Here is a 40967-nt window from a genome sequence, read left to right as displayed (position 1 = left end):
GGCCGCTGGCCGGCAACCGCCGCCCCGAATCCATGAGGTTGCCGGCCAGCGGCCGGCACTACCCGGTCGCGTCGCCAATGGATTCCAATGAAACCAAATTTCCCTTGCGCCACAAGGCCGCAAGGCTGGTGCACTGCGGCATACTAGGGGTCTTGCCCCACAGGTGTGACATGACGCGCGCGTTCAACTTCAGTGCCGGCCCTGCGACCTTGCCGGAATCGGTCCTGCGCCAGGCGCAGGCGGAAATGCTGGACTGGCACGGGTCCGGCGCTTCGATCGTGGAAATGAGCCATCGCGGCGCGGAATTCATGTCCGTGGCTGCCGAAGCCGAGGCCGACCTGCGTCGCCTGCTCGACATCCCCGACGACTATGCGGTGCTGTTCCTGTCCGGTGGCGCCACCACCCAGCAGGCACTGATCCCGCTCAACTTCGCCGCCCCGGGCCAGCGTGCCGATTACGTGGTTAGTGGCCACTGGGGCAAGACGGCGGTCAAGCAGGCCGGGGTCTACGTCGACGTCAACATTGCCGCCAGCAGCGAGGCCAACGGCTACCGCGAGCTGCCGGCGCGTGCCGACTGGCAGCTGTCGCGCGATGCCGCCTACGTGCACATCACCGCCAACGAGACCATCCACGGCGTCGAATTCCGTGATGTGCCCGACACCGGCAACGTCCCGCTGATCGCCGACTTCAGCTCGTCCATCGCCAGCGAACCGCTGGATGTGCGCCGCTATGGCGTGATCTACGCCGGCGCGCAGAAGAACCTGGGCCCGGTCGGCGTCGCGGTGATGATCATCCGCCGCGACCTGCTCGAGCGCAGTGGCCAGCCGCGCGCGGACATCTTCGATTACCGCTCGCACGTCGCCCGCGATTCGATGCTCAACACGCCGCCGACCTGGAACTGGTATCTGGCCGGCCTGGTGTTCAAGTGGATGCTGGCCGAAGGCGGCGTGACCGAATTCGCCAAGCGCAACGCCGCCAAGGCCGCGCTGGTGTACGGCGCCATCGACGGCTCCGGCGGCTTCTACCGCAATGAAGTCGCATATGCGGCCCGTTCGCGCATGAACATTCCGTTCTTCCTGCCCGATGCCGAGCTTGACGCCCGCTTCGTCGCCGAAGCCAAGGCCGCTGGCCTGCTGGCGCTGAAGGGCCACAAGGTGGTCGGCGGCATCCGGGCTTCGCTGTACAACGCCATGCCGCTGGCCGGGGCCGAGGCGCTGGTCGCCTTCATGGCCGATTTCCAGCAGCGTCACGGTTGAGCAATGAACGGCGCGCACCGTCGGGTGCGTGCCCCGCAACAGGGAATTCCGATGGCAAGCAGCAAATCCAGCAAGAAGGTGCCGAAGAAGGCCGAACCGGCCAAGGACAGCGCCTCCACCAAGGCCAAGGGCAAGAGCACGTCCAAGGCTGCGTCGAACCCGGCGCCCACCCTGGCGCCGCTGGCGCTGGCCGATGTGCGTTCGAAGATCGACCAGATCGACCGCGACATCCAGAGCCTGATCGCCGAGCGCGCGCGTTTCGCCCACCAGGTCGGCAAGGCCAAGGGCAAGCTGGCTGCTGCCGTCGACTACTACCGCCCCGAGCGCGAAGCGCAGGTGCTGCGGATGGTGGTGGACCGCAACGAAGGCCCGCTCAGCGATGAGCTGCTGGTGCACGTCTACCGCGAGATCATGTCGGCCTGCCTGGCCCAGCAGGAGCCGCTGAAGATCGGCTACCTCGGCCCGGAAGGCACCTTCAGCCAGCAGGCGGTGCTCAAGCACTTCGGCCGCTCCGCGCTGGGCCTGCCGATGGCCAGCATCGAGGAAGTGTTCCAGGAAGTGGAAGCGGGCAACGCCGATTTCGGCGTGGTGCCGGTGGAGAATTCGGGGCAGGGCACCATCCAGATCACTCTGGACATGTTCCTGACCTCCAACCTGAAGATCTGTGGCGAAGTGGAACTGCGCGTGCAGCAGTACCTGATGTCGCGCAGCGGCCGCATCGAGGACATCGAGCGCATCTACGCACACCCGCAGTCGTTCATGCAGACCTCGGCGTGGCTGCGCGCCAACCTGCCGAAGGCCGAGAAGATTCCGGTATCCAGCAACGCCGAAGGTGCGCGCCGTGCGCGCAACGCCGACGACGCGGCGGCCATCGGCGGCGAGAGTGCCGGCCACGTGTACGGCCTGAAGAAGGTGGTCACCAAGCCGATCCAGAACGATGCCGACAACACCACCCGCTTCCTGGTGGTGGGCCGCAACATCTTCCCGACCTCCGGCCACGACCGCACCTCGGTGCTGGTGTTCATCCATGACAAGCCCGGTGCGCTGTTCGACGTGCTCAGCCCGTTCGCCCGCCACGGCATCAGCATGAACCGCATCGAGTCGCGGCCGTCGCACCACGGCAAGTGGGAGTACGGCTTCTTCATCGACCTGGCCGGCCACATCGACGACGCGCCGATGCAGGCCGCACTGGCCGAACTGGAAGCGCACTCGGCACAGATCAAGGTGCTGGGCTCCTACCCGGTGGCCGTGCCCTGAGTGCTGCTGCGGCGGCCCTGGCCGCCGCTCCCTGATGCATCGCCGGCGCTGCCGGCGTTTACGGAATGATCGAACGATGAGCAACGCGCAACACTGGATCGCCCGCAAGGGCCAGCCGCTGCAGGGCAGCCTGACCATTCCCGGCGACAAGTCGGTCTCGCACCGCTCGGTGATGTTCGCCGCGCTGGCCGATGGCACCTCGCATATCGAAGGTTTCCTGGAAGGCGAAGATACCCGCGCTACCGCGCGCATCTTCAGCCAGCTGGGCGTGCGCATCGAAACCCCCAGCCCGTCGCAGCGCATCGTGCACGGCGTCGGCATCGACGGTCTGCAGGCACCCAGCGCACCGCTGGACTGCGGCAATGCCGGTACCGGCATGCGCCTGCTGGCCGGGTTGCTGGCGGGCCAGGCGTTCGACTGCACGCTGATCGGCGACGAGTCGCTGTCGGGCCGACCGATGCGCCGCGTCACCGGCCCGCTGTCGCAGATGGGCGCGAAGATCGACACCCAGGATGACGGCACGCCGCCGCTGCACGTGCATGGCGGCCAGACGCTGCATGGCATCGACTTCGCCTCGCCGGTGGCCAGCGCGCAGATCAAGTCGGCGGTGTTGCTGGCAGGCCTGTACGCACAGGGCGAAACCAGCGTTGTCGAGCCGCACCCGACCCGCGACTACACCGAACGCATGCTGTCCGCGTTCGGCGTGGACATCGAATTCTCGCCGGGCAAGGCGCGCCTGCGCGGCGGCCAACGCCTTCGTGCCACGGATATCGTGGTGCCGGCCGACTTCTCGTCTGCGGCGTTCTATCTGGTGGCTGCCAGCATCATTCCGGGCTCCGAGCTGCGCCTGAAACAGGTCGGCCTGAACCCGCGCCGCACCGGTCTGTTGCATGCGCTGCGCCTGATGGGCGCGGATATCACCGAAGAGAACCCGGCCGAGCAGGGCGGTGAACCGGTGGCGGACCTGGTGGTGCGCTACGCCCCGCTGAAGGGTGCACGCATTCCGGAAGCACTGGTGCCGGACATGATCGACGAGTTCCCCGCGCTGTTCGTGGCCGCCGCCGCCGCCGAAGGCCAGACCGTGGTGAGCGGTGCCGCCGAGCTGCGGGTGAAGGAATCCGATCGTCTCGCAGCGATGGCCACCGGCCTGCGCGCGCTCGGCATGCAGGTGGACGAAACCGAAGATGGCGCCACCCTGCATGGTGGCGTGCGCCTGGGCAGCGGCACCATCGAAAGCCACGGCGACCACCGCATCGCCATGGCGTTCGCCATTGCCGGCCAGATCAGTGACGGCGAAGTGCGCATCAACGATATCGCCAACGTCGCCACGTCCTTCCCGGACTTCGACGGCCTGGCCCGCAGCGCCGGATTCAACCTGGCCTGATCGTCACTGCATCCGCCGGGTCATGCCCGGCGGATCGCAATGCCCGGCAGGTGCCAACCTTGGTTGGCATGCTCACATCTCCCGGTAGGTGCCAACCTTGGTTGGCACGCACACATCTCCCGGTAGGTGCCAACCTTGGTTGGCACGCACACATCTCCCGGTAGGTGCCAACCTTGGTTGGCACGCACACATCTCCCGGTAGGTGCCAACCTTGGTTGGCACGCACACATCTCCCGGTAGGTGCCAACCTTGGTTGGCACGCTTTCCCGCATAAAAGGACGGAGGCCGGAGCCTCCGTCTAAACATCACGAACCCCTCGTCCGCGATCAACGCTGCTCGGTACGGAAATCCACCGGGACCCGCACTACGCTTGCTACTGCGCGGCCGTCATGCACCGCCGGCTGGAACTTCCAGTTCTGCACGGTATTGAGCACCGCACGATCCAGATCGCGACTGCGCTCGCCGCTGCGCGAGACGATCGCAGCGCTGGCAACATTGCCGCGGGTATCGACATTCAGGCTGGCGATCACGCTGCCCTGCACGCCGCTACGCAGCGCGGCGGCGGGGTAGGTGGGCATGCGGTTGCTGGCCAGCGGGCGGGCTTCACGATTGCGCACTGCCGGCGCGGCCTTCCGCGAAGCAGTAGCCGGGGTTGCCTGGCGCGCGGCAGGGGCCGCTGCATCCGTCACCGCGGGCTGCTCAGGGGCCGGCAGCATGCGCTCACCGACCGGCGCCGGTGCCACGTCTTCCTGGTTCGAATGACGCAGCCAGAGCAGGGCGCCGGCAAACATCGCCACGATCAGCGCGATCCACATCCAGGGCGACGTGGGCCTGTGCTGCGCGCTTGAATCGTGCGGCAGCTGCGGCGAATGAAGGTCTTCGTGGGTGGTGGCGGTCATCGCAAACTCCTTCCGTCAATGGACGACGTGGGCAGTGTTGCCCGAGCCACGGACGGGGAGTGTCAGCGTTGCGTCAACGCCACCGGCAGGGTTCAGTTTGCCTGCCGGGAAGTGTTCAGTTACTGCGTCTTGAAGTCGAACGGCACTTCAATGCTGCCGGGTACGGCCTGGCCGTTGCTTTGCGCCGGAGTGAAGCGCCAGCGGCGCACAGCGTCGGTGGCGGCACGGTCGAGCTCGCGTGAACCGCTGCGCTGGATCACCGTGGCGTTGTTCGGATAGCCGGTGGCGTCCACGTCCACGCGTACCACCACCGTACCGGTTTCACCGGCGCGCAGGGCGGCGGCGGGATAGGACGGTGGCGGCGACTGTCCGGCAATCGGCATCGGCTGGCTGTTGCCGGTGGCCGCCGGCGCAGGGCCCGGTGCAGCCGGGGCCGCTTCAGCCATGGGCGCGGGCGGCGGCGGGGCCGTTTCCACCAGCTTCGGCGCTTCTTCCTCCACCGGTGCCGGCTTGGCATCGGGCATGTCGCTGGAACCGGCGGCAGCGGCCAGCGGTTCCGGCAGGGGCTCGATCTGGGCGGTTTCCTGCGGGGTCTGGGCAGCCGGATCGGCGCGGAAGAACTCCTTGTCGCGGCCGGTCAGCCAGACCAGCACGAACAGCAGTACGCCCACGCCGAAGGCGATGCCGGCGATCTTCAGGGCGTTGCGCGGGATATGCACAGTGAACGACTTGGCGGACGACGAGCGGGGTGCAGACATGGACCGGACCAGTACGGAATGGCTCGATTCTGCCACGGCGGGAATGAACCGGGCGGCAGAAATCCGTATAACAAGCGATAATCCCATCCCTGATACCCACCACGACACCTGCCATGCTTGATCCAGCCCTGCTCCGCCACCAGCCCGCCGACCTCGCCGAACGCCTGCGCACCAGCCGCGGCTTCGAGCTCGACGTGTCTGCCCTGGAGTCCCTGGAGGCTGATCGCAAGCGCATCCAGGTGCGGACCCAGGAGCTGCAGAGCCTGCGCAACAGTCGTTCCAAGGCCATCGGCCAGGCCAAGGCCAAGGGCGAGGACGTATCGGCCATCATGGCCGAGGTCGCAGCCTTCGCCGACGAGCTGAAGGCCTCGGAAGTGGCGCTGGACGAGCTGCGCGAGAAGATCGAAGCGATCTCGATGGGCATCCCGAACCTGCCGGCCGATGACGTGCCGGCCGGTGCCGACGAGAACGACAACGTCGAGCAGTCGCGCTGGGGAACCCCGCGCCAGTTCGATTTCAAGGTGCTCGACCACGTCGAGCTGGGCGCCCGCAACGGCTGGCTGGACGGCGAGACCGCGGCCAAGCTGTCCGGTTCGCGCTTCACCGTCCTGCGCGGCCCGATCGCGCGCCTGCACCGTGCGCTGGCCCAGTTCATGGTCGACCTGCACACCGGCGAGCACGGCTATGAGGAAACCAACGTGCCGCTGCTGGTCAACGCCGATTCGCTGCGCGGCACCAGCCAGCTGCCGAAGTTCGAGGACGACCTGTTCAAGACGGCCGTGGGCGACTCCACGCGTTACCTGATCCCGACCTCGGAAGTGCCGCTGACCAACATCGTGCGCGACGAGATCGTGGACGCCGAACGCCTGCCGTTGCGCATGACCGCCCACTCGATGTGCTTCCGTGCCGAGGCCGGCAGCGGTGGTCGCGACGTGCGCGGCATGATCCGCCAGCACCAGTTCGAGAAGGTCGAGCTGGTCTCGATCAGCCGCCCGGAAGACAGCGATGCCGAACACCAGCGCATGACCCGCTGCGCCGAAGTGGTGCTGGAAAAGCTGGGCCTGCCGTACCGCAAGGTGCTGCTGTGCACCGGCGACATGGGCTTCTCGGCGGTGAAGACCTACGACCTGGAAGTCTGGCTGCCGTCGCAGGAGACCTACCGCGAGATCTCATCGTGCTCGAACTGTGGTGATTTCCAGGCCCGCCGCATGCAGGCCCGCTGGCGCAACCCCGCCACCGGCAAGCCGGAACTGGCGCATACCCTGAACGGCTCGGGCGTGGCGGTCGGCCGCGCGATGATCGCGGTGATGGAGAACTACCAGAACGCCGACGGCAGCATCACCGTGCCGGAAGCCCTGCGCCCGTACATGGGCGGCCTGGAAACCATCGCCTGATTCCCTGATCGGGCGGTGCTGCGGCTCTGGTGGGTGCCATGCTTGCATGGCACCGCTGTGTCTCTGGTGGGTGCCATGCTTGCATGGCACCGTATCCACGCCATGCGTGGATGAACCCCACGATCACTCCACAACCCGCACCTTCTCCAACGGCACCCATCCCGGGTCGCCGGCCTCCGGCACGCACCACGCCCAGCCATTGAGCGTGCGCTGCCCACGCAGCAGCTGCCCGGGATCCACATCCAGTTCCCGCGCGCAGTAGTCCTCCGTGGCAAACGCGCCACCCTGCGCGTCGCGACCGATCACCGGCGCCGGCACGAAACCGGGGTGCTGCCCCTCGGCCTCGCACAGGAACCAGTCATCCCAGCCCTCCGGGCCTTCATAGCGTTCGCCCACTACCAGCGCCTGGCCGCGGCGCAGGGTGATCGGGTGCGGAAATTCGCTGCGGTGCGCAGTGGTCACGATGTAGTTCATGCACCCAGCCTAACGTGCTGGTGAGCACCGCGCATGGCACCGAATCCACGCATGGCGTGGATCTACTGACGCAAAAAAAACGGCCCCGCAAAGCGGGGCCGCCAGGGTGGGCCGGGATGGGGGAGGGGATCCACGGCCCGCGTTCAGCGCCTCGACGAGGAGAGAGCGGCGCCGAACGCTGGAACGCTTATGCAGCGACAGCTTCGACCACTTCGTGCGACGGCAGAGCTGCCAGTGCACCGGCAATGGCGTCTTCACGGTGCTGCGGCGAGTAGGCGATGCCCTCGGCGCGCACGAACTCGACCTCGTTGATGCCCATGAAGGCGAACACCTGGCGCAGGAACGGCTCCTGGAAGTCGGCCGGCGAGTCGGTGTAGATGCCGCCGCGGCTGCTGGCGATGATCACCCGCTTGCCACTGGCCAGGCCCACCGGGCCGTTCTCGGTGTACTTGAAGGTGCGGCCGGCCACGGCCACGCGGTCGATCCAGGCCTTCAGCGTGGAAGGAATGCTGAAGTTGTACATCGGCGCGCCGATCACCACGATGTCGGCGTCCAGGAACTGCTGCATCACCTGTTCAGCATCGGTCGCCTCGGCGGCATCGGTCCTGGCCAGCGAGCTGCTGCGCAGATGCGGTACCGGATTGGCGTCAAGATCGCGATAATCGACCTGCAGGCCATCGATCTGGCCCGTGAAGCGGGCGACCACGGCGGCCGACAGCTGGCGCGAGACGGAATTGTCGCCAAGCACGCTGGCGTCGAGATGCAGAAGCTTCATGGCAGTCACCTATGTTCTGGAAGGAAGGGGCGGGGTGGCCCCGCCGACGGAGAGAACGATAGGTTGTTGCAAAGGCGGAATAAAGGTGATTGAATGCCACGTATTGTTCTAGATATGGAACTCGGGCATGCATGACCTGAATGATCTGTACTACTTCGCGATGGTGGTCGACCACGGCGGATTCGCCGCCGCCGAGCGCGCCTTGGGTATCCCCAAGTCGCGACTGAGCCGCCGCATCAGCCAGCTGGAAACCGACCTGGGCGTGCGCCTGCTGCAGCGCTCCACGCGTCGTTTCGCGGTCACCGACGTCGGCACCAGCGTGCACCGCCATGCGCAGACGATGCTGGCCGAGGCCCAGGCCGCCCGCGAAGTGGTGGACCGCCTCAGCGCGGAACCGCGCGGCGTGGTCCGGGCCAGCGTGCCGGTGTCGCTGGCGCAGATGCAGCTGCCCAAGCTGCTGCCCAAGTTCCTTGAGCAGTACCCGAAGGTGCGCCTGCAGCTGAACATCAGCAACCGCCGCGTGGACATCATCAACGAAGGCTACGACGTGGCCCTGCGCGTGCGTTCGCGCCTGGACGATGACGGCAGCCTGGTGATGCGCAGCTTCGGCCAGGTGCAGGAATTGCTGGTGGCCAGCCCGAAGTACCTGGACCGCGCCGGCCGGCCGAAGGATCCGGAAGAATTGACCCAGCACGTCACCCTCAGCATCAGCGAAGACGAAGCCCGCCAACGCTGGGAGCTGCACGGGCCGGAAGGCGAAGTGCGCCGGGTCGACCTGCAGCCGCGCGTGGCCGGCTTCGACTTCCCGCTGCTGCAGAGCATGGTGAAGGACGGTTTCGGCATCACCATGCTGCCGGAAACCGTGTGCGCCGACGCCGTGCGCAACGGCGAGCTGGAAGTGGTGCTGCCGGACTGGTCGCTGCCGCAGGGCGTGTGCCATGCCGTGTTCGCCTCGCGCCGCGGACTTCTGCCGGCGGTGCGCGTGTTCATCGACTTCCTGGCCGAACATCTGCCGCCGCAGCTGGAGGCCTCGCGCCTGGATTGCGGTGGCGCCTGTGAAAAGGCCAAGGAGCGGATCAAGGCCAGTGCACTGGGTGCGTTGGCGGTGGACGCGGGCTGAGGCACCTACCCGCACCTGCACCGCCAATCTGTGAAACGGTAGCGCCGGGCCATGCCCGGCGTTGCTGCTTTCCGGCCCCGGTCAGTTCCGGCCGAACAGCCGGTCCCAGAAGCTGCGCCGCGGGGGGGGCGGCGGGTGTGGGCTCGGCAATGACCGGTGCTTCCAGCACCGCCATCAGTTCCGCGCTGCGTGGCTTCTTCAGGAAGCGCGCGTAGTCCAGGTAGCTGGTCACCTTGCTCATGTGCAGCCGCTCGGGCATTGCCGGCAACGCGCCGCCTTGCAGCAGTACCCGCAACGCCTCTGGGCGCTCCAGACGGATTGCCTCGAACACGGCGGTGCCGCCGCAACCGGGTTCGATCTGGTTGGCGCGCTGTGGCGCATCCTTCAGCAGGTCGCGCAGTGCGTTCGCATCATCGCGTTCCACCGCCGCTACCAGTCGTGCCAGTGCTTCGGCTTCTTCGGGCGGAAGACTGTCGCGATAGGCCTGGTCGGCGATCTCGCGCTCGTCGCGCCCATCACCGCCCTGGATGCACAGGAAATCGGTGACCAGAGCGACCGGAACGCCGGAGGTATCCAGCGCCCAGTAGCTCGGATAGACGCCGTCGCCCCAGCCGCTGGTGAATACGACCAGGCCATGCGGTGAGTCCTCGCCCCAGGGGGCGGTATTCGGCGCCCTCATCCAGGCCGTCATGGTCGATCAGTGCATCAGACCACTCGCTGCCTTCGTCGCCATCGGCCTGTTCGATCAGGGCCAGCAGTGCCTGCTGGGTGTCGGTATCCATGAAGCAGCCGATGCCGGCGTCGACCGGGTAGCCGATGAAGCTGTCCTCATCCAGTCCGGTCAGGTCCTGCGTGGTCCAGCGCGCCATCTGCCAGTGCAGGGCAGACGCAGTGAGGGCTTCGCGGGGCTTGAACCAGACCACGGCCAGCGCCGGGCGGCCGCTGTGCACGATGATCTCAACCGGATGCCGGCCCAGTGGGGCGGTGTAGTCGGCCAGCGCAGGCGCCTCGGCCTGGACCAGCGGATCGCAGACCACCAGATGCCCACTGCTGACCGGCAGGTGCCCGGCGAACGTACGGTGCAGGGCCATTGCGGCCAGCTGGGTGTCGTCCAGCAGGGTGGTGCGCAGGTTGGCCAGATCGAGGTGGGCCATGGCGGCTCCGATTGCAGTGAAGGCCCCACCGTGCCGGATGCGAAGGGCGGGGGCAAGGGTGGTCTTGGGCAAATGCGCTTCACGTGCGAGAATACGCCGCTGCCCGGGCGACCGGGACCCGATTGGAGAGATGGCCGAGCGGTTTAAGGCACCGGTCTTGAAAACCGGCGAAGGGTTAAACCTTCCGTGGGTTCGAATCCCACTCTCTCCGCCAATCCTTGGTAAGTGTTTGTTTTTAAACAACATTTTTTAGGGTCTTGAAGGGCGGCTTGGGGCACAAATCGGGGCACAACTCCGATGCGATTACCAAGCTATCTCACTCGCTCTTCCACTGGTCGTTACCAGTTTCGCATGCGCGTTCCGACGGACATGCGCGGCATCGTCGGCAAACCCTTCGTCAAGCATCCCCTGGGCATCCACCTGCATAGCGCAAGAGTGGCTGCCTTGGCCATCGCACAGCGTTATGCTCAAGCATTCGATGCGATCAGGGATGGGTGCATGACCAAGAAGGGACTCACGGTTGAGGATGTTCTGCGCAGCGTCGCGGAGAACGGCTCTCGGCGTTATGAAATTGACTTGCCGGGCTTCCGTCTTCGGACCACGGATGCGGCCGACCACGCTCGAGCAATGGAGGCGCTGGAAGAAATCGGCAAGTTCCACTTCCGTGATGCGGGTGCAGTTCCGGCGGCGGCTGGGCCAAACCCGTTGGAATCAGCGGCGGCGCAGCCCCTGCCATCTGAGACCATCAGCCTGATCGATGCGAAGCGAATCTGGCAGGATAAAGTCGCCGCCGAGGACATCGAGGTCAAAACGGTCGGCATCAAACTGCTTCCCGTGACAGAGCTGATCGAGTTCTTGGGCGCCGAGCGCGAGCTGCACACCATCACGCGGCCTGAGATGGCCCGCTTCTACGACCATTTGGCCAAGCGCGGGTTAACGCGTTGTACGCTCAACAATCGCCAGAGCTACCTCGCAGGAAAGAGAGGATTCTTCACTTGGGCAATGGCTTCAGGCTATGTGCTCAAGGGAGACAACGTCGCCGCAGGTCATGTCAGCGTTTCGATGGCCGAGAAGCGCAAGCGCAGGAAGTTTGGCTTCCAGGCCTTTACCTTGGATCAGGTTCATCAACTCTTCGCGCCCGATAGCTTCAAGCAGCTTTCAACGGGAGCGCGCTGGGCGGCTTTGTTGGGCCTGTATACGGGCGCCCGGGCGGGTGAGGTGGGGCAGCTGTTTACCCTCGACGTCAAGGAAGAGGAGCGAATCCCGTGCATACGGTTTACCGATGAGGGGGAGGATCAGCGGTTGAAGACCGATGTTTCCAATCGGGTCGTCCCGTTGCATCCCGACCTGATCAAGCTCGGTTTCTTGGACTACGTCGCCGAACGAAGGGAGAGCGGGGACTGGCGGTTGTTTCCGCAGGCCGACAGCAAGGCGAAGAATGGAGCGGGGAACTGGATATCGAAGGCGTTCAGCTACTACCTTCAGAAGCACAGCGGAGGGTGGCCGAAAGCAAAGCGCGGTTTCCATAGTCTCCGAAAGACCGTGATTCAGGAGATGCAGGGCAGCGGTGTGGCCTCTGAGATGCGAGCCCAAATCGTCGGCCACGAATTGGACGACGAACACCACGCGACTTACAGCAGGCCCTTTACGGTGAGTGAGAAGCTCAACGGTGCCGGAGGAACGCCAGCTTTGGGTGTCCTAGATTACGGGATCGACCTGGAGGCGCTGCGCACCCTGCCGGCGCGCAAGGTCGGGCGGCGCAGCAGCAATACCTCCGCACGCTCTACGAAGGCCGGTGGTAAGGGGAGGGAGCGGAACTAATGGCCCTCAGTGCTGCGGACGCCTACCGCCGTGCGGTCGAGCGGTTTCTTGGAAAGCTCACGGGGACGCAGACGGTGGGAGGTATGGAGAGGGCCGTCAAAGAACAGCGTCGCCACGGGCTGAGGCGTCCCATCTTGGATCTTGAACTGACTTTCAACGAAGCCGCCGGTGTTCTCGCCATCAGCACTGGCCAGTTGGAGACACTGCTCCAACAGCACCCTCCCAAGGGTCATCTGTTCGAGGTCAAAGGGACTCGCAAGAGGGCCACTACCCTATCCAGGTTAATGGACTGGGCCGACTGGCTAAGGGGGGAGGGCTACTGGAAGCCGCTGACGGAACGCGGAACCAGTCCCGATACCTTGCTCACAGCTAAGTTGCCCTTCTTGCTGGTCAAGTCGTCCGGAGCGCAGCGAGTGATTGTGGAGCCTCTGTCCGGCAAAGACATCTCCGATGCGCTCCTTCAACAGATACAGGAGCTTGGACGTGCGAACAACTGTAAAGTCATCTTCAGGACGTTTGCAGATGCCTTTGCCATGCCTTGGCTGAGGCCTGACATCAAACGCGCCTGGGCTGACACGTTCTTCAAGATGGCAAAAGCACAGGCGGCTTACTTCCGCGATTTAGCGCAACGGTTGGAAACCACCCGCGCTCAGGTTAGTAGGCAAGTATTGGACGAGCACCTGCAGTCAGCGCCTCAAAAGACGCCCCATCAGGGCGCTAGGCGCCTCTAACGGCAACTGAATGGAATTGGAGGCCTCCAATATCCGTATCTATGGCAGCCCTCACTTTGGATGATTACTCCAACGCCCCGGTGGTCGGAGCGATGGAGCAGCAAGATGGGCCTTGATATGTATGGGGGGACGATCCGCAAGGAGGAGACGTCGTGCGAGGGGCAGGTGTTCTTCAGTGGCGATGCCATCCCAACCCCCACGGCTGGATGTTCGGACTGCACATTGCCCGGACGGGGTGCTCTGAGCCGTTTGAGTTCAACATGGTTCGCGTGTTTCTCGGAGCGGCAGGCCTCGACGCATTGGAGCAGACGGTCCTCGATGAGCGGCTGCCCCATACGGAGACCTTCTTCTTCGGTGAATCGGATCCCGATCAACCTGAAGAAGATCTGGACTTCATGGCGCAGGCCCGCGCATTGATCAACGACGGTTGGGACGTGTTCCACCACTCTTGGTGGTAACCCGCCGCCAGCAGCGCCTCTCGGGCTAGTTCAAGCCCAACTCCCAAAACCTATTCCTTCAACGCGGCAACGCAGCCGTGCTGGCGGAGCATTGCCTGGAGAATCCTCATGCAGCCCAAGTCCAACGTTCTGCCGTTCAATGCAGCAGCCCGCTCCAAGCGCCTTCTGGCACAGAAACCCACCCGGGTCACCTCCGTTTGCTACAAGGCAAGCGACAAGGCCCACACGAGCGTGGATTGGTATACCCCGCCTGCCATCGTCAGGGCGCTGGGGGGAAAGCGCGGCTTTGACCTCGATCCTTGCACGCCCGAAGATCCGTCGCGGATGCCGGCGCCCACGGCCCGCCGGATGATCCCGCCAAGCCATGACGGCCTGCTCACGCCGTGGCCCGAGCAGGCATTCGTCTGGATGAACCCGCCCTACGGCAAGGGCATGGAGAAATGGCTGAGCAAGCTGGCCAACCATCCCGGCGGCGGTATCGCCCTGGTGCCGGTCAGCATGGAGACGGGATGGATGCACGACTGCGTGCTTTCCCACCCCAACGTGACGGCGATCCTGTTTACCCGCGGGCGGCTGAAGTTTGTGCGTCCCGACGGAACCATCGGCACGGCAGCGCCGTCGGGATCGTTGGTGGTGGCTTACGGCAAGCGCGCAGCCGGTCACCTTCAGCAAGCGCAGGCAAGCGGTGTGCTGCGCGGGGAGTTCTTTGCCCTCCAGCGGGTGGCGCAGGTGGCCACTACGAACCAGGGGAGTGCGAACGATGAGTAACCAGACCAAAGCAGCCCTCCATATCCTTCAGTGGATGAGCGATATGGAAGGCAGGGTTGAGGGGTGCGATGGCGCAATCAATGTTGCGAAGGCATGGGAGGAACGGGAACTTCAAAAGAAGGCGCAGGCTTACAAACGGCTGGTGAAGGCCGTCAACTGCATTCCTGCCCTCTCGCCTCGCGAACGCATGTCCAAATTCGTGGCATACGGTCTTAGGGCGGCCGTTCACAAGCAGCTGGAAAAGCGCAAAAACGGGGTGGGGGTATCGGTGTTGCCTTGGATGGACGTGGGCCTGCTCAGCGACGTGGATCTTGAAGACGGGGATTGGGGGGCAGAGGTGGCCGACGCCTACATCGCCGCCATCGAAAGCGCTGAGCCGTTTGAGTGCATCCTGGGGTGGGTGTTCAACGAGTTGGCGGGATCGGGTCAGAAGAGAAGGGATTGCCAGGACTTCACCCCGTGGGCTCTTGCACAGGGCGCGATGAGGTTTCTTCCCAGGGGTTTGGGCGATGGGTGTCAGGAACCGCTGATCAACGATTTCACCTGCGGTGCTGGAACGCTGCTTCTGGCCCGTGTCCACGCCCTTCTTTGGAGCCAATCCAACGATCCGGACGCGTTGATGGACCTGGTGGTGTCGGCCAACGACAGGGATCCGCTCTGCGCTGCAATGACCGCTCTCCAGCTGTTGATCAATCAGTTGGTCTGGGAGCGCCCCATCGGAGCCGTTCACGTGGAATGCAAAGACGCCATCGCTCAGCGTCACCTGTTGGTGCCGGTGTTTGTGTCGGAGTGTCGCGAGGATTGCCCATTCGAACTCGTGCGGGGCGATGTGTAACAAGCAAATGGTTGCGGATAGGGCAGTGTCCCAGTCAGAGCAGGCGTGCGGTTCGCCCAGGGCTCAACCCTTGCCGGGTTCCAGTGATGGTTGACGCCGGTGGTGCCCAGCCGGGCCTGTGGCTATCGCGCCGAAGGCGGATGCACCTTCTTCCATCGCCGCTTTTCAGAAGCCGGCGCGAAGCGACCGGCAGCTGCGTGCGGGTGTGCGGAAAGTTCTTTGTCATCCGCGAGTGGCGCCGATGGCGAAGAGTGATCTTCTCGGAGACGTAACAAGCACCCGTTACACCCGTCACAAGTGCTTGTTACGGCAGTATCTCCAATGGATTCAATGGCTTTGCAGAGGCGAAGGCGCGTGTAACGGGTGTAACGGGTGGGTAGGCATTACTTGCAGCTGCATCAGAGATTTTGGCGTCAAGGCCAATCACTTTTTCCAAATCAATGGATCTACTTGTTACACCTGTTACACCCGTGACAACCCTTGTCTGGTCAGGGTTTCAGCCGTAACAAGGGGTGTAACAAGCACCTGTTACACCTTGGCTGAAAAGCGTGAATTGCCTCTCGTTTATGCAAAAAATGCTGTTGAGGCAACAGATATTGGTTTTAGTCAAGAAGTCGATCTGGACAAGTTCGTGAGCTCTGTTTGGATGGGGTTGTGGCCACAACGGGACCACATCACCCAGGAAACGAGCAATGACGAACTCCCCCACATCGAAGAAGGCGACGCAACCGCGAGACGAAATGCTGAAGGCGCGGGTGAGTCGAGCGTTCAAGCGGCGGCTTCAAGCGGCGGCTGATGCCCAAGGCAAGACTTCATCGGAAGCCATGCGTCAAGCGCTGGTGGAGTGGATGAGTCGCGTGCGGCAGGCCGCGTAATCAACAAAAAACCCCGGCGCCAACCGGGGTTCGAAAATGGACAACACACACACATGAACGATACAACACCAACCTCGGGTGTCAACGGGCGCCCCAGCAACGTCCTTTCCTTCCGCGGGAATGCAGCCCGCAAAGCAGCTTTTGGAGCACCAGCGCCCAAGGCAACCTTGAGCGATCAAGCATTCGAGGCCGACTTTGCCGACTACTTGAAAGCGACGGAGGAGTATGCGATCGGAGGCAAGCTGCCGGATGGCGACGACGACTGCAGCTTCTTCCGTTGGCTTCCAGAGCAAGGCTACTGGGACCGTTGCTCGGAGAAGGACATGGCGGCCAAGGCGCTTTCCTGGCTGCGATTGGAGCGCAAGGACAAGGCGAACGCAGGTCATGCAACCAGTTGCATGAACACGGCGGTGCTTGAGTTGATGGGGGATCGGAAATGCTGGTTGCCCAAAAAGTCTGATCGCAGGGCCATCGTTCCCCTCAAGGGGGGCTACCTGGAGATCGTCAAGCCTGACGAACCGCGTTGTGCTCGCGCAGCGGCGGTTGGAGAAGAGGTCGTTGATCAGGACGTTTTCTCCGCCACCTATGGACAGAGTTTGGGCCCGCGCCAAGCACTCCTGTTTCAAAACGACGAGACGCCGTCTAGGACGCGCATTCGGGTCCTCGCGGCCACCAAGGGGCATGGAATCACTTACCAGGTTCCTGCCACGCTGCGGATGGATCAGGTTGACGGCGATGGCTACTACACTCCCAAGCCGCTGGATCCCAGTTCGAAGTTCGGTCAATACCTGGATCTCTTTCAGCCCGACCTGGAGGTGCGTGCACTCCTTCAGGAGGTGGTGGCCAGCTCGTTGATGTCGATTTGCTTTGAGAAGGCCTTCTTCCTGGTCGGGTCGGGTAGCAATGGCAAATCCACGTTCCTCCACATCCTGCGCGCCCTTCACCCCCGCAACGTGTCGCTGCGTCTGGAGAAGCTGGACGGAACCTTCGCCATGGCCCCACTGGTGGGCAAGAGCGCCTACATTGTCACGGAGACGCCAAAGGTTCTTGCCGCATCCATCCAGGAAGTCCTGAAAGCGCTCATTTCCCGTGACCCGATCCAAGTCGAGGCCAAGCGCAAGGACGCATACACCACGCTCCCAATCGGCACCCTGTTCGCCAGCGTCAACTCCTGGTTCACGGTTTCCGGGCATGAGCACGGGTTCTGGCGAAAGGTCCTGGCCATCCCCTTCAATGTTCGGATGGGTGAGAAGACCCATGAGGGAGCGAACGGTGGAAATGGAAAGAAGCGTGAGCCTGACTTCCACCTTCAGATCACCGAAAGCGAGGAGGAAATGGCCCAGGTGCTGGACTGGGTGCTGGAAGGAGCGCTGCGCCTCATGGAGCGTGGCGGGTTTTCCGAAAAGCTGCCCGACGCCGTGCTGGCGCTGGCCGAGCAGAACCGAATGGAATCGGACACGACCATGGCCTACATGGCCGACCGAGACGCTTCCTACGACAGCGGTGTTTGCACCGACAAGACGGCCATTTACGCCGACTACCGCCAATACGTGTTGGAAGAACTGGGCAAGAAGCCGGTCAACGCGGAGGACTTCTGGAAGCGCGTTCGCGAGAAGTTCCCCGAGGCCGGTATCTACCAAATCTCCCATGGGGGCAAGAAGCCACGTGTGGCCGAGATTCGGATTGCTGGCATCAAGCCGCTGCGGGACATGGCAGATTTGGAAACGCCTGTGTGAGCAAGTTCCACAGCAATCGTTTTGCGGCTCACTGGCTTGCAGAGAGGCGGGGACTGAATGCCGTCAACGGCGGGAGGAAGCGTTGGCCCTATCTCTCATCCAGACCTAGATGCCCCTGTCAGCAGGTGCAGCCGGGGCGGGGGCTTGCCAAATCCCCATCCTGTCGCATGCTGAAACCATGACTCCTTCCGATGCCTTCGTAGACGACAGCATGGACCGCCAAGACGCCTTGGCGGCCTCCCCCCGTTTCACCGTGCAACGAACCCCCGAGGGCGTCCGCGTGCAGCTCCAGGAGGGCGACGGGGACCGCGGCACCGGTTTGGCCATCGACCGGGTCTTGGCGTTGCTGGAGAGCCAGCTGGAGCAGGGGCGCGCCGTCACCATTCGCGATTGAAGTTTCCAGTCTAACCCCCTTGGCGTTGCCGACAGGCGCCTTTCCTTGCCTTTCAGGAGAGCCTGTCCGTGTCCGATGCCACCCCCAACGAAAGCTTCCTTCAGCGCCATTCCCGCGACGTCGTCGAGCGCTTGATCCGTCAGATGGAGGAGGGCACCGGTCCCTTCCTCAAACCCTGGGACGCCCGCGTGGACCTCGGGTTGCCCATGAACCCCACGACGGGCAAGAGCTACCGGGGCGGAAACCTGCTCCACCTGTGGGCCCTACAGAGCGCCTGGGACACCCAGGACAACCGGTGGATGACTTACAAGCAAGCCGCGGCCGTGGGCGCGCAGGTTCGCAAAGGCGAGAAAGCCAGCGTGATTGAGTATTGGGATTGGTCGCCGGTCGAAGAGGCCAAGAAGAGCGGGGACTCCGAGCTCATCGCCAAGGCCCGCCCCAAGGTCTTCTTCCCCCGGGTGTTCAACGCAATGCAGATCGATGGGTTGCCGGCACTGGTCCTGCCACCCCCGCGCCCAGAGCCCGACATCCACCAGGCCTGCGAAGCCGTGCTCAAGGACAGCGGAGCCGAGATCCACCACGACGGGGGCAACCAGGCGTTCTACCGGCCGATGACGGACAGCATCCATTTGCCCCAGCGCAACAGCTTCCACTCGGCCAGCGGCTACTACGCCACCGCGTTGCACGAACTGGGCCACTGGACCGGCTTTCCCACCCGCCTCAACCGCGATCAGAAGGGGGCTTTTGGGAGCATCGATTACGCCAAGGAAGAACTGGTCGCGGAGGTGTCATCCATGCTGATGGGCGAACGCCTTGGCATTGGCCACGATCCAACCCAGCACGCGGCTTACGTGAAGTCGTGGATCAAAATCCTCCGAGACGATCCCCGGGAGCTCTTCCGAGCCGCGGCGGCGGCCGAGCGGGTGGTGGAGTTCCTGAAGGTGCCCGAGTTGGTTCGCGAGCCGCTCCAGAAGGTTGAGCAGGAGCGGCAGTCAGTGGCGGCCAATCTGCAGGAGGTCGAAAAACATGCCGCCAACGACCAGCCGCGACCGCGCTTCAAGGCAAGAGGGGGGCGTCTGAACCTGGCAGTTTGACCCGCGAAAAAGCGACTGAACGCGCACCCGCCTGTCGGGAGGAAGGGTGCGCGACAGTGGCTGACAAATTCTGGTTATTTATTCTTCGACAGCACGTCCATACGCAGGAGCATTTGCTTGAGAACGTCGATGACGGAAACCTCGTCAGCATCCTTGGCCGGAGTCAATGCAAGTGCCCAGTTGCGGACCGAAGGGCTCAAGTCCTCTCCGAGTTCCACCACCAAGTCCTGAAGGTCATCCAACGGCAGATAGGCCGTCGCAGCCAGGATCTCATCGAGCTTTCCCGACAAGTTTTCTTCGTGTGCTTTCCGAAGGTCTCGCGCGGTGGCTCGGCGCTTTCTAAGCTCGGCGGCGTGCTCTACCTTGATCTCTTCAATCTTTGCTTTCGCTGATTTGCTCTTCTTGCGAACGGCGCCGCGAACAATGTCGCGCACCAGCTTGGCGTCGTGCGTGTCTGTGAGACTGGCAATCAGTGTGTCACTCTTAACGCGCGCCGGTCGGTAGATACGGACCTTGCTGACCTCATCCCCAAGCACTCGCTGCGTCCACTTTTCCATCGTCTCCTTTGCCTTCTTTTGACCGGTTAGAGGCGACGGAACGTTCTTGAGGCGTGGTTTACCTTCGAAGTCCACCAGCAGGCCATAAGTCTTGAGGATGCGGTGGCTGTAGGTTGTGTCGGACATCCAATTTCCCCCTGTGAGTGATCCTGCAATTTTGCCAGTTCCGTAGACGGTTTGGCAGGTTGAGGGAGAGCGTTCCCACATCATCACAGGTTGAATGTCGATCAGGAACATTGCACGACAGGAGAGCTTGCCGGTTTCAGATTCCTTGCCAGACGCGGAGGGGCGAGAGAGAAAGGGGAAGAAATGGCCAGTCTGATCTACGTGCAGTAACAGAAATTCCGATCCGTGTGCTATCGAGCATGCGCGAACCCATCGTGCATCCCAACGTGTAGGCGCGGACTGCACCGCACTCCGCCGGCTGCTAGCCCTGCATGAACGGCCTCGGTGCGCTCGGGTTTGAGCGTCACGCTCGCACTCTGGCCGCGCCAGCGGGGCATTGAGGTCAACGTGGCCTTTGGGTCCAGGGGCTTGAGCCACAAGTTGGTAAGAGCGGCCACCAAGGTTGCTAGCTTGGATGGCCACTTGCAGACATTGACGAAGCCTGCGCGACGCAGAGGGAAACCGCGTGTGGCAGTGGGCCAGGCAGAGCGGTTACTTCTTGGATGCCATGCGCTGGTAGAGCTTGTAGACGCCGAACATCGCCGCACCACCCGCAATTGGTGCAGCCGCGACCACCCCCAGTCCAGCAAGCATACCACCGCCCACAACGCTCCCGACGGTTGCCAAGCCGGAGGTCACGGCGGCTGCACCGGCGGTTCCGGCCGCTGCACCACTGGTTACGCCGAGGATCGCAGAAGTTGCGCCAGCGACAGCTCCGCCGCCGGTCGAAATCGCGGCACCTGCGGCCGATGAACTCTTCTTCCTTGCCATACATTTCCCTGTTGGTTTTGAGTTGTGGGCAGAATCATCGCCTGAGCAGCAATCTCTGTCCATATGTTTCATTTTGTCGCTTTTCCGTCAATTTAATGGCGCGGACTACAGTTTGTGTAGCCGAGCTCCGAAGCACCCCCTTGCGCATTTCCAGAATCGATCTATGCATAGGTGAACCTACTCATGAAATGGAGGTGCACCTTGAAATCCATTGTTCTGTCCCTTGCGCTGGCGTTGTCTGCTCCGGCCGCCTTTGCTGCCGATTCCACCTCCGCTCGCCGTTACGGTTCGTCCGAGGCCCTATCCGTCCAGGACGCCCGACTGGGCGAGGTCCTGATGGTTCGCACGGTTCAACTAAAGTCCGACCAGCGTCTGAACGCCGGCTCCGCCATCGGGGCGGCCGTTGGTTATGGGGCTGCTAACCAGGTCAAGAACCGGGACTATCGCAATGCCGCCAGGGTGGCCGGTGGCGTCATCGGTGCGGTTGCCGGAACCGCGGTTCAAAAGGGCCTCAGCGGCCGCACCGCAGTGGAGATCTACGTGCGCGACCTGTCCGATCGCCGCCAGCGCATCCTCGCGGTGGTCCAAGACGCCGACGTGAACGTGCGCGAAGGTGATCGGGTGTTCCTGGTGGGGAAGGGAAGCAAGACCCGGGTGGTGCCGGCTGATTACTATCGTTCTTGCGGAAGCCCTTGTGCCATTGGCATCAATGCATCATCGGACAACGAACGCGCCCATGTCGTCCTTGGTTTGACCAATGAGGAGCGCTGATGAAATGGCTCCCCTTTACTGGCAAGCGCACACGCCCTGCGCTGTCCGTGGAAGCATTCAAGCGCTCACCTGGCGCCGTGATGATGGACGAAAGCGGACGTTCCGCCCTTTCAGCCGAGGCGCTCTCGCAGATCGACCTTCTGCGTGCAAGCCAGGGTTGGGGAATCCAATCAGCGCCTCGCAAGCGAACGACTTGGTGGAGGCGTGCATGGGAAAGAGTGAAGCACCGTGGTTCGACCTCTCAGCCGAATGGCGTTGGGCTGCCAGGTGGAGGCATGAGCACTGGGATCCTTCGTCCGCTGGTTGTCAGGCAGCGCAATGCTGCCCAGGAATGGCGATCCTTCAAGGGGCGATGGGAGCGGTGATGAGCGAACCACTGCTCCATGTTGACGACCAGAACGATGCGAATGAACCTCGGCTCGCAGGGCTGCGGACCCAAGTGGCCTCCCAGCAGATAGAACTGTCACAGCTTCGAACGCTGCTGGTGATCGCTGCACTGAGGAAGCGTCAGCAGGAACAGGCTGAAGGCGATTGGCAGACCTTCTGCTGGGGCGTTAGCGTCGGCGCCCCTCTGGGGATGGTGGCGTTTGGGGCGGGCTGGTGGTTGGGCTCATGAAGCGGCCATCCGTTGCCCACCGCCGCTCCGAAGTCGCCCGGATGTTCCGAGAGGGACATCGCCGGGCGGCCATCGCCCAAGCCCTGGGCGTTCCATCGCCCGTGGTGAGCGCCGATCTGGCCCACCTGAGGTTGCGTCAAAAGCCCCGGCGCCCACTGGCTGACCAACACGCCCTGGTGGTGCGCCTCCTGGAGCAGGGGGACAACGGCCCTGCAATTGCCAAGCGCCTGGGCGTGACCCGGCAGGCGGTCCATGCATACCTGCAGGCTCATGGCCTGCTTCCAACCGAGAGGAGAATGCCATGACCCTTTTTCTGGTGGTCGTGCTGTCTGAGCTTGTCCTCTCCGCGGTCACTTTCGGGAACGCGTGGCTGTGCGCCTCCAAGGCACGCAGCGCACGTAGCGGCTGGGAGGCGTTCCAAGGCGGCCAAGAGGACGCCCCATCCGTGGCTGCATTGCTGTGGCGGTTGGCCCTGTTCTACGCGTGCTTGGCACTGCTGGCTTACCAGCTACAGCATGTGGTGAGCCAAGTCTGGTTAGATCCTTCCAACCTATACCTGTCATCCACGCTGGCGCTTGTCGTCTATTCGATCACGTGTGGGCTGCTTCAGGGCAGCGGGCTGACCCGGAGGCGGGCATGAGGACCAGTCACGGGCGGTTCCGCCCAGACGCCGTCGACGCCCGCCCTCGCCACGATGGGCTTTTTCAGGGCGAAGGCACGGGCGAGGAAGCTCATCAAGAGCGTGATTCGTTGCTTCAAGCGCTTTACACCGCATCGCTCCATGCCCGCGGGGACGTGGACGCCATTGATCGCATGCTCGATGCCCACCGGGAGGCGTTTGGGGAGCCTGAGCAGGTCGCCTATGCCCGTCAACAAGACAAACGCCATGATCGGGCGTTGCCCTTGCCGAGCGGTGGCTTGCAGTTGAGGCCGTCCACGGAGCGCTACCTGGACGAGCATCGGCCATGGAACCCGCCGACCGCCAAAGAGGCCGCTATCGCACGTGCCAGAGGGCTCGCCATGGTGCTCGAAGGGAAGGCATGGCGCGCTGAAGACGACGTTGCCGAGGTTACGGTGGAGGCTCCCAAGGACGCCCCGTGGCAGCGGATGCGCTGAGTTCGAGTCTCAACTGGAGAGACAGTTGGGCACCATCATTGCTGCTAGGAACACGTTGTTCCCTTCGGCTATCCTGCTCAGGGTATCCATCACTGGTATTGCTAACAACAGGGGGCGTTATGGCAAGCGTGACAGTAAGGACGCGGGATGAGCTGGAAGCGGCCAAGAATGCAAAGGCGCAGCAGATTGTGGTTGTGGGGAAGTTGGCAGACGACCTGAAGAAGACGCGCAAGTTCGCCAAGCTTGGTGCCGTCGGTGTTGCAGCAATCGTTGCTGCGGTTGGACTCGCTCCAGTAACGGCTGGGCTCAGCACGCTCAGCCTGGGGGCGGTCGCGGCGGTCACTGGAGTCGAGATCATCGGCATCATCACCGCCGCAAGCCTTGGTCTTTCTTTGATCCTCGCAATCTACAAAGGCTACGATGTGGAATACGAGGCTGGCGGAAAGGTCATTTTCAAGCGCAAGGAAGGAAAGTGATGCCCGGCTTCGTTCCAGGGGCGCCTTACCTTTTTGTTTGCGAGAAGTGCAGTCATCACTTTCAGCGGAAGATCAACTTGGGGCTCTTCTGTCCAGCATGCAAGTCGCTGTCGGTGAGGCCTCGTTTGGCCTGTAAGTAGTGCTCGGTGACCGCCATGATCTTGGCGGCCACTCTGGCCATGGTGTATGGCGCGTGCAATCACTTGCTTTGAGAATGCTTGCGGCCCAGGTAGCGACACAGAACGCCTGACAGTCCAACGATAAGTTCCGCCTCTTCCAATGTCGGATCGCCGCCTTCTCTTAGGTGGCGGCCGTTGTTGGAGGCAAAGCCGTAGATCATTTCCGTGGCGTCTCCGAGTGGCGCTGGAAGCAGCTTGGGGTTTCTTCCTAGCAGTTTTCCCAAGGTGTCTTTGGAACCGGTGATGTCCCGCGACAAGCATTCCAAGGCGGCCATCCCGTGTTGGATAGCGCCGGTGAGCTCGGGGTTGGGGCGACGAGACAGATCGCGCAATGCCTCGTGGAGTTCATTGGCTGTCGTGTTCTTTCCAGCGCTGCGCAACTCGCTGGTTCCGTCCCTGATGGCTACTTCAAATGCCTCTGAACCGCGGAATTCAATACGGTTCCCCAAGAGTTGCCAGCCGATCCCGTTCTTCCGGAAGATCTTGTTGATGTAGGAAGAGAAATTGTCGCGTGGCTTGATTGGCTTCATGAGCGCAATGGAGCGCTCGGGAAGCTTGGATGCAATACGTTCGATCAGGTCGTAGATCTCGAACCACTCGGCGGATTCGAGCATTTGGCTCACTTCTACGAGCACATCTTCCGAATTATTGGGAAGCTCGCCAAGGGTTTCGCACACAATTTGCTGTAGATGGATTTCGTTCATGCCGTTCAGCATCGCGCCCTGAATGACATGGACTCGAAGCTCTTTTGGGGCACCTTCGCGTATTGTTATTTCTGGATCTGGTGAGCTGTAGTTGTGGCGTTCTGAGAAGGTGCTCATGTGCGTTCCTTGCGGTATGCAGGGTTCAAAGTAGGGTAAGGACGTCTCCGTCTACTTGCCGGTTGGGAGCAGTTTTGCGTATCGAAGGGCGGGCTCGTCCGAATGGTTATCCACGATTGGCTCAGGCTCGCCGCCCAGAACCTCCTGGGCTACGTTCTGCGAAGCGGGGTTTTTCACGCTCACCACCGCTTCGATGTAGAAGGGCGGATGCCCGCGAAAGCCGTTTTGGAGCTCTGTAATGCCCGCTGCAAGGATGGCCTTGGCGCGCCCCTGGTTTCGATAACGCTCGGGGACCGCGTAACCAACCGCTAGGTTTGCATGGCCTTCAAAGGTTCCATTGGGAACGAAATTGGCAAAGGCCGTTACGGTTTTCCCGTCCAAATGGACGTAAGTGAATCGCGGCTTGCCTTGGAGGTGATCCACGTGCAGGTAGATCGTTGGATCGATGCGGCCTCGCTCCAGCCGAAGGCCGCCCGCAGCAAGGGCTTCTTGGAACGACGCTAGAGCAAGGCTGGGATCGACCATGTCGGGCATAGTGCACCTTCGTTAGAGAGAAGCTGTCTCATAGTCGCAGTTCCGATAAGAGCCCTCAAGCGGCCCATGACTGGCTAGGTCATCCTCTGGAATCATTGACTTAGGCGCCCCGCAACCCTTTTGCTTCAAAGCGCTCCAGTATCGCCGTCACGGCTTCTGCGGCACGGTCCGGTGACGCATCTATGCGTTCCAAGCCCGCCATGGCGGCGGGCAACGGCGCATTCGGATCGGTCGTGGCCACCACCGTCAGAGCTCGCCCTCGGATGGTGTCTTCCACCGTGGTCCACTCGTCTGCGAAAAGCTGAGGGTTGTCGGTGAGCAGAATCACCATGACGGGCCCGGGTGTCAGCAGGCGGTTGGAACGCCCACGAACGGCGGCGCCATGGTGCACATGAATTGCTCTCGCGTGGCCCACCTCGTCGAGCTTTAACAGAAAGTCATAGCAGGCTGGTGTATCCATTTCATTGCAGACGATGTGGATTTGGCCCTTCGCCCATTCTTGAAACCCTACCGCAGAGGGCTCTAGCTCTCCGCCGGCGAAGCACGCTTCTACGAACCGTCGGCCTGCGAGGCTCAGTCCTTTCTCTTCGATCAGGCCCCAGCGTTCAAAAGTCTGGCGATTGATGCTGCTTTTCGACTGCAGTCCAAGGAATTCCTTTGGGTCCAGGTTACCCCCGCCTCTCCCAGGAAAGATTTGGTGGCGCTCGGCGATCAAAGCGCGTCGCAGAAGATCGATCTGGCCAAACGACAAGTCGCTCAGCGCCTTGATGAAGTGGCGCTTGAGATGGCCTGCGGTTTTGCCGGTAGCGATTGAACAGGCAAGGCGGCCATAGACGGTGGCCTTCTCGGCCTCGATGTCCATCTCCAATGCCCGCAGCATGGCCAGAAAATCTTCCGAGGTCATGGCCTCCGCGTTCTCGGAGAACACCTGGCCCTCCAGCGCGGCACGGGTGAACTCCCCGTAGCGCTCCTCAGTGCGCTTGGCAAGCCAGGCGGCGATGAACTTTGGGCCCTTCGAAAGAAGGGCGAACGGACCGGAGATTTCCTCCAGTGGGGCAAGGTCAGGGTAGTCCATCGGGGTCTCGTGACGGTTTGCGGGGGCCAGATACCTCATCCTCAAGCCTTCAAACCCTTTCTTCAATCCTTCGATTGAATTCCCCATCCGGGCAGTCGCCTCTTTCAGTGGGAATCCTGCCTCCGCTGACGCAGCCGCAAGGGCAAGCCTCCTCCACGCTGTTCCGGCCCTTCGCTGCGCGCCTGGCGGTGCTCGCTCCCGGGTGCGGATTCGTCCAACGCTTCGCCCACCGGTCCCCACGAGGCGCATCCCGCGCCGGTGGAGAAAGCAAATGAAGCGAGCCAACGACATGCGGGCCCAATACCAGCTGGCCATGGACGAAGAGGGCATCCTCCTGGCCGCCTCGCACATCCTGGGGCGCCGCCTGCAGCGCCAAGGGGCCATCACCGACCCCAACACCGCCAGCAGCTACCTCACCGCCCGCTGCGCGCACTTGGATCACGAAGTGTTTGGCACGGTGTTCCTGGACACCCGCCACCGCATCCTTGCCACCGAGCACCTATTTCAAGGCACCATCGACGGGTGCGAAGTCCATCCCCGCATCGTCGCCAAGAAGGCGTTGGACCACAACGCCGCCGCGGTCATTTTCTTTCACAACCACCCCAGCGGAAACCCCGAGCCCAGCGCGGCCGACCGCGCCATCACCGACCGCCTCAAGCAGGCCCTTGCGCTTCTCGACATCCGAGTGCTGGATCACCTGGTGATCGCGGGCGCCTCGCACGTGTCGATGGCCTCAAGGGGGTGGGTGTGACCACCCCCGTGGGAGAAAAAGCCTGTGCCGGAAGCCGCCGCCGGTCGCTGCGCGCCGGCATCTGAAAAAGCATCCGCATGGATGGAAAGCACCAACGCCTTCGGCGCGATAAGTGATGTTAGGAAAAACTGCGGCCTTAGCTCCGCATTTTTTGCTTTTAGTCAAGATTTTGTCCACTAAGGCCGTGGACAAATTTTCAGGGTGATCTACCTTGAATTCAGTGGTAGGCAATGCCGCCGACCAAGACAAGAGGTGTCACATGAGCGCAACCGTCACAACCAACGAAATCAAGATGATCGCGTTGGGATTGAATCCCGGCTTGATTGAAAATTATGCAGCGGTCTCCTTGGAGCCCGTGAGCTTTGAAGAAGAGGACAGCCTGGGCTGGGCGACCACATGGAGTGCGGTTCATGCCGTCGAACTCCATAACGGCGGGAAGGTCAACGTTTACGGACGATCCTTTCACGTCCCCCAAGCCAAGCCCGGTTACAAACACCTGCTCAAGTGCTGGCGAGAAGAGCAGGGGCGGCGGCGCGCAGAACTGGCTAATGATGGGTGACGTGACCCCTCGGATGAACGGTCATTGGGGAGACGGGGGGCTCGGAAAGAGTGAGAGGGCATCCGTGCTTCACGGCATCCATTTCGTCAGTCCCTCGGTGGGTGGCCCGCTCTTCAATACGGTGTGGCTTCCCACGCTTGCCGACTTGCGGGTGCTGCTCACTGACGCCGACCTCTGCAAATCAGCCGAAACCGAGGTGCGCGCGTTCATTGACACGTTCGTGGACCCGCTGCCCCCTGAGCTCGACGAGGTCATTCACCAGCCATCGATAAAACAGATTTCCAGCTTGCCGGATGATTGCGGGATCGGCGTGGGCGTTTTTGTGACTGACGCGTTTGCGTTCGTCCTTCAGCGGATGATTCAGGAGGCAATGGCTCAGCACCGTGCGCGTGAGCTGGATGGGTTATGGAAACAGTCAGCGGCCGGTGGCAAACGAGCCAGGCTCTGACCGCTGACTCAATGCCCCCCCCCTTGCGCGTTTTCAGATTCGAGGTATCGGTAAGGGGATGGCCCTTTCTGGGGCTACTCATCCCCACTCAATCCCTCTCAAGGAGACGATACCCGTGACACGCAAGACCTTCCTTTGCGCCCTTCTGCCCATCGCCCTGGCTTCGCTTGCAGTGCCCGCGTTCGCCGCCGACACCACCGCGGACCTGACGATTCAGGGCACCTTGACCAACACCTGCCAGCTGTCCGTGACCTCCATCGAAGGCATGGACTGGTCGGGCATCTCTGAAGCTGCCGCCCGCACCTCCGGGCTGAGCATCGTGTGCAACGCGGGCACGACTTACTCCATTTCGCCGGGCCAGGGGCAGAACTTCGGCCTGCTTTCCGGGTATGAGACCTACCGGGCTGTGACCAACGGCGCCGGGGCTTACATCCCCTACGGCTTCTTCAAGGACCCGCAGGGAAGCCAAGTCTGGGGGGATGACACCGACGCGTTCACCGGCGTTGGCGACGGCACCGTCCAGAGCTACAACTACGCGGTGCGCTTCCTGGCCCTCAAGCAGGCCGTGGGCGGCAACTACACCGACACGGTCACCGTCACCGCCACTTACAACTGATCCCCATCGGTTGTCCCGACGCTCCCGGCTTGCCCCGGGGGCTTTTTGTTGCTGAAAAGGTGAGTAGGTATGGGTTGACGGAATGGTATTCCGATCTAGCTTGAATGGAGACACCCCCAAAGGAGACCCCATGACCCATTCCCAACGTTTTTTGGCCGTGGCCGCCGCGTCCTTGCTGTCCTTTTCGGCGTCCGCCGGTTCCATCTCCGTCGGCCCCACCACCCTGATGGCCGATACCTCGGCCAAGCACGTCGCCGTGACCCTGCACAACAGCGGCGACGCGTCGGTGCGTTACCAGGTGAAAGCCGTGGGGTGGGATCAGGTCACAGGGCAGAACGTGTTTTCACCCACCACGGATATCGTGGGGGCGCCCACCTTCGTGGACGTCCCGCCCCAATCCAAGCGCACCGCCCGGTTGATGAGGGTGGGCGCGCTGGGCGAGCGGCGCTACTACCGCGTCCTGCTAATGCAGCTCAGGGCTCCCAACGTCCAAGGCGTCCAGTTGCTGGTCAACCAGGACTTGCCCGTGGCCTTTGAGGTCGCCAACGCGCCTGTCCCCCAGGTGACCGTCCAGGCGGTGCCCAAGGGCTACCGGCTGACCAACCACGGCCAGACCGCCGCCCGCGTGTCGTCCATCGGCCCGGCTGGTGGCAAGCCGTGGCGCGAGGGTGCGTTGGGTTGGACCCTGCCGGGGGCCTCAATGACCTACGAGGCCCAGCCCGGGCAGCGCGCTGAAAACCTTTCAATCACCGTCAACGGCCAGCCCGTCACCGTCCCTGTGGGGCGGTGATCCATGCGTGGCCACGCCTTGGCGTTGTTGTTGCTGGCTGCATCGTCGGCCAGCGCAGCGGTGCCCGAAGGCGTGGCACCCGCGTTCCTGGTGCCGGTGATCGGCGGCAAGGCCAAGGCGGATCCACTCACGTTCTGGCAGCAAGGCGGTCAGTGGTTCGCCGAGCCGGCCACGTGGCGCGAGGTCGGACTCCAGCTTCCACCGGGTCAAACGGATCCGATGAGCGCCCAGGCGCTGGGCGTGGGCTTTGCCGTGGACGAGGCCAGCGCCACGGTCGCTCTGGACTTGCCGGCAGACCGGCTCAAAGCCCAGCGCGTGTCCCGTGTCCGCGCCGAGCGCGGCCCCATCGCGCCGCCCGCTCCCGGGGTGCTGGTGAACTACAGCGTGGCGGGCATGGTGTCCGAGCAACAGCAGGCGCTCTCCTTGGGGCACGAAGTCCGCAAGGCGGGCCGTTGGGGCGTTGTCAGCACCAGCGGGCAGGTCAACACCGACGCGTCGGGCACCGGCTACGTTCGCGGCGTGACGCGCTGGCAGAAAGACGATCCCAACCGCTTGGTGACTTACCAGGCCGGCGATGTGTTCGCTGGTCCGTCGTCCTCTCCGGTCAACCTGGGCGGGGTGCGCGTGGCCAAGGACCCGCGGGCGTTGGACCCGTTGACGCCCACCTATCCCGTCCCGATGCTCGGTGGCGTGGCGCTCGATCCGGCCACGGTCGAAGTCCTGGCCAACCGCGCCCGTGTGCTGCAGGGCCAGGTGGGGAAGGGGCCGTTCACGGCCGATGGCAGCGCCTTGGGCGCCGGTGCGCAGCAAGCCCAAGTGGTGGTGCGAGACCCCTACGGCCGCGAAACGGTGGTGAGCGATCAGCGTTTCTACGTTGCCCCCACGTTGCTGCGCAAAGGGCTCACCACCTGGGAAGTCGCCGCCGGCCGGGTGCGGCAAGGGGAGAGCGATTACGGGACGTTGGGCGCGACCGGGTCGGTGGCTTGGGGCCTCAATGACCGGTGGAGCCTGCGCGGCACCGCCCAAACCTCATCGAACGGTAAGGCCAACGTGGCGTTGGGGGCCACCACGGTGCTTGGCACCTACGGCACGCTGGATCTGGAAGTGGGCACGTCAACCCAAGGCGGCCAACGGCAGGCCATGGCTTACGACTACCGCGGCCCGGGGTTTGGCGTGCGCCTGGAGCACGAGCGCCAACAGGACTACTGGCGCCTGCGCGCCTCCAATGCGGTGGAGGTGGAGCAGCGCACCCGAGGCTCGGTCTTCTGGCGGCCCACGCCCCAGTGGTCCCTTCGGGCCAGCTATTCGGACGTGCGCACGCCACGCTTTCGCACCGCTTACGCCGACGCCGGGCTGACTTGGCGTGGCTACGGGCACACCGTGGCCGTCTCCGCGTTGCGCGATCTGGAGCGCAAGGAAACCCGGGTGGAGGTGGGCTACAGCTACGATTTCGGCCGGGGCAAGGGCGTGAGCGTTAGGGCCCGGCAAGCCCCCGATGCCACCGCTTGGGCCGTCCAAGGACGCGCCCGTCCCACGGTGTTGGGAACCCCTGTCGGCTTGTCTGCTTCGGTGGACGAGGGAGCGGCTGGCCAGACCGCCCGGGCCAACGCCAACTGGACCACCCGGGCAGGGTGGGCCCAGATCAACGCCGAGCACGGGCCCAGCGGCACCTGGGCTTCCGGTTCGATGGCCGGTGCCGTCCACCTGGACCGCCAGGGCGTGACGTTCCTAGGTCCGGCCGAATCCTTCGCCGTGGTGGACGTGCCCGGCCAAGCCGGGGTGCCGGTGAGGGTGGGCGGCAGATTGGTGGGGAAGACCAACGCCCAAGGCCGCCTGGTGGTGGGCGAGGTGACCCCGATGGTGCCCACGGAGGTCCGCGTAGACGATCGGGCGCTGCCACTGGGCACCCAATTGGCCGAGATCGAGCAAACCGCCACCGCTGGCCGCCAAGCCGGCATGCACCTTACCTTCCCGGTCCTGACCGAGGCCGCGCGCACCTTCCGCCTCACTGGCTCGGCCATCGAAGCGGGCACGGTGGCCAAGACGGCGACCGAGACCACCCAGGTGGGCTATGACGGGGTGCTCTACCTGAAGCAGCCGCGCCCCGGCCAGACGGTGGAGGTGGAAGGGGTCTGCAAGGCCACGTTGCCCAGCAACTTGGGCAACGCGACGGTCGCTCTCGATCTGGATTGCAAGTAGAAATTTGTCAGGACGGCGTGCTAGCACTCCAGCGGTGATCGTTTCGGACCCCATCGGGCAATGGCCGAATCGATGGTGTGTATTTTCCAGACACGGCCGTTGCTTTGAGGGAATCGGACCAGCGCCACAGATCAATGAGGTCGCCGACGGTGCGCTCGGAAATGTCAGCGTCCGTTTCCCCCATTTCCTCTGAGTGCTTGTCCAGTCGTGACTGGATTCGTTTGAGGATCTCCAGCGCGTCTGCATACAGAACACTGCCTTGATAGCCCACGGAGTTGAAGGCCGTCTGGAGCTGGTGCAGCCGGCGATTGATCTTGTGGCCCTCTTCCTCAAGCTTTGCTAAGCAAGAGGCGGCGGCGACCCGTCCATCCTTTGGAGCTGGCTTGGTGAGTCTATGCTCCTGAAGAAGCCGTTCGTAATTTGCGTAACCGTTGATGGCGCCTTCAATGGCTTGGGTGATCTCACCCAAGATAGGCGCGATGAAGACTTTGGCTTCGGTGCGCTTTCGGCGCTCCTGCCAATTCGCGAGCCATGCACCAGCTCCAACTGCAAGGAACGAACCTACGGCCGGGCCGACAATGACGTTGGCAAGCTCTGGAACCTTGCTGTGTTGTGCTCCCATGAGAATACCTGCAATCAATGCAGTGACGACCAAGACGATCGCCCAAGGATTGATGGACAGCCATTCGGGCAAGCTGATCTTCTGCGAGTCTGTGTCATGAGCCATGCGGTTCCCCTTAATTTCCGTTTGAGAGCCTGCGCGTTGTCATCCCCTGCGCAGTTTTTACTACTCTAACCTCACTCGACCCCAAGCCGGGCGAGAGGCAGGTGCTCCAAGAGGTGTCGAGACAGGGGGGGGGCAAGGCGAGGCCACTGTCTCAGGGGCTGAGAGGGGGCTCATATGCTGCTTATGAACAATGCTTGGGCCAACAAGCCGTGTCCTCTGGTGGTTTGGAGGTCGTGCGTAGCGATTGCCTGGTTCGCATGACGGCTCATCTACCGTGTGACTGCCGCCAGGAGGCTCATCACCTCCGGAGCACTACTGTCCCTGGTCCATGGATCTGAATCTGAAGGCTGGAAAGGGTAGTATCGCCGAAAGTATTGTTGTGATAAATGATTGATATGCTGGGCAACGGTAGACCTTCGGGGCTAACCAGGCTTCGTCGCTCGTCTTGCTGAAGGGCTCCTGCTGGTGGTGGACTACAACGGCGGGGACTGATCTACGGCTGGCCGGAAAATGGGAGGGCGCCTGGTCGGACAGTTGTGGGCCGAGCGCAGCGACGGGCGGGCCGTCTGCCTCATCGCGCAGTTGAGGGATGAAAACAACAGCAGCCTTACCGATCAGCTGCAGCGATCGGTAAGTAATCAGGATAACAGGGGGCAATGGAATGGCTGTCTACATCTCAAGTTTGGATGTTCTGAATTTTAGATCATGTGTTTCCACAAGCTTGCAGCTGACCAGCTTTACACCGCTGGTTGGGTTGAATAATTGCGGGAAGAGCAATTGTCTTACCGCGCTCCAATGGCTCGTGCGTAAGGCAAAGCTTGGTGTGGAAGATTTCCACGAGCCGACCCTGCCGGTGCAAGTGATGGGAACGCTGCGTGGGATCACCGAGGCTGATCTGGCGGTCCTGGAGCAAAAGCACCGAAAGAAGATTGAAGGACACGTTCGGGACGGGGCGCTGATGGTTCGTCGCGAACAGCAGGTGCCTGGGGGCGACACCGAACTGACCGTGATGAATCCCGACACAGGCGACTGGGAGCCGAACCCTACGGGCATCGATAACGCCATCTCAGCACTCTTTCCAGATCCTATTCGCATCGGAGCAATGGAGAATGCTGAGGAGGACGCCAGTAAGGCCAAGACGACGACCACGATCGGCAAGCTGCTGGCCTCGATGCTTGCCGCTATCCAAGAGCAGCACGAGGAGGCCTTGACCCCGCACTTGGCAGCCATCCTAGGAATGATCTCTGCAGAAGGTGGGGATCGTTTTAAAGAGTTGGGTCGCATCGACGATTCAATCAATCGTAAGATTTCGGATCTTTTTCCTGGTATCCACATCAAGCTGGATTTCCCAGTGCCGGTCTTCAATGACCTCATTAAGGCGGGAACTGTCAAAGTTTACGAAGGGGAGGGGCGTGGACGTGCCTTCGGGTCATACGGCCATGGCGCGCAGCGCGCCATCCAGATGGCCATGGTCCGGCATCTGGCGGATCTCAAGCGTGGAGCAGCGGCTGCGGGCGGAGTAACGCTACTGCTGGTGGACGAGCCGGAACTCTTCATGCACCCCTTTGCAGTGGAGCAGGTGCGTGAAGCCTTGCGTGCGTTGTCAGAGGCTGGATATCAGGTCGTGTTCTCAACCCACTCTGCTCAGATGATCTTGGCCAAGGACGCGAAGAACGCTCTGCTAATGACGAAAAAGCATCCGGAGGGAACCAAAGCCCGTCCGCGCATGCAATCCGTCGTAGAACAATTGGTGGACAATCCCACGCATCAACTCCAGCAGCTATTCAGCCTGACAAATTCGTCTCAGATATTGTTTGCCGACAAAGTCGTGCTCACAGAAGGGAAGACCGAACTCCGGCTGTTGCCATCCATCTTCCAGTTGGTGGCGGGCAAAACCATGGGGCAGTCATCGTTGGCAATTGTTGCGATGAGTGGGGTCTCGGATACTCGTAAGTCAATGGAAGTTTTGTCTGCCCTAGGGTTGCCTGCGTGTGCCATCGTGGACTTGGATTTCGCTTTCCGCCAAGCAACAAAGCATGGTTTCCTGCAGGCGGATGATCCCGATGTTGCTGCGTGCAAGAACGTTCTCGCGAGGATGGCAGGCGCGGGCGTCGTGACTTTAGACGGAGCGTTGCCTTGCAAGGGGATTCAAGGGCCGGCTTCGAAGGCATTCGAGTTGCTTGCGGCCGATGACCAAGCAAAGCCCCACATCGCTGCTTTAATACAGAAAATGCGTGCTCAAGGCCTTTGGTTGTGGGGCGCTGGTGCCATTGAGCCTCACCTTGGGATTTCGGAGAAGTCGGAACACGCCTGGCTGTCTCTCCAAGTCCGATTGGAGAGCGAGCCACTGGAAGATTGCTGCTCGGACGCAGATGGCATTCGATCCTTGATCGAATGGCTGGATGCCCCGCCTGCGGTTCAGCCGGCATGAGCGGCCGCGAGTGGAGCGCCTATCAGCTGGTGGATTCCGAACGGGAGCTCCGCGTCTCGGAGCATCGGTTCTACGTTGAGCAGGCCAAGACCCGCCTTCTGTCTCAGTTCGCCAACATTGAGGCGGAGGCCGATCAAGCGGAATCCGAGCACTGGGAGCGCAGCGGTCAGTCCTTCGACCCTGACTGGCACGACCCTGGCGATCTAGCGGACGCTGCGCGCGATCACGGCGTCGAGTTCTACCAGCTTCTAAGTGAGATGCATGATCGAACCCGCCTCAGTGTGGTGGCTGGCATGTATCACCATTGGGACAAGACATTTCGACGCTTCCTCGTTCGTGAGTTTAGGTGGCCCAAGTTGGTGATCGGCGACAACACGCGGCGCGCTCTTTGGAAGCTGGATAGCGCGAAGCTGGAGAGGTTGCTTGAAGCCATCGGCTTGGACCTTTCTGCTCTCGCCTGTTACCCACGCATTGATGCCATGCGGTTGGTCGTCAATGTGTTCAAGCACGGGGAGGGGAAGTCATTGGACGATCTCCAGCTGCGCTACCCGGAGTTCTTGCGAGCAAGTTCTCACGGATGGAACTTGTTCGACGACACCGACATGGAGGTGTCGGATGTTCACGTCGATGACTTTGCTGCGTCTATTGAACTGTTCTGGCGTGAATTGCCGGCTACCGTAAAGTTCGACGAGGCAAACCTAGATGTTCCAGACGATTTTGCAAAGGCCTGGAACAAAGACCTTGAGGCGCAGAAGGTATCTCGCTTTGTCAAACAGCACGACATTTAACCGGTGTTGTCTCTTTGAGTAGCCCGGGTGAGCGCTTGGTTCCATCGAAATAGTGAAATGGTGGAATCGAAGCGCTCGTGGCTCAGGGCGGAAGTCGGGGCTGGGGCGGCGGCGTTAGGTGCTCCGGAGCGCGATGTTCTAACGAAACTTTTCGTAGATGAGCTTTCCCGACCGTTCGAGCCCCGCATGGAGGATCGGGGTTTCCTCGGGGCCATGGTAGAACTCCAAGTCAACCGGGATGGGCAGTCGTTGCGCTAGTTCGGCCTCCCAGTGCTCGGAGTATCGGCTGAAGGTCGCGAACCCATCGCTAAAGTCGACTCCTGGTGCCGCTGAAAGATCAAGCTCCACCGCGATGTCAATGTCGCTGTCGGGGCGATGATCGCCTCTTAGCCGGCTCCCGAACAAGTGGATCTTCGCGATGATAGGTTCTTGGCGAGCCCATTTCAGCAGCACTGCTTCGATCACTTCTAGGTCCATTGCAACTCCAATGTCAGATCAGCTGTCCAGCTGGGGCGGACTTTATCATCCTATGATGCGTGCTCTTGGATCTGCTGCCGCGCGCACAGCAGCTTACCGGTCGGCCGGTGTCTGCCGGCGACAAGCTATTCGGTCTTCAGGTAAAGCATGGGCGTCCCATCTCCCCCACGGGCCTACCCCCGATCTAAGCGTGCCATAGTTCAGCAGGTGAAGCGGGCACTCGGCCACGTCCAGTGCGGCGGCGGCCCACTCGTCATCATCGCCCAAATGCGGCTCCTCCTTGCCCCCGTGGAAGAGGTTGTTGCGCACGCGGCGTGCGGCTTCGACCAGAGCGCAGGCATTGGATTGCTGAAGGGGTAGGCGCTGGAAGACGGCGCGGTTGAGGCCGTTGAGCACCACCACCTCTTGGACCATCGGGCGGTCACGCGGAGGTGAGAGAATCTGCTCGCGCGTGCTGTCCGACACCCGATCGAAGAAGAGTGAATCGTCCAGCCGTGACACCGTTTCATCCACCGCAGGCCAGTTCACCTGGGCCATTCGGTAGGGACCGGCGCGAAGAAAGCCTGGATCGTTCTTGAGTCGAAACTCCAGCTGCGCGAACGCCCGCAGCAGGTCGAACGCGAGGGGATCAGAGACGGGCATGGGTGCCTTCAAGGTCGGTGGAGGATGCGGGCTTCTGAATCTGTCGGCCAGAGGCCGCACATTCTGAGTTTAGCCGTCCCGAAGCCCTGGACACCGCGCCGCTCTCTGTTTGCATGGGGGAGAAGGAATACAAACGTATTCCAGAAAGGAGGGTGCATGAAGGGTTGGGACCGGGCGTGGGACATCCTGAGCGAGGTTGGTAAGTTCACCCTGGGGATGTCGGCGCCTTTTTTTGCGTCCTCTTCACCATCGCCGTTTTGACGGAGAAGCTGGAAAAGAAGGATGCGGTAACCAAGAGGGCGCAGGCGATCGAGGAGGCGATGCCCATGGCTGCCGAGATCATTGCCGTGGCCGACGAGGGCGTTCCCAAAGAATGCTCCGATGGAACGTGGGAAAAAGATGGGCTGACTTGCAGGCTGAACGAGGCGCGTGTGGCGGCAGCCGACAATTTTAAGGTGCTCTACCGGATGAACGTGCCGGGCACTGAGAAGATAGAGGCTTACAAGCTCTTCCAGAGGGGAGAGGATGAGGTTAAGCGCTACCAATGGGCGGTTTGCCTGAAAGGCGACAACAAGGAGTTGGTGGATTGGGAGGCCGACTACGCGCTTGGCGCTTATGAGTTTTCGAAGAACATTCTGGAACGTCCTTGCAGCCATTCCAGCCAATACCCTGAGGCGTGCAAGAAGGAAGGCCTCTGGTGATTGATCTCTCGTGCCTCTGTCGCCAGGACATCATCGCCCACGGCATTTCTTTCAGTGCGCTGTTGGGGACACCTTTGGACAGGCTTCGCTGGGGCGGTTCGTGCCTGTCTGTGTTGAAGTTGCGCGGACAGGTGACCGAGCACGCCATGCGGCGCTTCGCGTTGGGCCAGGACTTCGATGGGATTCAGCAATTGTGGGAGGGCGCCGCTCATTACGAAAGTGCAGCGGGCTACCGGGTGGGGTTTCGCCTGCCGGAGGGATTTATCGATGAGTTGGCGATGGCTGACGCGGAACAACGCGACCTGCTGCGGTTCGCCCACCTTCGAGCCGTTGGACGTGCGTTGTTGTCGCTGGCATGCCAACGGGATCACCAGGTGCTGTTTGTCGCGTCCGATAGGTTGGAGGATGACTGGACGCACCACTGGCTGTTCGCCATCGCATGCGCACCGAACGGGAAGTGGGAACGGCTTGCGCTGAGTTTGCGGTTGGCGGCCAGCGAGGACGCTTACACCCACGCCATGGGTGCCTTCATGGAAGCGTTGCTGGAGACCAAACGATTGGAGCGCTTCTTCCGCCCAGCCCCCGTGGGCCGACCGAGGCAGAGGCTGTGACGCTGACGTCCAAGCCTCCCTTGACGGCCGTGCTGCCGAAAGTGTCCCTTTCTTCAACCTTGCGCCAGGCATTGGCCGCACGCGCTAGAGCAGCCGGGGTGAGCGAGAGCGAAGCCGTGCGCCAATGGCTCACCGCCTACCTGGCGCGCCCCCAGCTGCTGCGCTCTCCCGCTGCCGGCCCCAGGGACGACCGCTTGCCGCCTATCCGAGCTTCCCGAGACTTGGCCGACCGCGTCCGCCGCGAGGCGCAGCGGCAGCACGTGAGCGTGGCGGAACTCATCCGTCGTGTGGTGGCGTTCCAGGTGCTTTGACACGTAGTCTGGCCACCACCGGCGGGTGCCACTTGCCCTTCGCCAAGCGTTTCTGCACGAAGGCGCGGTAAGCCTCGGGGGAGGGCGGCGATTTGCGTTTGTGCCGGCGTGTGTTGCAGAGCCAGCAGGCGGCAGCGATGTTGCCGGCCACGTCCTTGCCGCCCTCTTGCTGGGCCACCAGGTGCTCAGCGGTGCAACGGAGCGGCGCGGCCGTTTTGGCGCGCAGGCCGAACGGCTTTAGTTCATCGGGTGAGGCGTTCCACATCGGCAGGCTGCAGTAGCAGCAGCGGCCCTTCTGGGCGTGGAAAGCGTCGGTTCTCAAGCGTTGGAGTTTGGGCATGCTTAGATCTCAAAAGACAGGAAAAACCATCCCGTTGTCGCTTGTGCGATCGAATCGGGAACCTGTTGCCTTGAGCTAAGCAGGCAATACGCCGGGGGCATTTCCCCTCGCGGCAAGGGAGTTATCGCGCCCCAGGGTGGTGGGTGTCAAGATGGGGCCCGTTCGGGTGGCCATGCTAGGAACGATGGGCTATAACCGTTGGATTCCCTACCGGAACGCTCCTTTGGCCCTGACCACCCTGAAATCCCTCAACGCCGAAATCAAACAGCTCTAAGCCCAGAAGAAACTGGTGGAGAAGCGCGACGGCGAGGTGCCCAAAGCCCTGGCGGTCCTGCAGAAGTATGCGAAGGTCCTCAGTCCGGCCCAGCGGCGGCAGGTGGCCAAGCTCATCGGAGAAACGATCGACGCCAAGCCGGCGCACGCCGCCAATGCTGCCCCGGGACCCCGAAAGGGCCGCAAGCTGGGCAAGGTCGCGCCGAAGTATCGCCTCCCAACCGGTGAGACGTGGGCAGGTCGGGATTTGGCCCCCAAGGCCTTCACCGCGTGGGCCAAGTCCGCCGAGGGCAAGGCGTGGGCTCAGGCCAACCCCGGAGCGAAGTTCCCCCGGCCCATGGCGCATCGAAGAAGGCACCGGGCAAGGTGGTCAAGAAGGCGGGCAAGCCGGTGAAGAAGGCCGCCCAGAAGGCCGTCAAGAAACTTGCGAAGAAAGCCGTCGCCAAGAAGGCCGGCAAGAAGGCCTGATCATGCGCGGCCTGTGCCCCAAGAAGAAGAGCCGGCTCTCGCCGCAAGGCAAAGCCATCGCGGCCGCCCACGTGCTGCTGGACAGTGCCGAGGGCCGATTGGACGAGAAGGCCGCCGGCAGGCGCTTGCGCGAGGAAGTGGGCCTCCAATGGTCCTACCTGACTTGCATCCAATACCTGTCAGGGCAAGAAGCCTTGGCGGCCATTGAATCGCTGCCCAAAGGGTGGGAGGAAAACGGGCGCACCCAGGGGCACCTGTTTGGGGCTGCAGTCATGGCTGCGCACACGGTGGCCAACCTGCGTTCGGACGGCAGCTCGTTGTGCGCCAGCTACTTGGCCCAAGAGCTCAAAGGGAAAACCGTGGAGCAGTGGCTGGCCGAGAAATTCGACGTGTTCCGGGAAGAAGTCTGACACCGGATGCCCATGGGCCCCTCATGGTGGCCCGAAGAGCTTTGGTTACCGTGGGTGTGCCGTCGAGGCCATCTCACCCGGCAACGGGGGACGGGGGCGAGAATCCCCATTCAAGCGCAGATCACCGCGGTCACACGCGAAGGGCCTTGGTTCGTCTGGCTTGCTGTTGCCCCTGGTCCTGCATGCGATCAAATCAGGATGCAGCGGTAAAGGCCTAAGTCTTGATATCGAAACTGATGGGTGAGGGTGTGGTGCGGCAGAGGGAATTGAAGCTAGCTGCTGCCTGCCATTGGCCTCAGCGGCTAAAGCTGATCGGGCGTAGATGTCCGCGGGAGGCTTTTTCTTGGCGCCTCATCCGCGATCGATTGCGCACCAGCGCCGCATCTACTCGGTTGATTTTAGAAGCGGCGGGGAAACTGTGTCGAACGGTCAACGTGCGGGAGTTGACCCATCGGTAACGTAGCGGCCAGTGTCGGATGATTCTTCCGAAAGATTGGCAAGGCTAACTGATGGAAATAGGCACGTTGCCTGAACCGTTCAATCAACTCGACTTGGCTGGGGTAGAGCGCCGATGCAGGGGTACCTTTGGGTGGATTCATAGGCAAACGATCGGCAGATGACTTTCACGCTGATGTCACGCGGTTGCGGCGATCTTCACCCCCAAGCGGACAGGGGGCCGCTGAGCGCCAATGGCCCGGGCGCTATGACTTGCTGCCAACCCGTGGGACTGTAGGACCCCATCATGGAACTACTTTTGTCTCTTGCTATGGTTATCTTGGCTTCCGCAACTGGTCTGGCGCTGCTCCAGCTTGTAATCGCGCTCTTCAAGGCGCCGTCCTGCCGGGAATGGTTGCGCCGCAGGAGAGCGAGATGATGCGTTCGTTTCACTACACCTACCAGAAGGCTCGCGCTTGGCACAGCTCCGTAGCGACATCGATTTGGGCCGGAGTCCGCTATTCGTTGACGGGCGACACCGGCTATTTCAAGTCGCACGGTGGCTGGCGTCTGTCTCGCGTGCACCGGGGGCCTGAATCGGCGGAGCAATGATCGCTTCGGCTGAGCCTGGCGGGCCGCCAAAGGATTTAAGCCCTACACAACCCGCTCGGTTTGTTTCGCTTACAGATCGGCCGTTTGTGGTGCGGTGAGCCCATCTACCCGGAC

At 62.4% G+C, this 40967-nt stretch carries 46 protein-coding genes and 1 tRNA gene; 32 read left to right on the top strand and 15 right to left on the bottom strand.

Features of this window, described 5'->3' with window-relative positions; all coding sequences use genetic code 11:
- Nucleotides 1-170: 170 nt before the first annotated feature.
- From serC to aroA, 3 genes are all read left to right on the top strand, one after another.
- On the top strand, nucleotides 171-1256 hold the full coding sequence (serC, locus tag H4O10_RS10550; RefSeq protein ID WP_012480720.1) for a 3-phosphoserine/phosphohydroxythreonine transaminase: 1086 nt from the start codon (nucleotides 171-173) through the stop codon (nucleotides 1254-1256).
- Nucleotides 1257-1307: 51 nt separating this feature from the next.
- Nucleotides 1308-2513 (top strand): prephenate dehydratase, encoded by a 1206-nt coding sequence (pheA, locus tag H4O10_RS10545; RefSeq protein WP_024956386.1) that lies wholly within the window; start codon nucleotides 1308-1310, stop codon nucleotides 2511-2513.
- A 76-nt stretch (nucleotides 2514-2589) separates the two neighbouring features.
- Nucleotides 2590-3897 carry a 3-phosphoshikimate 1-carboxyvinyltransferase gene (gene aroA, locus H4O10_RS10540; protein ID WP_012480718.1) on the top strand — a complete coding sequence of 436 codons (1308 nt, stop codon included), beginning with the start codon at nucleotides 2590-2592 and terminating at the stop codon, nucleotides 3895-3897.
- 326 nt (nucleotides 3898-4223) lie between these two features.
- Here aroA and H4O10_RS10535 read toward each other — a convergent pair whose 3' ends face one another.
- Nucleotides 4224-4796, bottom strand: coding sequence for an energy transducer TonB (locus H4O10_RS10535; RefSeq protein WP_012480716.1), 573 nt, complete (start codon nucleotides 4794-4796; stop codon nucleotides 4224-4226).
- Between the two features lie 119 nt (nucleotides 4797-4915).
- Complete coding sequence (locus tag H4O10_RS10530; RefSeq protein ID WP_033835298.1) at nucleotides 4916-5554, bottom strand: energy transducer TonB; 639 nt, start codon at nucleotides 5552-5554, stop codon at nucleotides 4916-4918.
- Between the two features lie 113 nt (nucleotides 5555-5667).
- Between H4O10_RS10530 and serS the strand changes: the two genes are divergently transcribed.
- Entirely contained in the window at nucleotides 5668-6948 is a 1281-nt protein-coding gene (gene serS / locus H4O10_RS10525; protein WP_005410178.1) for a serine--tRNA ligase, read from the top strand.
- 123 nt (nucleotides 6949-7071) lie between these two features.
- Here the strand turns inward: serS and H4O10_RS10520 are convergent, their stop codons facing one another.
- Nucleotides 7072-7422 carry a hypothetical protein gene (locus H4O10_RS10520; RefSeq protein ID WP_005413863.1) on the bottom strand — a complete coding sequence of 117 codons (351 nt, stop codon included), beginning with the start codon at nucleotides 7420-7422 and terminating at the stop codon, nucleotides 7072-7074.
- A 187-nt stretch (nucleotides 7423-7609) separates the two neighbouring features.
- Nucleotides 7610-8197 carry an NAD(P)H-dependent oxidoreductase gene (locus H4O10_RS10515; RefSeq protein WP_012480714.1) on the bottom strand — a complete coding sequence of 196 codons (588 nt, stop codon included), beginning with the start codon at nucleotides 8195-8197 and terminating at the stop codon, nucleotides 7610-7612.
- A gap of 127 nt (nucleotides 8198-8324) precedes the next feature.
- On the opposite strand from H4O10_RS10515, the gene H4O10_RS10510 reads away from it, so the two are divergent.
- The gene (locus tag H4O10_RS10510) at nucleotides 8325-9317 is read left to right on the top strand and encodes a LysR family transcriptional regulator (protein WP_005410175.1); all 993 of its coding nucleotides are present in this window, start codon (nucleotides 8325-8327) and stop codon (nucleotides 9315-9317) included.
- Here H4O10_RS10510 and H4O10_RS22280 read toward each other — a convergent pair.
- Both H4O10_RS22280 and H4O10_RS22275 read right to left on the bottom strand, forming a co-directional pair.
- Nucleotides 9274-9948 carry a DUF4241 domain-containing protein gene (locus tag H4O10_RS22280; RefSeq protein WP_254048311.1) on the bottom strand — a complete coding sequence of 225 codons (675 nt, stop codon included), beginning with the start codon at nucleotides 9946-9948 and terminating at the stop codon, nucleotides 9274-9276. The two genes, H4O10_RS10510 and H4O10_RS22280, sit on opposite strands and share 44 nt — an antisense overlap.
- A complete protein-coding gene (locus H4O10_RS22275) occupies nucleotides 9833-10471 on the bottom strand; it encodes a DUF4241 domain-containing protein (RefSeq protein ID WP_254048310.1) in 639 nt (212 codons plus the stop codon). Before H4O10_RS22275 ends, H4O10_RS22280 begins: the two co-directional genes overlap by 116 nt.
- A 124-nt stretch (nucleotides 10472-10595) precedes the next feature.
- Here H4O10_RS22275 and H4O10_RS10500 point away from each other — a divergent pair.
- The 10 genes from H4O10_RS10500 to H4O10_RS10455 all read left to right on the top strand — a co-directional run bounded on the left by H4O10_RS10500 (nucleotide 10596) and on the right by H4O10_RS10455 (nucleotide 19183).
- Nucleotides 10596-10685 (top strand) — tRNA-Ser (locus tag H4O10_RS10500).
- Between the two features lie 83 nt (nucleotides 10686-10768).
- Nucleotides 10769-12292, top strand: a complete 1524-nt coding sequence (locus H4O10_RS10495; protein WP_111118656.1) for a site-specific integrase — start codon at nucleotides 10769-10771, stop codon at nucleotides 12290-12292.
- Nucleotides 12292-13023, top strand: coding sequence for a hypothetical protein (locus tag H4O10_RS10490; protein WP_111118657.1), 732 nt, complete (start codon nucleotides 12292-12294; stop codon nucleotides 13021-13023). Before H4O10_RS10495 ends, H4O10_RS10490 begins: the two co-directional genes overlap by 1 nt.
- A 206-nt stretch (nucleotides 13024-13229) precedes the next feature.
- On the top strand, nucleotides 13230-13481 hold the full coding sequence (locus H4O10_RS10485; RefSeq protein ID WP_239502933.1) for a hypothetical protein: 252 nt from the start codon (nucleotides 13230-13232) through the stop codon (nucleotides 13479-13481).
- A gap of 108 nt (nucleotides 13482-13589) precedes the next feature.
- A complete protein-coding gene (locus tag H4O10_RS10480; RefSeq protein WP_111118658.1) occupies nucleotides 13590-14249 on the top strand; it encodes a DNA N-6-adenine-methyltransferase in 660 nt (219 codons plus the stop codon).
- Nucleotides 14242-15084 (top strand): hypothetical protein, encoded by an 843-nt coding sequence (locus H4O10_RS10475; protein WP_111118659.1) that lies wholly within the window; start codon nucleotides 14242-14244, stop codon nucleotides 15082-15084. Before H4O10_RS10480 ends, H4O10_RS10475 begins: the two co-directional genes overlap by 8 nt.
- A gap of 535 nt (nucleotides 15085-15619) precedes the next feature.
- Entirely contained in the window at nucleotides 15620-15880 is a 261-nt protein-coding gene (locus H4O10_RS22270; protein WP_146256924.1) for a hypothetical protein, read from the top strand.
- 132 nt (nucleotides 15881-16012) lie between these two features.
- Nucleotides 16013-17695: a DUF5906 domain-containing protein gene (locus H4O10_RS10465; RefSeq protein WP_146256925.1), complete on the top strand. Its 1683-nt coding sequence runs from the start codon at nucleotides 16013-16015 to the stop codon at nucleotides 17693-17695.
- 178 nt (nucleotides 17696-17873) lie between these two features.
- Nucleotides 17874-18089, top strand: coding sequence for a hypothetical protein (locus H4O10_RS10460; protein WP_111118662.1), 216 nt, complete (start codon nucleotides 17874-17876; stop codon nucleotides 18087-18089).
- 68 nt (nucleotides 18090-18157) lie between these two features.
- On the top strand, nucleotides 18158-19183 hold the full coding sequence (locus H4O10_RS10455) for a zincin-like metallopeptidase domain-containing protein (RefSeq protein WP_111118663.1): 1026 nt from the start codon (nucleotides 18158-18160) through the stop codon (nucleotides 19181-19183).
- A 74-nt stretch (nucleotides 19184-19257) separates the two neighbouring features.
- Here the strand turns inward: H4O10_RS10455 and H4O10_RS10450 are convergent, their stop codons facing one another.
- Both H4O10_RS10450 and H4O10_RS10445 read right to left on the bottom strand, forming a co-directional pair.
- On the bottom strand, nucleotides 19258-19977 hold the full coding sequence (locus tag H4O10_RS10450) for a hypothetical protein (protein WP_049430771.1): 720 nt from the start codon (nucleotides 19975-19977) through the stop codon (nucleotides 19258-19260).
- 420 nt (nucleotides 19978-20397) lie between these two features.
- Complete coding sequence (locus H4O10_RS10445; protein WP_197599724.1) at nucleotides 20398-20748, bottom strand: hypothetical protein; 351 nt, start codon at nucleotides 20746-20748, stop codon at nucleotides 20398-20400.
- A 129-nt stretch (nucleotides 20749-20877) separates the two neighbouring features.
- Between H4O10_RS10445 and H4O10_RS10440 the strand changes: the two genes are divergently transcribed.
- From H4O10_RS10440 to H4O10_RS10415, 5 genes are all read left to right on the top strand, one after another.
- Entirely contained in the window at nucleotides 20878-21447 is a 570-nt protein-coding gene (locus H4O10_RS10440; protein ID WP_180845638.1) for a glycine zipper 2TM domain-containing protein, read from the top strand.
- 364 nt (nucleotides 21448-21811) lie between these two features.
- Nucleotides 21812-22063 carry a hypothetical protein gene (locus H4O10_RS10435; RefSeq protein WP_146256927.1) on the top strand — a complete coding sequence of 84 codons (252 nt, stop codon included), beginning with the start codon at nucleotides 21812-21814 and terminating at the stop codon, nucleotides 22061-22063.
- Nucleotides 22064-22364: 301 nt separating this feature from the next.
- Nucleotides 22365-22703, top strand: coding sequence for a hypothetical protein (locus H4O10_RS10425; RefSeq protein ID WP_111118665.1), 339 nt, complete (start codon nucleotides 22365-22367; stop codon nucleotides 22701-22703).
- Nucleotides 22700-23179, top strand: coding sequence for a hypothetical protein (locus H4O10_RS10420; protein ID WP_049430758.1), 480 nt, complete (start codon nucleotides 22700-22702; stop codon nucleotides 23177-23179). Before H4O10_RS10425 ends, H4O10_RS10420 begins: the two co-directional genes overlap by 4 nt.
- 119 nt (nucleotides 23180-23298) lie before the next feature.
- On the top strand, nucleotides 23299-23655 hold the full coding sequence (locus H4O10_RS10415) for a hypothetical protein (protein WP_049422125.1): 357 nt from the start codon (nucleotides 23299-23301) through the stop codon (nucleotides 23653-23655).
- Between the two features lie 199 nt (nucleotides 23656-23854).
- On the opposite strand, the gene H4O10_RS10410 is transcribed toward H4O10_RS10415, so the two are convergent.
- From H4O10_RS10410 to H4O10_RS10400, 3 genes are all read right to left on the bottom strand, one after another.
- A complete protein-coding gene (locus tag H4O10_RS10410) occupies nucleotides 23855-24655 on the bottom strand; it encodes a hypothetical protein (protein WP_065428222.1) in 801 nt (266 codons plus the stop codon).
- 51 nt (nucleotides 24656-24706) lie between these two features.
- Nucleotides 24707-25189, bottom strand: a complete 483-nt coding sequence (locus tag H4O10_RS10405; RefSeq protein ID WP_049430753.1) for a GNAT family N-acetyltransferase — start codon at nucleotides 25187-25189, stop codon at nucleotides 24707-24709.
- Nucleotides 25190-25289: 100 nt separating this feature from the next.
- Nucleotides 25290-26264 carry a hypothetical protein gene (locus H4O10_RS10400; RefSeq protein ID WP_146256928.1) on the bottom strand — a complete coding sequence of 325 codons (975 nt, stop codon included), beginning with the start codon at nucleotides 26262-26264 and terminating at the stop codon, nucleotides 25290-25292.
- 271 nt (nucleotides 26265-26535) lie between these two features.
- On the opposite strand from H4O10_RS10400, the gene radC reads away from it, so the two are divergent.
- The 6 genes from radC (at nucleotide 26536) to H4O10_RS10370 (ending at nucleotide 31627) form a co-directional block, all read left to right on the top strand.
- Nucleotides 26536-27015 (top strand): DNA repair protein RadC, encoded by a 480-nt coding sequence (gene radC, locus H4O10_RS10395; RefSeq protein ID WP_111118666.1) that lies wholly within the window; start codon nucleotides 26536-26538, stop codon nucleotides 27013-27015.
- Between the two features lie 259 nt (nucleotides 27016-27274).
- Complete coding sequence (locus H4O10_RS10390; protein ID WP_111118667.1) at nucleotides 27275-27574, top strand: hypothetical protein; 300 nt, start codon at nucleotides 27275-27277, stop codon at nucleotides 27572-27574.
- Nucleotides 27567-28022 (top strand): hypothetical protein, encoded by a 456-nt coding sequence (locus H4O10_RS10385; RefSeq protein ID WP_146256929.1) that lies wholly within the window; start codon nucleotides 27567-27569, stop codon nucleotides 28020-28022. Before H4O10_RS10390 ends, H4O10_RS10385 begins: the two co-directional genes overlap by 8 nt.
- Nucleotides 28023-28137: 115 nt before the next feature.
- Nucleotides 28138-28638 (top strand): spore coat protein U domain-containing protein, encoded by a 501-nt coding sequence (locus H4O10_RS10380; protein WP_049430738.1) that lies wholly within the window; start codon nucleotides 28138-28140, stop codon nucleotides 28636-28638.
- 130 nt (nucleotides 28639-28768) lie between these two features.
- Nucleotides 28769-29428, top strand: coding sequence for a fimbria/pilus periplasmic chaperone (locus H4O10_RS10375; RefSeq protein WP_049430736.1), 660 nt, complete (start codon nucleotides 28769-28771; stop codon nucleotides 29426-29428).
- 3 nt (nucleotides 29429-29431) lie between these two features.
- Nucleotides 29432-31627: a fimbria/pilus outer membrane usher protein gene (locus H4O10_RS10370; protein WP_049430734.1), complete on the top strand. Its 2196-nt coding sequence runs from the start codon at nucleotides 29432-29434 to the stop codon at nucleotides 31625-31627.
- 7 nt (nucleotides 31628-31634) lie between these two features.
- Here the strand turns inward: H4O10_RS10370 and H4O10_RS10365 are convergent, their stop codons facing one another.
- Nucleotides 31635-32354 carry a hypothetical protein gene (locus tag H4O10_RS10365; protein ID WP_049430732.1) on the bottom strand — a complete coding sequence of 240 codons (720 nt, stop codon included), beginning with the start codon at nucleotides 32352-32354 and terminating at the stop codon, nucleotides 31635-31637.
- A gap of 661 nt (nucleotides 32355-33015) precedes the next feature.
- Here H4O10_RS10365 and H4O10_RS10360 point away from each other — a divergent pair.
- Together H4O10_RS10360 and H4O10_RS10355 are read left to right on the top strand one after the other, a co-directional pair.
- Nucleotides 33016-34785, top strand: a complete 1770-nt coding sequence (locus H4O10_RS10360) for an ATP-binding protein (protein ID WP_111118671.1) — start codon at nucleotides 33016-33018, stop codon at nucleotides 34783-34785.
- Complete coding sequence (locus H4O10_RS10355; RefSeq protein WP_046272134.1) at nucleotides 34782-35573, top strand: hypothetical protein; 792 nt, start codon at nucleotides 34782-34784, stop codon at nucleotides 35571-35573. Before H4O10_RS10360 ends, H4O10_RS10355 begins: the two co-directional genes overlap by 4 nt.
- A 138-nt stretch (nucleotides 35574-35711) precedes the next feature.
- Here the strand turns inward: H4O10_RS10355 and H4O10_RS10350 are convergent, their stop codons facing one another.
- Both H4O10_RS10350 and H4O10_RS10345 read right to left on the bottom strand, forming a co-directional pair.
- Nucleotides 35712-36050, bottom strand: a complete 339-nt coding sequence (locus H4O10_RS10350) for a nucleotidyltransferase domain-containing protein (protein WP_046272133.1) — start codon at nucleotides 36048-36050, stop codon at nucleotides 35712-35714.
- A gap of 93 nt (nucleotides 36051-36143) precedes the next feature.
- Nucleotides 36144-36692, bottom strand: coding sequence for a hypothetical protein (locus H4O10_RS10345; RefSeq protein ID WP_049430727.1), 549 nt, complete (start codon nucleotides 36690-36692; stop codon nucleotides 36144-36146).
- 257 nt (nucleotides 36693-36949) lie between these two features.
- Here H4O10_RS10345 and H4O10_RS10340 point away from each other — a divergent pair, with 257 nt between their 5' ends.
- Together H4O10_RS10340 and H4O10_RS10335 are read left to right on the top strand one after the other, a co-directional pair.
- Nucleotides 36950-37393 carry a hypothetical protein gene (locus tag H4O10_RS10340; RefSeq protein WP_049430725.1) on the top strand — a complete coding sequence of 148 codons (444 nt, stop codon included), beginning with the start codon at nucleotides 36950-36952 and terminating at the stop codon, nucleotides 37391-37393.
- Complete coding sequence (locus H4O10_RS10335; RefSeq protein WP_180845637.1) at nucleotides 37390-38004, top strand: hypothetical protein; 615 nt, start codon at nucleotides 37390-37392, stop codon at nucleotides 38002-38004. The genes H4O10_RS10340 and H4O10_RS10335 overlap by 4 nt, the downstream gene beginning before the upstream one ends.
- Before the next feature lie 276 nt (nucleotides 38005-38280).
- Here the strand turns inward: H4O10_RS10335 and H4O10_RS10325 are convergent, their stop codons facing one another.
- Nucleotides 38281-38655 (bottom strand): HNH endonuclease, encoded by a 375-nt coding sequence (locus H4O10_RS10325; RefSeq protein ID WP_111118673.1) that lies wholly within the window; start codon nucleotides 38653-38655, stop codon nucleotides 38281-38283.
- Between the two features lie 289 nt (nucleotides 38656-38944).
- On the opposite strand from H4O10_RS10325, the gene H4O10_RS22265 reads away from it, so the two are divergent.
- Nucleotides 38945-39322 (top strand): H-NS family nucleoid-associated regulatory protein, encoded by a 378-nt coding sequence (locus H4O10_RS22265; RefSeq protein ID WP_306765945.1) that lies wholly within the window; start codon nucleotides 38945-38947, stop codon nucleotides 39320-39322.
- 76 nt (nucleotides 39323-39398) lie between these two features.
- A complete protein-coding gene (locus H4O10_RS10315) occupies nucleotides 39399-39806 on the top strand; it encodes a hypothetical protein (protein WP_061478942.1) in 408 nt (135 codons plus the stop codon).
- Nucleotides 39807-40967 lie beyond the last annotated feature (1161 nt).

Origin of the sequence: Stenotrophomonas sp. I18B00994 (assembly GCF_014145825.1) — a bacterium.
GTDB lineage: Bacteria > Pseudomonadota > Gammaproteobacteria > Xanthomonadales > Xanthomonadaceae > Stenotrophomonas > Stenotrophomonas maltophilia.
The sequence above is the reverse complement of the archived record's forward strand: the minus strand, read 5'-3'. Positions and strand labels throughout refer to the sequence as shown.

Bases quoted from the DNA above. Each gene is read 5' to 3' on its own strand.
- serC (WP_012480720.1), top strand. From the start codon at position 171: ATGACGCGCGCGTTCAACTTCAGTGCCGGCCCTGCGACCTTGCCGGAA.
- pheA (WP_024956386.1), top strand. From the start codon at position 1,308: ATGGCAAGCAGCAAATCCAGCAAGAAGGTGCCGAAGAAGGCCGAACCG.
- aroA (WP_012480718.1), top strand. From the start codon at position 2,590: ATGAGCAACGCGCAACACTGGATCGCCCGCAAGGGCCAGCCGCTGCAG.
- H4O10_RS10535 (WP_012480716.1), bottom strand. From the start codon at position 4,796: ATGACCGCCACCACCCACGAAGACCTTCATTCGCCGCAGCTGCCGCAC.
- H4O10_RS10530 (WP_033835298.1), bottom strand. From the start codon at position 5,554: ATGTCTGCACCCCGCTCGTCGTCCGCCAAGTCGTTCACTGTGCATATC.
- serS (WP_005410178.1), top strand. From the start codon at position 5,668: ATGCTTGATCCAGCCCTGCTCCGCCACCAGCCCGCCGACCTCGCCGAA.
- H4O10_RS10520 (WP_005413863.1), bottom strand. From the start codon at position 7,422: ATGAACTACATCGTGACCACTGCGCACCGCAGCGAATTTCCGCACCCG.
- H4O10_RS10515 (WP_012480714.1), bottom strand. From the start codon at position 8,197: ATGAAGCTTCTGCATCTCGACGCCAGCGTGCTTGGCGACAATTCCGTC.
- H4O10_RS10510 (WP_005410175.1), top strand. From the start codon at position 8,325: ATGCATGACCTGAATGATCTGTACTACTTCGCGATGGTGGTCGACCAC.
- H4O10_RS22275 (WP_254048310.1), bottom strand. From the start codon at position 10,471: ATGGCCCACCTCGATCTGGCCAACCTGCGCACCACCCTGCTGGACGAC.
- H4O10_RS10495 (WP_111118656.1), top strand. From the start codon at position 10,769: ATGCGATTACCAAGCTATCTCACTCGCTCTTCCACTGGTCGTTACCAG.
- H4O10_RS10490 (WP_111118657.1), top strand. From the start codon at position 12,292: ATGGCCCTCAGTGCTGCGGACGCCTACCGCCGTGCGGTCGAGCGGTTT.
- H4O10_RS10485 (WP_239502933.1), top strand. From the start codon at position 13,230: ATGTTCGGACTGCACATTGCCCGGACGGGGTGCTCTGAGCCGTTTGAG.
- H4O10_RS10480 (WP_111118658.1), top strand. From the start codon at position 13,590: ATGCAGCCCAAGTCCAACGTTCTGCCGTTCAATGCAGCAGCCCGCTCC.
- H4O10_RS10475 (WP_111118659.1), top strand. From the start codon at position 14,242: ATGAGTAACCAGACCAAAGCAGCCCTCCATATCCTTCAGTGGATGAGC.
- H4O10_RS10465 (WP_146256925.1), top strand. From the start codon at position 16,013: ATGAACGATACAACACCAACCTCGGGTGTCAACGGGCGCCCCAGCAAC.
- H4O10_RS10460 (WP_111118662.1), top strand. From the start codon at position 17,874: ATGACTCCTTCCGATGCCTTCGTAGACGACAGCATGGACCGCCAAGAC.
- H4O10_RS10450 (WP_049430771.1), bottom strand. From the start codon at position 19,977: ATGTTCCTGATCGACATTCAACCTGTGATGATGTGGGAACGCTCTCCC.
- H4O10_RS10445 (WP_197599724.1), bottom strand. From the start codon at position 20,748: ATGAAACATATGGACAGAGATTGCTGCTCAGGCGATGATTCTGCCCAC.
- H4O10_RS10435 (WP_146256927.1), top strand. From the start codon at position 21,812: ATGAGCGAACCACTGCTCCATGTTGACGACCAGAACGATGCGAATGAA.
- H4O10_RS10425 (WP_111118665.1), top strand. From the start codon at position 22,365: ATGACCCTTTTTCTGGTGGTCGTGCTGTCTGAGCTTGTCCTCTCCGCG.
- H4O10_RS10420 (WP_049430758.1), top strand. From the start codon at position 22,700: ATGAGGACCAGTCACGGGCGGTTCCGCCCAGACGCCGTCGACGCCCGC.
- H4O10_RS10415 (WP_049422125.1), top strand. From the start codon at position 23,299: ATGGCAAGCGTGACAGTAAGGACGCGGGATGAGCTGGAAGCGGCCAAG.
- H4O10_RS10410 (WP_065428222.1), bottom strand. From the start codon at position 24,655: ATGAGCACCTTCTCAGAACGCCACAACTACAGCTCACCAGATCCAGAA.
- H4O10_RS10405 (WP_049430753.1), bottom strand. From the start codon at position 25,189: ATGCCCGACATGGTCGATCCCAGCCTTGCTCTAGCGTCGTTCCAAGAA.
- H4O10_RS10400 (WP_146256928.1), bottom strand. From the start codon at position 26,264: ATGGACTACCCTGACCTTGCCCCACTGGAGGAAATCTCCGGTCCGTTC.
- radC (WP_111118666.1), top strand. From the start codon at position 26,536: ATGAAGCGAGCCAACGACATGCGGGCCCAATACCAGCTGGCCATGGAC.
- H4O10_RS10390 (WP_111118667.1), top strand. From the start codon at position 27,275: ATGAGCGCAACCGTCACAACCAACGAAATCAAGATGATCGCGTTGGGA.
- H4O10_RS10385 (WP_146256929.1), top strand. From the start codon at position 27,567: ATGGGTGACGTGACCCCTCGGATGAACGGTCATTGGGGAGACGGGGGG.
- H4O10_RS10375 (WP_049430736.1), top strand. From the start codon at position 28,769: ATGACCCATTCCCAACGTTTTTTGGCCGTGGCCGCCGCGTCCTTGCTG.
- H4O10_RS10370 (WP_049430734.1), top strand. From the start codon at position 29,432: ATGCGTGGCCACGCCTTGGCGTTGTTGTTGCTGGCTGCATCGTCGGCC.
- H4O10_RS10365 (WP_049430732.1), bottom strand. From the start codon at position 32,354: ATGGCTCATGACACAGACTCGCAGAAGATCAGCTTGCCCGAATGGCTG.
- H4O10_RS10360 (WP_111118671.1), top strand. From the start codon at position 33,016: ATGGCTGTCTACATCTCAAGTTTGGATGTTCTGAATTTTAGATCATGT.
- H4O10_RS10355 (WP_046272134.1), top strand. From the start codon at position 34,782: ATGAGCGGCCGCGAGTGGAGCGCCTATCAGCTGGTGGATTCCGAACGG.
- H4O10_RS10350 (WP_046272133.1), bottom strand. From the start codon at position 36,050: ATGGACCTAGAAGTGATCGAAGCAGTGCTGCTGAAATGGGCTCGCCAA.
- H4O10_RS10345 (WP_049430727.1), bottom strand. From the start codon at position 36,692: ATGCCCGTCTCTGATCCCCTCGCGTTCGACCTGCTGCGGGCGTTCGCG.
- H4O10_RS10325 (WP_111118673.1), bottom strand. From the start codon at position 38,655: ATGCCCAAACTCCAACGCTTGAGAACCGACGCTTTCCACGCCCAGAAG.
- H4O10_RS10315 (WP_061478942.1), top strand. From the start codon at position 39,399: ATGCGCGGCCTGTGCCCCAAGAAGAAGAGCCGGCTCTCGCCGCAAGGC.